Annotated in this window: 58 protein-coding genes (1 of these 58 only partly in view); 36 read left to right on the top strand and 22 right to left on the bottom strand. The window is 71.3% G+C overall.

From position 1 onward, the window contains the following. A protein-coding gene (ffh, locus tag ACZ5VD_RS25820) for a signal recognition particle protein (protein ID WP_468548603.1) crosses the window boundary here: on the top strand, window positions 1-1172 show its 3' portion. The gene continues 382 nt to the left of window position 1, outside the view; only the last 1172 of its 1554 coding nucleotides appear in the window; the start codon falls outside the window, past its left edge; its stop codon occupies window positions 1170-1172. A gap of 112 nt (window positions 1173-1284) precedes the next feature. After that, window positions 1285-3225, top strand: coding sequence for an ATP-dependent zinc metalloprotease FtsH (gene ftsH, locus ACZ5VD_RS25815; protein ID WP_468683466.1), 1941 nt, complete (start codon window positions 1285-1287; stop codon window positions 3223-3225). Between the two features lie 21 nt (window positions 3226-3246). Here the strand turns inward: ftsH and ACZ5VD_RS25810 are convergent, their stop codons facing one another. Further along, on the bottom strand, window positions 3247-4104 hold the full coding sequence (locus ACZ5VD_RS25810; protein WP_468683465.1) for a class I SAM-dependent methyltransferase: 858 nt from the start codon (window positions 4102-4104) through the stop codon (window positions 3247-3249). A 198-nt stretch (window positions 4105-4302) separates the two neighbouring features. Between ACZ5VD_RS25810 and proS the strand changes: the two genes are divergently transcribed. The 19 genes from proS (at window position 4303) to ACZ5VD_RS25715 (ending at window position 19702) form a co-directional block, all read left to right on the top strand. After that, on the top strand, window positions 4303-5718 hold the full coding sequence (gene proS, locus ACZ5VD_RS25805) for a proline--tRNA ligase (RefSeq protein WP_468548600.1): 1416 nt from the start codon (window positions 4303-4305) through the stop codon (window positions 5716-5718). Between the two features lie 260 nt (window positions 5719-5978). Beyond that, complete coding sequence (locus tag ACZ5VD_RS25800; RefSeq protein ID WP_468548599.1) at window positions 5979-6581, top strand: hypothetical protein; 603 nt, start codon at window positions 5979-5981, stop codon at window positions 6579-6581. A 292-nt stretch (window positions 6582-6873) separates the two neighbouring features. After that, window positions 6874-7293 (top strand): 30S ribosomal protein S16, encoded by a 420-nt coding sequence (rpsP, locus tag ACZ5VD_RS25795; RefSeq protein ID WP_468555219.1) that lies wholly within the window; start codon window positions 6874-6876, stop codon window positions 7291-7293. A 2-nt stretch (window positions 7294-7295) separates the two neighbouring features. Further along, window positions 7296-7535, top strand: coding sequence for an RNA-binding protein (locus ACZ5VD_RS25790; RefSeq protein WP_005479813.1), 240 nt, complete (start codon window positions 7296-7298; stop codon window positions 7533-7535). A 133-nt stretch (window positions 7536-7668) separates the two neighbouring features. Next, window positions 7669-8220 (top strand): ribosome maturation factor RimM, encoded by a 552-nt coding sequence (gene rimM / locus ACZ5VD_RS25785; protein ID WP_468555220.1) that lies wholly within the window; start codon window positions 7669-7671, stop codon window positions 8218-8220. Next, entirely contained in the window at window positions 8220-9053 is an 834-nt protein-coding gene (gene trmD / locus ACZ5VD_RS25780; protein WP_468555221.1) for a tRNA (guanosine(37)-N1)-methyltransferase TrmD, read from the top strand. Before rimM ends, trmD begins: the two co-directional genes overlap by 1 nt. Before the next feature lie 135 nt (window positions 9054-9188). After that, entirely contained in the window at window positions 9189-9539 is a 351-nt protein-coding gene (rplS, locus tag ACZ5VD_RS25775) for a 50S ribosomal protein L19 (RefSeq protein WP_010353847.1), read from the top strand. Window positions 9540-9584: 45 nt separating this feature from the next. After that, window positions 9585-10325 (top strand): signal peptidase I, encoded by a 741-nt coding sequence (lepB, locus tag ACZ5VD_RS25770; protein WP_468555222.1) that lies wholly within the window; start codon window positions 9585-9587, stop codon window positions 10323-10325. Further along, window positions 10318-11409: a signal peptidase I gene (gene lepB, locus ACZ5VD_RS25765; protein ID WP_468683464.1), complete on the top strand. Its 1092-nt coding sequence runs from the start codon at window positions 10318-10320 to the stop codon at window positions 11407-11409. The genes lepB (ACZ5VD_RS25770) and lepB (ACZ5VD_RS25765) overlap by 8 nt, the downstream gene beginning before the upstream one ends. Further along, complete coding sequence (gene lepB, locus ACZ5VD_RS25760) at window positions 11297-12295, top strand: signal peptidase I (protein ID WP_468683463.1); 999 nt, start codon at window positions 11297-11299, stop codon at window positions 12293-12295. The genes lepB (ACZ5VD_RS25765) and lepB (ACZ5VD_RS25760) overlap by 113 nt, the downstream gene beginning before the upstream one ends. A gap of 205 nt (window positions 12296-12500) precedes the next feature. Next, window positions 12501-12908, top strand: a complete 408-nt coding sequence (locus tag ACZ5VD_RS25755; protein WP_468555225.1) for a hypothetical protein — start codon at window positions 12501-12503, stop codon at window positions 12906-12908. 82 nt (window positions 12909-12990) lie between these two features. After that, complete coding sequence (lepB, locus tag ACZ5VD_RS25750) at window positions 12991-13764, top strand: signal peptidase I (RefSeq protein ID WP_468555226.1); 774 nt, start codon at window positions 12991-12993, stop codon at window positions 13762-13764. Continuing rightward, entirely contained in the window at window positions 13754-14287 is a 534-nt protein-coding gene (locus ACZ5VD_RS25745; protein WP_468555227.1) for an NUDIX hydrolase, read from the top strand. Before lepB (ACZ5VD_RS25750) ends, ACZ5VD_RS25745 begins: the two co-directional genes overlap by 11 nt. 56 nt (window positions 14288-14343) lie before the next feature. Further along, complete coding sequence (locus ACZ5VD_RS25740) at window positions 14344-14652, top strand: DUF2469 domain-containing protein (RefSeq protein ID WP_005311352.1); 309 nt, start codon at window positions 14344-14346, stop codon at window positions 14650-14652. Between the two features lie 129 nt (window positions 14653-14781). Beyond that, window positions 14782-15153 (top strand): YraN family protein, encoded by a 372-nt coding sequence (locus tag ACZ5VD_RS25735; RefSeq protein ID WP_468555228.1) that lies wholly within the window; start codon window positions 14782-14784, stop codon window positions 15151-15153. Window position 15154: 1 nt separating this feature from the next. Beyond that, complete coding sequence (locus ACZ5VD_RS25730) at window positions 15155-16780, top strand: YifB family Mg chelatase-like AAA ATPase (protein WP_468683462.1); 1626 nt, start codon at window positions 15155-15157, stop codon at window positions 16778-16780. Beyond that, window positions 16777-17946, top strand: coding sequence for a DNA-processing protein DprA (gene dprA, locus ACZ5VD_RS25725; RefSeq protein ID WP_468552401.1), 1170 nt, complete (start codon window positions 16777-16779; stop codon window positions 17944-17946). The genes ACZ5VD_RS25730 and dprA overlap by 4 nt, the downstream gene beginning before the upstream one ends. A 272-nt stretch (window positions 17947-18218) precedes the next feature. Then, complete coding sequence (gene whiG, locus ACZ5VD_RS25720) at window positions 18219-19061, top strand: RNA polymerase sigma factor WhiG (RefSeq protein ID WP_468552402.1); 843 nt, start codon at window positions 18219-18221, stop codon at window positions 19059-19061. Window positions 19062-19144: 83 nt separating this feature from the next. Then, the gene (locus ACZ5VD_RS25715; RefSeq protein ID WP_468552518.1) at window positions 19145-19702 is read left to right on the top strand and encodes a TetR/AcrR family transcriptional regulator; all 558 of its coding nucleotides are present in this window, start codon (window positions 19145-19147) and stop codon (window positions 19700-19702) included. 263 nt (window positions 19703-19965) lie between these two features. Here ACZ5VD_RS25715 and ACZ5VD_RS25710 read toward each other — a convergent pair whose 3' ends face one another. Beyond that, window positions 19966-20571, bottom strand: a complete 606-nt coding sequence (locus ACZ5VD_RS25710; protein WP_468683461.1) for a M23 family metallopeptidase — start codon at window positions 20569-20571, stop codon at window positions 19966-19968. 273 nt (window positions 20572-20844) lie between these two features. Between ACZ5VD_RS25710 and rpsB the strand changes: the two genes are divergently transcribed. The 11 genes from rpsB to ACZ5VD_RS25655 all read left to right on the top strand — a co-directional run bounded on the left by rpsB (window position 20845) and on the right by ACZ5VD_RS25655 (window position 32562). Beyond that, window positions 20845-21810, top strand: coding sequence for a 30S ribosomal protein S2 (gene rpsB / locus ACZ5VD_RS25705; protein WP_468683459.1), 966 nt, complete (start codon window positions 20845-20847; stop codon window positions 21808-21810). Between the two features lie 97 nt (window positions 21811-21907). Beyond that, a complete protein-coding gene (tsf, locus tag ACZ5VD_RS25700) occupies window positions 21908-22744 on the top strand; it encodes a translation elongation factor Ts (RefSeq protein WP_468552405.1) in 837 nt (278 codons plus the stop codon). A gap of 177 nt (window positions 22745-22921) precedes the next feature. Further along, the gene (gene pyrH / locus ACZ5VD_RS25695; RefSeq protein WP_468552406.1) at window positions 22922-23680 is read left to right on the top strand and encodes a UMP kinase; all 759 of its coding nucleotides are present in this window, start codon (window positions 22922-22924) and stop codon (window positions 23678-23680) included. 129 nt (window positions 23681-23809) lie between these two features. Then, complete coding sequence (frr, locus tag ACZ5VD_RS25690; RefSeq protein WP_468552407.1) at window positions 23810-24367, top strand: ribosome recycling factor; 558 nt, start codon at window positions 23810-23812, stop codon at window positions 24365-24367. After that, complete coding sequence (locus ACZ5VD_RS25685; RefSeq protein ID WP_468683458.1) at window positions 24367-25569, top strand: phosphatidate cytidylyltransferase; 1203 nt, start codon at window positions 24367-24369, stop codon at window positions 25567-25569. The genes frr and ACZ5VD_RS25685 overlap by 1 nt, the downstream gene beginning before the upstream one ends. Window positions 25570-25736: 167 nt before the next feature. Then, on the top strand, window positions 25737-26354 hold the full coding sequence (locus ACZ5VD_RS25680; protein ID WP_468552409.1) for an RNA polymerase sigma factor: 618 nt from the start codon (window positions 25737-25739) through the stop codon (window positions 26352-26354). Further along, window positions 26347-27276 (top strand): CU044_5270 family protein, encoded by a 930-nt coding sequence (locus ACZ5VD_RS25675; RefSeq protein ID WP_468683455.1) that lies wholly within the window; start codon window positions 26347-26349, stop codon window positions 27274-27276. The genes ACZ5VD_RS25680 and ACZ5VD_RS25675 overlap by 8 nt, the downstream gene beginning before the upstream one ends. Window positions 27277-27401: 125 nt before the next feature. After that, entirely contained in the window at window positions 27402-28508 is a 1107-nt protein-coding gene (rlmN, locus tag ACZ5VD_RS25670) for a dual-specificity RNA methyltransferase RlmN (RefSeq protein ID WP_468683453.1), read from the top strand. Window positions 28509-28726: 218 nt separating this feature from the next. Then, window positions 28727-29815, top strand: a complete 1089-nt coding sequence (locus ACZ5VD_RS25665; RefSeq protein ID WP_468552412.1) for a thiamine ABC transporter substrate-binding protein — start codon at window positions 28727-28729, stop codon at window positions 29813-29815. A 125-nt stretch (window positions 29816-29940) separates the two neighbouring features. Then, window positions 29941-31542 (top strand): ABC transporter permease, encoded by a 1602-nt coding sequence (locus ACZ5VD_RS25660; protein WP_468552519.1) that lies wholly within the window; start codon window positions 29941-29943, stop codon window positions 31540-31542. Further along, the gene (locus ACZ5VD_RS25655) at window positions 31543-32562 is read left to right on the top strand and encodes an ABC transporter ATP-binding protein (RefSeq protein ID WP_468683452.1); all 1020 of its coding nucleotides are present in this window, start codon (window positions 31543-31545) and stop codon (window positions 32560-32562) included. 81 nt (window positions 32563-32643) lie between these two features. Here the strand turns inward: ACZ5VD_RS25655 and ACZ5VD_RS25650 are convergent, their stop codons facing one another. From ACZ5VD_RS25650 to ACZ5VD_RS25620, 7 genes are all read right to left on the bottom strand, one after another. Beyond that, window positions 32644-33309 carry an LAETG motif-containing sortase-dependent surface protein gene (locus ACZ5VD_RS25650; protein ID WP_468552414.1) on the bottom strand — a complete coding sequence of 222 codons (666 nt, stop codon included), beginning with the start codon at window positions 33307-33309 and terminating at the stop codon, window positions 32644-32646. Between the two features lie 180 nt (window positions 33310-33489). Continuing rightward, window positions 33490-34611 carry an LOG family protein gene (locus ACZ5VD_RS25645; protein ID WP_468683450.1) on the bottom strand — a complete coding sequence of 374 codons (1122 nt, stop codon included), beginning with the start codon at window positions 34609-34611 and terminating at the stop codon, window positions 33490-33492. Window positions 34612-34645: 34 nt separating this feature from the next. Then, window positions 34646-35062, bottom strand: a complete 417-nt coding sequence (locus ACZ5VD_RS25640) for a VOC family protein (protein WP_468683449.1) — start codon at window positions 35060-35062, stop codon at window positions 34646-34648. Window positions 35063-35157: 95 nt separating this feature from the next. Next, the gene (locus ACZ5VD_RS25635) at window positions 35158-36543 is read right to left on the bottom strand and encodes a hypothetical protein (RefSeq protein ID WP_468683448.1); all 1386 of its coding nucleotides are present in this window, start codon (window positions 36541-36543) and stop codon (window positions 35158-35160) included. Next, window positions 36525-37265, bottom strand: coding sequence for an ABC transporter ATP-binding protein (locus ACZ5VD_RS25630; protein ID WP_468552418.1), 741 nt, complete (start codon window positions 37263-37265; stop codon window positions 36525-36527). Before ACZ5VD_RS25630 ends, ACZ5VD_RS25635 begins: the two co-directional genes overlap by 19 nt. Window positions 37266-37455: 190 nt before the next feature. Beyond that, window positions 37456-38838, bottom strand: coding sequence for an aspartate aminotransferase family protein (locus tag ACZ5VD_RS25625; protein ID WP_468552419.1), 1383 nt, complete (start codon window positions 38836-38838; stop codon window positions 37456-37458). After that, window positions 38823-39341, bottom strand: coding sequence for an Lrp/AsnC family transcriptional regulator (locus ACZ5VD_RS25620; protein WP_468683446.1), 519 nt, complete (start codon window positions 39339-39341; stop codon window positions 38823-38825). Before ACZ5VD_RS25620 ends, ACZ5VD_RS25625 begins: the two co-directional genes overlap by 16 nt. Before the next feature lie 169 nt (window positions 39342-39510). Between ACZ5VD_RS25620 and ACZ5VD_RS25615 the strand changes: the two genes are divergently transcribed. Then, window positions 39511-40950: a gamma-aminobutyraldehyde dehydrogenase gene (locus ACZ5VD_RS25615; protein WP_468683444.1), complete on the top strand. Its 1440-nt coding sequence runs from the start codon at window positions 39511-39513 to the stop codon at window positions 40948-40950. Between the two features lie 256 nt (window positions 40951-41206). Here ACZ5VD_RS25615 and ACZ5VD_RS25610 read toward each other — a convergent pair whose 3' ends face one another. From ACZ5VD_RS25610 to ACZ5VD_RS25570, 9 genes are all read right to left on the bottom strand, one after another. Further along, complete coding sequence (locus ACZ5VD_RS25610; protein WP_468552422.1) at window positions 41207-41740, bottom strand: GNAT family N-acetyltransferase; 534 nt, start codon at window positions 41738-41740, stop codon at window positions 41207-41209. A 368-nt stretch (window positions 41741-42108) separates the two neighbouring features. Next, window positions 42109-43575 carry an NADase-type glycan-binding domain-containing protein gene (locus ACZ5VD_RS25605; protein WP_468683442.1) on the bottom strand — a complete coding sequence of 489 codons (1467 nt, stop codon included), beginning with the start codon at window positions 43573-43575 and terminating at the stop codon, window positions 42109-42111. After that, window positions 43572-44138, bottom strand: a complete 567-nt coding sequence (locus ACZ5VD_RS25600) for a phage tail protein (protein ID WP_468552424.1) — start codon at window positions 44136-44138, stop codon at window positions 43572-43574. Before ACZ5VD_RS25600 ends, ACZ5VD_RS25605 begins: the two co-directional genes overlap by 4 nt. A gap of 52 nt (window positions 44139-44190) precedes the next feature. Next, the gene (locus tag ACZ5VD_RS25595) at window positions 44191-46152 is read right to left on the bottom strand and encodes a putative baseplate assembly protein (protein WP_468552425.1); all 1962 of its coding nucleotides are present in this window, start codon (window positions 46150-46152) and stop codon (window positions 44191-44193) included. Further along, window positions 46152-46598 carry a GPW/gp25 family protein gene (locus tag ACZ5VD_RS25590; RefSeq protein ID WP_468552426.1) on the bottom strand — a complete coding sequence of 149 codons (447 nt, stop codon included), beginning with the start codon at window positions 46596-46598 and terminating at the stop codon, window positions 46152-46154. The genes ACZ5VD_RS25595 and ACZ5VD_RS25590 overlap by 1 nt, the downstream gene beginning before the upstream one ends. A gap of 70 nt (window positions 46599-46668) precedes the next feature. Beyond that, window positions 46669-48570 carry a VgrG-related protein gene (locus ACZ5VD_RS25585; RefSeq protein ID WP_468552427.1) on the bottom strand — a complete coding sequence of 634 codons (1902 nt, stop codon included), beginning with the start codon at window positions 48568-48570 and terminating at the stop codon, window positions 46669-46671. After that, window positions 48570-49292, bottom strand: a complete 723-nt coding sequence (locus tag ACZ5VD_RS25580; protein ID WP_468552428.1) for a CIS tube protein — start codon at window positions 49290-49292, stop codon at window positions 48570-48572. The genes ACZ5VD_RS25585 and ACZ5VD_RS25580 overlap by 1 nt, the downstream gene beginning before the upstream one ends. A gap of 16 nt (window positions 49293-49308) precedes the next feature. Further along, window positions 49309-49731, bottom strand: coding sequence for a phage tail protein (locus ACZ5VD_RS25575; RefSeq protein WP_468552429.1), 423 nt, complete (start codon window positions 49729-49731; stop codon window positions 49309-49311). Between the two features lie 82 nt (window positions 49732-49813). Then, window positions 49814-50386 (bottom strand): hypothetical protein, encoded by a 573-nt coding sequence (locus ACZ5VD_RS25570; protein ID WP_468683441.1) that lies wholly within the window; start codon window positions 50384-50386, stop codon window positions 49814-49816. A gap of 283 nt (window positions 50387-50669) precedes the next feature. Between ACZ5VD_RS25570 and ACZ5VD_RS25565 the strand changes: the two genes are divergently transcribed. The 3 genes from ACZ5VD_RS25565 (at window position 50670) to ACZ5VD_RS25555 (ending at window position 52616) form a co-directional block, all read left to right on the top strand. Further along, window positions 50670-51152: a hypothetical protein gene (locus ACZ5VD_RS25565; protein ID WP_468683439.1), complete on the top strand. Its 483-nt coding sequence runs from the start codon at window positions 50670-50672 to the stop codon at window positions 51150-51152. 291 nt (window positions 51153-51443) lie between these two features. After that, a complete protein-coding gene (locus ACZ5VD_RS25560) occupies window positions 51444-51608 on the top strand; it encodes a hypothetical protein (RefSeq protein WP_468552432.1) in 165 nt (54 codons plus the stop codon). A 609-nt stretch (window positions 51609-52217) separates the two neighbouring features. Next, on the top strand, window positions 52218-52616 hold the full coding sequence (locus ACZ5VD_RS25555) for a hypothetical protein (RefSeq protein ID WP_468683438.1): 399 nt from the start codon (window positions 52218-52220) through the stop codon (window positions 52614-52616). Window positions 52617-53389: 773 nt separating this feature from the next. Here the strand turns inward: ACZ5VD_RS25555 and ACZ5VD_RS25550 are convergent. The 4 genes from ACZ5VD_RS25550 to ACZ5VD_RS25535 form a co-directional block, all read right to left on the bottom strand. Then, window positions 53390-53548 (bottom strand): DUF6760 family protein, encoded by a 159-nt coding sequence (locus ACZ5VD_RS25550; RefSeq protein ID WP_468552434.1) that lies wholly within the window; start codon window positions 53546-53548, stop codon window positions 53390-53392. Next, the gene (locus tag ACZ5VD_RS25545) at window positions 53545-54069 is read right to left on the bottom strand and encodes a hypothetical protein (protein WP_468552435.1); all 525 of its coding nucleotides are present in this window, start codon (window positions 54067-54069) and stop codon (window positions 53545-53547) included. Before ACZ5VD_RS25545 ends, ACZ5VD_RS25550 begins: the two co-directional genes overlap by 4 nt. Further along, the gene (locus tag ACZ5VD_RS25540; RefSeq protein WP_468552436.1) at window positions 54069-54512 is read right to left on the bottom strand and encodes a phage tail protein; all 444 of its coding nucleotides are present in this window, start codon (window positions 54510-54512) and stop codon (window positions 54069-54071) included. Before ACZ5VD_RS25540 ends, ACZ5VD_RS25545 begins: the two co-directional genes overlap by 1 nt. Window positions 54513-54578: 66 nt before the next feature. Next, window positions 54579-56177: a phage tail sheath subtilisin-like domain-containing protein gene (locus ACZ5VD_RS25535; RefSeq protein WP_468552437.1), complete on the bottom strand. Its 1599-nt coding sequence runs from the start codon at window positions 56175-56177 to the stop codon at window positions 54579-54581. Window positions 56178-56329: the final 152 nt, after the last annotated feature.

Below are 56329 nucleotides of genomic sequence, written 5' to 3'. Positions count from 1 at the left end.
GCCACTCGCCGCTCCTGGTCGCCGCCGACCTCCAGCGCCCGAACGCCGTGAACCAGGTCAGCGTCGTCGCCGAGCGCGCGGGCGTGGCCGTCTACGCGCCGGAGCCGGGCAACGGCGTGGGCGACCCGGTCAAGGTCGCCAAGGACTCCATCGAGTACGCGAAGGCCAAGGTCCACGACATCGTGATCGTGGACACCGCCGGCCGCCTGGGCATCGACCAGGAGCTGATGCGGCAGGCCGCGGACATCAGGGACGCGACCCGGCCCGACGAGATCCTCTTCGTCGTCGACGCGATGGTCGGCCAGGACGCGGTCAACACCGCCGAGGCGTTCCGTGACGGCGTCGGCTTCGACGGTGTGGTGCTCTCCAAGCTCGACGGTGACGCCCGCGGTGGCGCCGCCCTGTCGATCGCCTCGGTCACCGGCAAGCCGATCATGTTCGCCTCGAACGGCGAGAAGCTCGAGGACTTCGACGCGTTCCACCCCGACCGGATGGCCTCCCGCATCCTCGACATGGGTGACCTGCTCACCCTGATCGAGCAGGCGGAGAAGACGTTCAGTCAGGAAGAGGCCCAGCAGATGGCCTCCAAGCTGGCGTCCAAGAAGGGCCAGGACTTCACCCTGGACGACTTCCTGGCCCAGATGGAGCAGGTCAGGAAGATGGGCAGCATCAGCAAGCTGCTCGGCATGCTTCCCGGCATGGGCCAGATCAAGGACCAGATCAGCAACCTGGACGAGCGGGACGTCGACCGCACGGCCGCCATCATCAAGTCGATGACCCCGGCCGAGCGCCAGGACGCGACGATCATCAACGGCTCGCGCCGCGCCCGTATCGCCAAGGGTTCCGGCGTCGACGTCAGCGCGGTCAAGGGCCTGGTCGAGCGGTTCTTCGAGGCCCGCAAGATGATGTCCCGGATGGCCCAGGGCGGCGGCATGCCGGGGATGCCCGGGATGCCGGGCATGGGTGGTGGCCCCGGCCGCACCAAGAAGCAGCCGAAGCAGGCCAAGGGCAAGCAGCGCTCCGGCAACCCGATGAAGCGCAAGCAGCAGGAGCAGGAGGAGGCCGCGCGCCGTGCCGCCGCGGCCGAGGGCGGCGGCGCGTTCGGTGTGCCGGGCCAGCAGGCCCCTCAGGACTTCGAGCTGCCGGACGAGTTCAAGAAGTTCATGGGCTGAGAGCCCGTGGGCCGACGGCCCTTCGTACGGCCCTGAGGGCGCTCCTCTTCGGAGGGGCGCCCTCAGCCGTTCTGCGGGTGCCGGGGCCCGGACCGTGTCGTAACGTCCCGGTATGACCAACCCCGTTCCGCCGCGCAAGGCGCCCGACCAGCCCTGGCGTACCGAGGGCACCCCGGAGGAGCCGCCGAAGCCGGCGGCGGGTGGGCGGAGGCAGCGGGGCGGCTGGTGGAGCCTGGTCTTCGCGGCGCTGGTCGTCTATCTGATCGCCAACCTCGTGCTGTCGTTCTTCAACGACGGCGACGAGCCGACGATCTCGTACACGGAGTTCAGCAAGCAGGTCGACGACGGCAACGTCACCAAGATCTACGCCAAGGGCGACGCGATCCAGGGCCAGCTCAAGAAGAAGCGGGACAACCCCGAGGGCGACGGCACCTACACCAAGTTCAGGACCGAGCGGCCGACCTTCGCGGACGACCAGCTCTGGGAGGACCTGACCAGGCACGGGGTCACCGTCACCGCGGAGCCCGTCGTCCAGCAGCGCAGCTTTCTCGCCAACCTGCTGATCTCGCTGGCCCCGATGCTGCTCCTCGTCGTCCTGTGGATCTTCATCGCGCGCCGGATGAGCGCCGGCCTGGGCGGCGCGGGCGGCATGCTCGGCCGAAAGACACCGCCCAAGCCGGTGGAGCTGGAGTCGGGCAGCAAGCGCACCACGTTCGAGGACGTGGCGGGCATCGACGAGGTCGAGGGCGAACTCAACGACGTCGTCGACTTCCTCAAGAACCCGGACGCCTACCGGAAGATGGGCGCCAAGATGCCGCGGGGCGTCCTGCTGGCCGGCCCGCCCGGCACCGGAAAGACCCTCCTCGCGCGCGCGGTGGCCGGCGAGGCGGGCGTGCCCTTCTTCTCCGCGTCCGCCTCCGGGTTCATCGAGATGATCGTGGGTGTGGGCGCCTCACGGGTGCGCGAACTCTTCGCCGAGGCCCGCAAGGTGGCGCCGTCGATCATCTTCATCGACGAGATCGACACCATCGGCCGGGCCCGCGGCGGCGGCTCCGGCATGGGCGGCCACGACGAGCGCGAACAGACCCTGAACCAGATCCTGACCGAGATGGACGGCTTCTCCGGCTCGGAGGGCGTCATCGTCATCGCCGCCACCAACCGGGCCGACGTCCTCGACCCGGCCCTCACCCGCCCCGGCCGCTTCGACCGGGTCGTCATGGTCTCGCCCCCGGACCGGGGCGGCCGTGCGGCCATCCTGGACATCCACACCCGGGAGATCCCGCTCGCCGAGGACGTCGACCTGGCCCAGGTGGCCCGTACGACCCCGGGCATGACCGGCGCGGAACTGGCCAACCTGGCCAACGAGGCAGCCCTGCTGGCGGTCAAGCGAGGGCAGGACCGGGTGACGCAGGCCAACCTCTCGGAAGCCCTGGAGAAGGTCCAGCTGGGCGCCGAACGGCCCCTGGTGATGCCGGAGGAGGAGCGCCGCAGGACGGCGTACCACGAGAGCGGACACGCCCTGCTCGGCATGTTGCAGCCGGGCGCCGACCCGGTCCGCAAGATCACCATCGTGCCCCGCGGCCGGGCCCTCGGCGTGACGCTCTCGACGCCGGACGCCGACAGGTACGCGTACACCGAGGAGTACCTGCGGGGCCGCATCATCGGCGCGCTCGGCGGTATGGCCGCCGAGCACGTCGTCTACGGCGTCGTCACCACCGGTGCGGAGAACGACCTCGAACAGGTCACCACCATCGCCCGCGGCATGGTCGCCCGCTGGGGCATGAGCGAACGCGTCGGCCGCCTGTCCGCGCTCCCCGGCGACGTCCAGCAGGCCTACGGTCTCGCCGCCGCCCCGGGGACCCTCGACACGATCGAGCACGAGATGCGACGGATCGTCGACGAGTGCTACGAGGAGGCGTGCCGCAAACTCCGCGACCACCGCGACCAGTTGGACGCGCTGGCCACGGCGCTGCTGGCGAACGAGACGCTGGAGGAGACGGCGGCGTACCGGATCGCCGGTGTCACCCGGCTGCGCAAGGACACCGAGGCGTAGAGGGCCCGGGGCCCAGTGACCTCAGGGGGTGCGCGCGATCAGGTACCGGAACACGTTCGGCATCCACACGGTGCCGTCCCGGCGCTGATGCGGATGCAGTGCCTCCGTCAGCTCCTTGTCGACCTGCGCCCGGTCCGTCGCCAGCGCCGCCGCGTCGAAGAGCCCCGTCGACCACAGCCCCCGTACGGCGCTGTGCACGTCGGCGTACCCGAACGGGCAGGCCACCCTGCCGGAGCCGTCCGGCCTCAGCCCCGCCCGCTGGGCGACCTCCTCCAGGTCGTCCCGCCGGGCCGGACGCCAACTCCCGGCACTGCGCAGCGGATCCGCGAGCTTGGCGGCCACCCGCAGCACGGACGAGGTGGCGCAGCGCTCGGGCGGACCCCAGGCGACCAGTACCACCGGGGAGCCCCGCTCCACGAGCGGCACCGCCGCGGCGAGCGGTTCCCCGAGCCCCTCCGAGTCGCCCGCGAGGCACCCGATCGGCTCGAAGGAGGTCACCAGGGTGTACGCCGTTTCCCGCACGTCGGCCGCGCCCTCGGGCGGGCCCGCGACCAGCCGGATGCCGGCCCGCGCGCGCGGGCTCCAGGTCTGCGGCAGCAGCCGCTCCCGGGCGAGGTCCAGCCGTTCCGGGAAGATCGCCTCGACACCGGTCACCGCGGCCCCTCTGGAGGCGGCCATCAGCAGGGCCAGCCCGGAGCCGCAGCCGAGGCCCAGCACCCGCGAGGCGGGGCCCACGTCCAGTCGCTCGTAGACGGCCTCGTAGAGCGGCACCAGCATCCGCTCCTGGATCTCGGACCAGTCACGCGCGCGTGCACCGAGGTCCGCACGGGGCGCGTGTCCCCTGGGAGACCGGTGCTGCCGCACGAGCGTAGGTGTCATAGATAAGCGCCCCATTCCGCCGAGAGTTGCCGTTGTGCCGATTCCGTAGCCCCCGTGACGTGCGCTCGCACTTCCCCCGTATGCCAGGAAACTGCGCACTCGACCGCGCGTCCAGGGGTTGTCGGGCCCGGCTTGTGGGTTGGCTGTGCGAGTGGCGAGAATTCACATTCCGGCAATCTGGGCCCGTACCATCGCGCCATGGCAAAGGCACCCGTTCTCACGCCCCGCGCGGACGACTTCCCACGCTGGTACCAGGATCTGATCAACAAGGCCGAGCTGGCCGACAACGGTCCGGTGCGCGGCACCATGGTGATCCGACCGTACGGGTACGGGCTGTGGGAGCGGATGCAGGCCGAGATGGACGCCCGCATCAAGGAGACGGGCACCCAGAACGCGTACTTCCCGCTGCTGATCCCGCAGTCGTACCTGACCCGCGAGGCGGACCACGTCGAGGGATTCGCGCCGGAGTTGGCCGTGGTGACGCACGGCGGCGGCAAGGAGCTGGAGGAGCCGGCGGTCGTCCGCCCCACCTCCGAGATGATCATCAACGACTACTTCTCGAAGTGGGTGCAGAGCTACCGCGACCTGCCCCTGCTGATCAACCAGTGGGCCAACGTGGTCCGTTGGGAGCTCAGGCCCCGCCTGTTCCTGCGCACCACCGAGTTCCTGTGGCAGGAGGGGCACACCGCGCACGCCACGTTCGAGGACGCGCGCGCCTTCGCCTCCCACATCCACCGGCAGGTCTACGAGGACTTCATGGCGAACGTCCTCGCGATGGACGTCGTCCCCGGCCGCAAGACCGCCAGGGAGCGGTTCGCCGGCGCCATCAACACCCTCACCCTCGAAGGCATGATGGGCGACGGCAAGGCCCTCCAGATGGCCACCAGCCACGAGTTGGGCCAGAACTTCGCCAAGGCCTTCAACACCTCGTACCTCTCGAAGGAGGGCACCCAGGAACTGGTCTGGCAGACCTCCTGGGGCTCGACCACGCGCATGATCGGCGCCCTGGTGATGATGCACGGCGACGACAACGGCCTCCGGGTCCCGCCGCGCCTGGCCCAGATCCAGGCCGTCGTCCTCGCCATCAAGGGCGACGAGGCGGTTCTGGCCAAGGTCCGCGAGGTCGGCGATCGGCTGAAGGCGGCGGGCGTACGCGTCCAGGTCGACGACCGGGTGGACACCCCCTTCGGCCGCCGCGCCGTCGACTGGGAGCTGAAGGGCGTACCCGTACGGATCGAGATCGGTCCCCGTGACCTGGAGAACGGCACCGCGATGCTGGCCCGCCGCATCCCGGGAGGCAAGGAACCGGTGGCCCTGGACTCCCTGGTGGGCCTCCTCCCCGCGATCCTGGAGGAGGACCAGGCGCTGCTCCTGAAGCAGTCCCGCGAACGCCGCGTGTCCCGGACGTCGGAGGTGTCGACCATCGACGAGGCCGTCGAGGCCGCCGTCGCCGGCGGCTGGGCGCGCATCCCGTGGGCGACCCTCGGCGAGGAGGGCGAGGCCAAACTGGCCGACCACGCGGTGACCGTACGGTGTCTGGTCGCCGAGGACGGGTCGGTGCCCGAGGACGAGGACGCACCCGGTAACGTCGCGATCGTCGCGCGCGCCTACTAGGCGGGGCCCTTCCGGCGCGAGAGCGACCGAAACGCCCCTTGCGCAGTCGCGGATCCCACGTACCCCGGCGCGCGGACATCGTCTACGCGCCGGGGCGTACGTCAGACTACGCACCGGCTTGATACGAGCTGCGAGGCTTCTCCGCAGATCAGCGCACCCGCCCTCGTCCGGACGCATCAGCGGCAACTGACGGGTACGTGCAAATTATTTGGGATGCCCCGGAATCGGAACACAGCGGCACTCTGGCTCGTTGTCATTACGTGAGCACGACACAGACACCACCTGTTCTCGCCGCAGAGCTGGCAGAGGCGTGGGCCGACATTCAGCGGTACCACTCCGAACTGCCCGATCTTGCCGCGCCAGAGTCCCTGATCGGGGAGTCGTCGTCCGCGTGCGGTCACGAGCTCTCCTTCGAGCGACTGCTTCACGAGGCAGTCCATGGCATCGCCGCCGCACGCGGCATCCGCGACACGTCCCGTGCCGGCCGCTACCACAACCGCAGATTCCTCGCGATCGCCGAGGAGCTGGGCCTGGACCACCCCGAGGAGCCGCACCCGAGCAGCGGCTTCTCCCTGGTCACGCTCACCCCCGAGGCGAAGCGCCGCTACCGCCCGACCATCGAGCGCCTCCAGCGCGCCCTGAAGGCCCACTCGGTGGCGACCGCCGCCGACACGTCCAGCACCTTCCGCGGCCCGGCCGCCCGGCACGGCTCCTCGGGCGGCGGCGTCCGCGTCAAGGCGGTCTGCGACTGCGGCCGCAACGTCCGGGTCGTCCCGTCGGTCCTGGCCCAGGCGCCGATCGTCTGCGGGGGCTGCGGGAAGCCCTTCCGGATCCCGGAGGTCGTGGGCGCGGCGGCGAGCTGACCGCCTCACCGGCACCTCGTGGGTGCCGACGAGCGGGCAACTCGGCGTGCGGGGCGCCGCTGCTGTCGTACGCAGCGGCGCCCCGCGCCGCCGGATGTCACTCAGGCATGCCCGGGCGCACCCGCGGTCGATCGCGGCCCGCGGGGTGTGGCAGAATGGACAGCTGTACTCGACAGCCGCATAGGAACCCTCTCGCCTCCGGCTGACGCGTCCATCGGGCACTCGGGTACCGCAACCCCACGCGGCAATCTCGCCGTGCCCAACCACGTCAATTCCAGGAGAACCCACTCCCGTGGCAGTCAAGATCAAGCTGAAGCGTCTGGGCAAGATCCGTTCGCCTCACTACCGCATCGTCGTCGCCGACTCCCGCACCCGCCGTGACGGCCGTGCGATCGAGGAGATCGGCCTGTACCACCCGGTGCAGAACCCCTCGCGCATCGAGGTCGACTCGGAGCGCGCGCAGTACTGGCTGGGTGTCGGCGCGCAGCCGACCGAGCCCGTCCTCGCCATCCTGAAGCTGACCGGCGACTGGCAGAAGCACAAGGGCCTGCCCGCCCCGGCTCCGCTGCTTCAGCCGGCCCCCAAGGCCGCGCGTCCGCTGTTCGAGGCGCTGGGCGGCGACGACGAGGGCAAGGGTGAGGCCATCACCCAGAAGAAGAAGGCTGAGAAGAAGGACGAGGCTCCGGCCGAGTCCGCGTCCACCGAGGCCTGAGCATGCTCGAGGAGGCTCTCGAGCACCTCGTGAAGGGCATCGTCGACAACCCTGACGATGTGCAGGTCGCCTCGCGCGACCTGCGCCGCGGGCGCGTGCTGGAGGTCCGGGTCCACCCCGACGACCTCGGCAAGGTGATCGGCCGCAACGGCCGTACCGCCCGTGCCCTGCGCACCGTCGTAGGCGCCATCGGCGGCCGTGGTGTCCGCGTCGACCTCGTCGACGTCGACCACGTCCGCTGACGCCAAACGCAGCACCGGCTCGGGCCGGGGAGGGCCACTGGGCCGTCCCCGGCCCGATGTCGTATGCCGAGCCGTATGACCCGGTGTCGTCCGAGTCGTCCGATCCGAGTCGTCTGACAGGAGAGCAAGCACAGTGCAGCTGGTAGTCGCACGGATCGGCCGCGCCCACGGCATCAAGGGCGAGGTCACCGTCGAGGTACGCACCGACGAGCCGGAGCTCAGGCTCGCCCCCGGCGCCGTCCTGGCCACCGACCCGGCCTCGACCGGTCCGCTGACCATCGAGACGGGCCACGTCCACAGCGGACGCCTCCTGCTGCGCTTCGAGGGCGTGCGCGACCGCACCGCCGCCGAGGCGCTGCGCAACACCCTCCTGATCGCCGAGATCGACCCCGAGGAACTGCCGGAGGAGGAGGACGAGTTCTACGACCACCAGCTCATCGACCTCGACGTCGTCACCAAGGACGGCGAGGAGGTGGGCCGGATCATCGAGATCTCGCACCTGCCCTCCCAGGACCTCTTCATCGTGGAGCGCCCCGACGGGAGCGAGGTGATGATCCCCTTCGTCGAGGAGATCGTCACCGAGATCGACCTGGAGGAGCAGCGGGCGGTCATCTCCCCGCCGCCCGGCCTCATCGACGACCGGGCGGAGATCGCCTCCGCCCGCGACTCCGAGGACGCGTCCTGATGAGGCTCGACGTCGTCACGATCTTCCCCGAGTACCTGGACCCCCTGAACGTCTCCCTCGTCGGCAAGGCACGCGCGCGCGGCCGGCTGAACGTGCACGTGCACGACCTGCGGTCCTGGACGTACGACCGCCACAACACGGTCGACGACACCCCGTACGGCGGCGGCCCCGGCATGGTCATGAAGACCGACCCCTGGGGCGAGGCGCTCGACTCCGTGCTGGCCGACGGCTACGAGACCGGCTCGCACGCGCCCGCGCTGATCGTCCCCACGCCCAGCGGTCGCCCCTTCACCCAGGAACTCGCCGTCGAGCTCTCCGAGCGCCCCTGGCTGGTCTTCACCCCCGCGCGCTACGAGGGCATCGACCGCCGCGTCATCGACGAGTACGCCACCCGGATGCCGGTCTACGAGGTCTCCATCGGCGACTACGTCCTCGCCGGCGGCGAGGCGGCCGTACTCGTCGTCACGGAGGCCGTGGCGCGGCTGCTGCCCGGTGTGCTGGGCAACGCCGAGTCGCACCAGGACGACTCCTTCGCGCCCGGGGCCATGGCCAACCTCCTGGAGGGGCCCGTCTACACCAAGCCGCCCCAGTGGCGCGACCGCGGGATCCCGGACGTGCTGCTCAGCGGCCACCACGGCAGGATCGCCCGCTGGCGCCGGGACCAGGCGCTGACCCGCACGGCGGCCAACCGGCCCGACCTCATCGAGCGGTGCGACCCCAAGGCCTTCGACAAGAAGGACCGCGAGATGCTCTCCATCCTGGGCTGGGCACCCGACCCGGAGGGCGAACCGTACGGCCGATTTTGGCGCGGGCCGCACGGCGTGGAAGAATAGGCCGCTGTTGTGTGCTGTCCGGCGTGCGCCCCTGCCATGGGGGGACACGACGCCCGCCCCGACGCGCACGGCACTCATCCTTCAGCACCTAGTCTCCGTTGATGACCTGTGGCATCAGCGAGGAAAGCAGACGAAATGTCTCACCTGCTCGACACCGTCGACTCCGCGTCGCTGCGCAGCGACGTCCCGGCCTTCCGCCCGGGTGACACCGTCAACGTCCACGTCCGCGTCATCGAGGGCAACCGCTCCCGTGTGCAGCAGTTCAAGGGCGTAGTCATCCGCCGCCAGGGCGCCGGTGTCCGCGAGACCTTCACGGTCCGCAAGGTCTCCTTCTCCGTCGGCGTGGAGCGCACCTTCCCGGTGCACACCCCGATCGTCGAGAAGATCGAGCTGGTCACCCGCGGTGACGTGCGTCGCGCCAAGCTCTACTACCTGCGCGAGCTGCGCGGCAAGGCCGCGAAGATCAAGGAGAAGCGCGACAACTGATCGCGCGCGGGGTCCCACAGAGGGGCCGGATAGCATCTGGCCCCGATGGACACCGAAGCACAGCCGACGGAGCGCGACCGCTCCTCCCGCCCTTCCGATGCCGAGGAGATCTCGGCCCCGGGAGGACCGGAGGACCGGTCGCGTTTCGCGTTGGGGTCACGAGCCGCCGCCCGGCTGCCCGGCGGGTGGATCACCCTGACCCTGCTGGTCTGCCTGCTGTTCCTGCTGCTGCTAGGCAACTTCGTCCTCCAGCCCTTCCAGATTCCCAGCGGATCCATGGAAAGCGGATTGAGGATCGGGGACCGCGTTCTCGTAAATAAGTTGGCGTACCGTTTCGGTGCCGATCCGAGGCGCGGCGATGTCGTCGTGTTCGACGGAACCGGGTATTTCGGGGACGGCGACTACGTCAAGCGCGTTGTGGGGGTAGGTGGAGACCATGTGGTCTGCTGCGACAAGGAGGGGATGATCGAGGTGAACGGCCGGTCGGTCGACGAGTCGACGTTCCTGTACCCCGGTGACAGTCCCTCCACGGTGTCCTTCGACGTCCGGGTGCCCGAGGGCACCCTGTTCGTCCTCGGTGACCACCGCAGCGACTCCAGCGACTCCCGCGACCATCTGGGATCGCCGGGCGGCGGCATGATCCCCGTCGACGACGTCGTGGGCCGGGCCGACTGGATCCTGTGGCCCGCCGCCCACTTCACCCGCCTGCACCGCCCGGGTGCCTACGCGCGCGTGCCCACCCCGGGGGCGGACGGATCGCGGCAGGCGGACGGCGCCCATGGGTAACCGCGGAAAACCGCGCGGCGCGGCCGAGAGCGCGGCCGAGAACCTCCTGCCCACCGGCTCCCGGCGCTCCTCCAGCTCGTCGAGCGGCCGGACGCGCTCCGAGCGGCGCAAGCTCCAGCGCAAGGTCAAGCGGCGCCGCAGGCGCGGTGCGGTCAAGGAGATACCCCTCCTCGTCGGTGTCGCCGTCCTCATAGCCCTGGTGCTGAAGACCTTCCTCGTCCAGGCGTTCGTGATCCCGTCCGGCTCCATGGAGCAGACGATCCAGATCGGCGACCGGGTCCTGGTCGACAAGCTCACCCCCTGGTTCGGCTCCAAGCCCTCGCGTGGCGACGTGGTCGTCTTCAAGGACCCCGGCGGCTGGCTCCAGGACGAGCAGACCACCACGAAGAAGGACGACCCCATCGTCGTCAAGCAGGTCAAGGAGGGGCTCACCTTCATCGGCCTGCTGCCGTCCGACGACGAGAAGGACCTCATCAAGCGGGTCGTCGGCGTCGGCGGCGACCGCGTCAAGTGCTGTGACACGGAAGGGCGGGTCACGGTCAACGGCGTTCCCCTGACCGAGGGCTACCTGTATCCCGGGAACGCCCCGTCCACAACCCAGTTCGACATCACCGTCCCGCAGGGCCGGCTGTGGGTGATGGGCGACCACCGGGCCAACTCCGCGGACTCCCGTGCCCACCAGGACACCGACTACGGCGGTACGGTCTCCGAGGACTCGGTGGTGGGACGGGCCCGGGTCATCGCCTGGCCCTTCGGCCACTGGACGACGCTGGAGGAGCCGAAAACCTACGCTTCGGTCTCCGACTCGGGGTCCGGGGCGACCGCGGCTCCCCCTGTGTCGCTTAGGGTTGCCCCCGACGATCCGAACGCATCGATCCAACTCCCGAGCCCTGCGGAACTCCCGCTCGTTATGGGAGTGGTGGGCCTGCGCCGAACATGGGGCAGGCAGCGGCACAGAGTAAGGAGTTGGCGTGGGGGATGTGGCGGTTGGCGCACGGTCCGGACACGACGGCGAGGAACACCGCGGGCGCCCCGCGGGATCAGCCGTCCCGGCCGCGGACGGCGCCGTGACCCCCGGGAGTGACTCCGGGGCGGCCGAGGACGGGACGAGGACCGACGGGAGCGGAGCGGGAGACCGCGGGGCCGGTGGCGGCGCCGGCGACGGAGACGGTGGCGCGGCTCCCCAGGCGAAGAAGCCGCGCTCCTTCTGGAAGGAGCTGCCCATCCTGATCGGCATCGCGCTGGTGCTCGCGCTGCTGATCAAGACGTTCCTGGTGCAGGCGTTCTCGATTCCTTCCGACTCGATGCAGAACACCCTCCAGGTGGGTGACCGGGTCCTGGTCGACAAGCTCACGCCCTGGTTCGGCTCCGAGCCCGAGCGCGGCGAGGTCGTCGTCTTCCACGACCCCGACAGCTGGCTGGCGGGCGAGCCGACGACGGACCCGAACGCGGTGCAGACGTTCCTCAGCTGGATCGGCCTGATGCCGTCCGCCGAGGAGAAGGACCTCATCAAGCGGGTCATCGGCGTCGGCGGCGACACCGTCTCCTGCGAGGGCACGGGCCCGCTGAAGGTCAACGGCAAGGCGCTCGACGAGTCGTCGTACGTCTACGCGGGCAACACCCCGTGCAGCCAGGACGACCAGGGCGGCCAGTTCACGGTGAAGGTCCCCCAGGGTTCCATCTGGGTCATGGGCGACCACCGGCAGAACTCGCGCGACTCGCGCTACAACCAGTCGGACAAGAACCACGGCATGGTCCCGGTGAGCGAGGTCGTCGGCCGTGCCGTCGTGAAGGCCTGGCCGATCAACCGCTGGGACACCCTGCCGGTGCCGGACACCTTCGGCCAGTCCGGCCTCAACACCCAGTCGTCGGCGTCCCTCACGGTCGCGCCGGACGCGTTCGCCTTCGTCGGGGTGGTGCCGCTGGCGCTGTGGCGCCGGCGGAAGCGCATGGTCGCCGAGACCCGCTGACCTCACGGCACCGCGCCGAAACCTCGGAAGCACCGTCCTCGGACCCGGTCGACGTCATGGTCGACCGGGTCCTTGCGTATCCGTTGATCACGGAAAGATCACGATACGACGCTCTCCGGTCATGGGCATGTAATTCGAACTTAATGTCGATGCCGCGTCGTGACCGACGTGAGCAAGGTGTTCTTCAAACGGGGAGGCGTTCGTCTTGCGCAAGGTTGTTTCCCGGGTCCTGGGTGTGTCCGCATCCGCCATGGCCCTCGTCGCACTCGCCGGTACGCCGGCGCTGGCCGGCAGCAACTCCGACTACTCCTACGCGGGTGCCAACACCTCGGCCTGTTCGCACGGTGCGAAGGGGTACTTCGAGGCGGACGGTGACTGGTTCCACGTCCAGGACCTCTGTAAGGACTCGATGTCGGGCGTTCTCCAGTGGGACGTGGCGCCCATCCAGAGCGGCTACGACGACTCGGTCTGGGTCTCCGGCGGCGTGGGGGAGTGGAAGCACGAGAACCACAACTTCGCCGAGGGGGCCACGGTGTGTGTCCGCGCCGGTATCGGTGAGCGCTCCAGCGGTGAGTGGGGCCTGTGGGGCGAGTGGGAGTGCGGCAAGGCCTGACGTCCGCTGACGTGGGGCGTGCTCGTTCTTGATCCGTCCATGGGCTGACCGCGGACCGTACCCCCGGGTAGGGTGCGGACCCATGGGTGGCGAGAGTGCGATGCGTACGGCCCCGCGCGGCGGGGGCACGGACACGGGCCCGGTGGGCAGCCGGACCGGACAGCGACTGTCCGGGGTGGCTGTCGCACTGGGCCTCGTGCTGTTCCTCGGCGGATTCGTCTGGGGAGCGGTGCTCTACCGCCCGTACACCGTGCCCACCGGCTCGATGACGCCGACGATCAACGCGGGCGACCGGGTCCTGGCCCAGCGCGTCGACGGCGGCGAGGTCCGCCGGGGCGATGTCGTCGTCTTCACCGACAAGACCTGGGTGACCAACAGCCCCGTGGTCAAGCGGGTGGTCGCCGTCGGCGGGGACACGGTGGCCTGCTGCACCGAGGGCAAGCTGACCGTCAACGGCAAGCCGATCACCGAGCCCTATCTGCCCGAGGGGAGCGCGGCCGAGATCACCGGCTTCCCGACCGTGACGGTGCCCAAGGGCCGGCTGTTCCTGCTGGGCGACGAGCGGGCCGGGTCCCTGGACTCCACGGCCCACCTGACCGACGCGGCCGGCGGCACGGTGTCGCGCGGTGCCGTGACGGCCCGGGTGGACGCCACCGTCTGGCCCATGAACGGCATGCTGGAGCGGCCGACCGGCTTCGAGGCGCTCGGCGCGCTGTCCTCGCCGGGACCGCTCCGCGTCATCGCCGCGATGATCGTCGCCGGAGCCGTGCTCGTCCTCGGCGGTGGGGCGTACGGTCCGGTCGCCAAGTGGTTCGGCCGCTCCCGGACGCGGACGGAGTCCGCCGGTGCCCGCTGAGGCGACCGACGCGGGCGCGGACACGTACGAGGGCGGGCTGCGCAAGGTGGCCCGGGTCGTCCTGCTCGACCCCGAGGACCGCATCCTTCTGCTCCACGGTCACGAGCCGGACGATCCCGCCGACGACTGGTGGTTCACACCGGGCGGCGGGCTTGAGGGCGACGAGACCCGTGAACAGGCCGCGCTCCGGGAACTCGCCGAGGAGACCGGCATCACCGAGGTCGACCTCGGCCCGGTCCTGTGGCGGCGGAGGTGTTCCTTCCCGTTCGCGGGCCGACGCTGGGACCAGGACGAGTGGTACTTCCTGGCCCGGACGAACCGTGCGGCCGAGGTGGTGCCGTCGGCCATGGGGCTGACCGAGTTGGAGCGCCGCAGTGTCGCCGGAGCGCGCTGGTGGACGTGTCGGGAACTGACCCGGGCACATGAGACGGTGTATCCGACCAGACTCGCCGAGCTGCTGCGCAAGCTGCTGGACGAAGGGCCTCCGGCCGGGCCCGTGACCCTGGACACCGAAATCGTCTAGAGGCTCGCGGGACTGGCGCACAATGGTGGGATCGCACGGCTGAAGGGGAACATGCCATGAGCGCCGAGGACCTCGAGAAGTACGAGACCGAGATGGAGCTCAAGCTCTACCGGGAGTACCGCGATGTCGTCGGTTTGTTCAAGTACGTGATCGAAACCGAGCGTCGCTTCTATCTGACCAACGACTATGAGATGCAGGTGCACTCGGTCCAGGGTGAGGTGTTCTTCGAGGTGTCCATGGCCGACGCCTGGGTGTGGGACATGTACCGGCCGGCTCGGTTCGTGAAGCAGGTGCGGGTGCTCACGTTCAAGGACGTGAACATCGAGGAGCTGAACAAGAGCGATCTGGAGCTGCCGGGCAGCTGAGGCACGGCTGCGGCCCGAGCGGGATTCCCTCGCCCGGGTGACGGGGTTTTCCACAACCGGCGAGTAGTCCACCAAGATCAACTCGGTCGGCCCGGGTGCGTGATCGTTGGCGCCGGAGGTGGTGCCGACATGAACACCCATCAGGCACGCAGTGCACTGGGCAGGTACGGCGAGACGCTGGCCGCGCGGCGGCTGGCGGAGGCCGGGATGACGGTCCTGGAGCGCAACTGGCGCTGCGGCAGGACCGGTGAGATCGACATCGTGGCGCGGGACGGCGACGTCCTGGTCGTCTGCGAGGTCAAGACCCGGCGGACCGGGCTCTTCGAGCATCCGATGGCCGCGGTGACCCCCGACAAGGCGGAGCGCCTGCGGGCCCTCGCCGAACGCTGGATCCACACACACGGCGGAGCACCGCCGGGAGGGGTCCGCATCGACCTCGTGGGGGTCGTGCTGCCCAGTCGCGGGGCGCCCGTGGTCGAGCATGTGCGGGGGGTGGCCTGAGATGGGCTTCGCGCGTACGTGTTCGGTGGCGCTGGTGGGCGTCGAGGGTGTGGTGGTCGAGGTCCAGGCCGACCTGGAACCCGGGGTCGCCGCGTTCACCCTGGTGGGCCTGCCGGACAAGAGCCTGACGGAGAGCCGGGACCGGGTCCGGGCGGCGGTGGTCAATTCCGGGGCCGCCTGGCCGCAGAAGAAGCTCACCGTCGGCCTGAGCCCGGCGTCGGTGCCCAAGAGCGGCAGCGGGTTCGATCTCGCCGTCGCCGCAGCAGTGCTGGGGGCGGCCGAGCGGATCGATCCGCGGGTGCTGGCCGACATCGTGATGATCGGGGAGGTGGGCCTCGACGGCCGGGTGCGGCCGGTGCGGGGCATCCTGCCCGCGGTGCTGGCCGCGGCGGACGCCGGCTACGAGCAGGTGGTGGTGCCGGAATGCGCCGCCGCCGAGGCCGCTCTGGTGCCCGGTGTGTCCGTGCTGGGGGTCCGCAGCCTGCGCCAGTTGATCGCGGTCCTCGCGGACGAGCCCGTACCGGAGGAGGAGCCGGACGACGTGGGCCGCCCCGACCCGCTCATGGCCGGCCTGCGGGTACCGGGCACCGGCGCCGCGACCGGCATGCACGGCCTGGGCGGCGCGCCGTACGACCAGGGCCACGACCTCGCCGACGTCGTGGGCCAGACCTCGGCGCGCACGGCCGTGGAGGTCGCCGCGGCGGGCGGACACCACCTGTTCCTGGAAGGACCGCCCGGCGCCGGGAAGACCATGCTCGCGGAGCGGCTCCCCGCCATCCTGCCGCGCCTCAGCCGGGTGGAGTCGCTGGAGGTCACGGCGGTCCACTCGGTGGCGGGCCTGCTGCCGCCGGGCAAACCCCTGATCGACGTGGCCCCCTACTGCGCCCCGCACCACTCGGCGACGATGCAGGCGCTGGTCGGCGGCGGCCAGGGCATCGCCCGGCCGGGAGCGGTGTCGCTCTCGCACCGCGGAGTTCTCTTTCTGGACGAGACCCCCGAATTCGGCAGCCGGGCCCTGGACGCCCTGCGGCAGCCGCTGGAGGCGGGGCACGTGGTGATCGCACGCAGCGCGGGCGTGGTGCGCTTCCCGGCGAAGTTCCTGATGGTGCTCGCCGCCAACCCCTGCCCGTGCGGACGGTTCTCCAGGACGGACGACCTGTGCGAGTGCCCGCCCTCCTCGATCCGTCGCTACCAGGCCCGGCTGTCCGGCCCGCTGCTCGACCGGGTCGACCTGCGGGTGGAGGTGGACCGGGTCACGCGGGCCCAGCTCGCCCAGCGCGGAGCCCGCGGCGAGTCCACGACCGCGGTCGCCGACCGGGTCCGGGAGGCCCGGGAGCGAGCGGTGGTCCGGCTCTCCGGCACCCCGTGGCGCACGAACAGCGAGGTCCCCGGACGCGAACTGCGCAGTCGCTGGCACGCGGTCTCCGGTGCCATGGACGACGCGGAGCGGAGCCTGGAGCGGGGCGTGCTGACCGCCCGCGGGATCGACCGCGTCCTGCGGGTGGCCTGGACCGTCGCGGACCTCGTCGGCCATGACCGACCCGACGCGACGGACGTCGCCCTGGCGCTGCAACTGCGCACCGGGGTGCCCAGGGGCGTCCCGATGGCCCTCGGAGCGCTGACGTGAGCGTCGACGACGATCCGGACGCCGAGCTGCTGAACCGGGTCTTCCTCACCCGGGTCGTCGAGCCCGGTGACGAGGTCGCCGGGCGCTGGGTGCGGGAGTACGGGGTGGCGGAGCTGGTCCGACGGTTGCGGGGCGGCGGGGCCGACGGGACGCCGTTGCCGGGGGTGAGCTACAAACGGTGGGCCGGGCTGGTCGGGCGGGCCGAAGGGGTGGAGCCCGGGCGGGACCTCGACACCGCGCGGGACGCCGGGGTGCGGTTCGTGGCTCCCGGCGACGCCGAGTGGCCGGGACAGCTCGACGACCTGGGGGACGCGCGGCCCCTGGGGCTGTGGGTGCGCGGCCGACCCAGCCTGCGGATGTGGGCGCTCAGATCGGTGGCCGTCGTGGGCGCCCGCGCCTGCACCGAGTACGGCGCCCACATGGCGGCCACCCTCGCCGCCGACCTCGCCGAACGCGGCTGGGTCGTGGTGTCCGGCGGGGCCTACGGAGTCGACGGCGCCGCCCACCGCGGTGCCCTGGGCGCCGGAGGAGCCACCGTCGCCGTGCTCGCCTGCGGAGTCGACCTGCCCTACCCGCGCGGACACACCCAGTTGATCACCAGGATCGCCGAACAGGGTCTGGTGATCGGGGAGTTGCCGCCCGGGGCCCATCCGACACCGAGCAGGTTCGTGCTGCGGAACCGGGTGATCGCCGCGCTCACCCGCGGCACGGTCGTCGTCGAGGCCGCCCATCGGAGCGGGTCGCTGGTCACCGCACGGGCGGCGCAGCGGTTGGGCCGCCACACCATGGGGATTCCCGGCGCCGCCACCAGCGGACTCTCCGCCGGAGTGCACGAGCTGCTGCGCGGGGAGGCGACGCTGGTCACGGACGCCGCGGAAGTCGTCGAACTCGTCGGTGACATGGGCGAACTGGCCCCGGACCGGCGGGGTCCCGTACTGCCGCGCGATCTCCTCACCGCCGCCGCCCGGCGGGTCCTGGCCGCCCTGCCCGGGCGCCGGGCGGCGACACCGGACGAGATCGCGCGCGGTGCACTGACGACCCGGGACGACGCCATCGCGAGACTGTACGAACTCCGATCACTTGGTTACGTCGAACGACACGGCGACGGCTGGAAGTTGACACGCCAGGCAATGATCTCCGTGAAGGGTGACGGACACGGGTGTTGACCGAGCGTGTTCGGCCGTCCGGGGGAACCCTGACGCCCTTGCGAATTCCCGCAGTTGGCGCGATTCGATGATCACGTAGAGCGATGGGTGTGACTCGGTGGGGCGTCCAGCGGAACGTATCTGCGCATGCTCCGAGGCACGCTCTTCGCGCACTGCGACACGTCAGTCACGCTACGCTCACGTGGATTCCCCCGCAGACGGGTGATCTCGGTATCAGGCCGACAGCTCACCCAGGTCACCACCACTTACGGCAGAACGGCACAAGGCGACGAATGCCCCAGCACACCTCCGGGTCCGACCGGGCGGCGCTCCCCCCAGCCGCCCGTGACGGTGGCGACGTGCGGCCGCCCGCTCCCTCGACGCTCGACGAGCTGTGGCGGTCCTACAAGGCGACGGGGGACGAGCGGCTGCGCGAGCAGCTGATCCTGCACTACTCACCCCTCGTGAAATACGTGGCGGGGCGGGTGAGCGTCGGTCTGCCGCCCAATGTCGAGCAGGCGGACTTCGTGTCCTCCGGGGTCTTCGGGCTCATCGACGCCATCGAGAAGTTCGACGTCGGCCGGGAGATCAAGTTCGAGACGTACGCGATCACCCGGATCCGGGGCGCGATGATCGACGAGCTGCGGGCGCTGGACTGGATCCCACGGTCCGTGCGGCAGAAGGCACGCAACGTCGAGCGGGCGTACGCCACGCTGGAGGCGCGGTTGCGGCGGACCCCCAGCGAGGGGGAGGTGGCCGCCGAGATGGGCATCGCGGTCGACGAACTCCACGCGGTGTTCAGTCAGTTGTCGCTGGCGAACGTGGTGGCCCTGGAGGAGTTGCTGCACGCCGGCGGTGAGGGCGGCGACCGGCTGAGCCTCATGGACACGCTGGAGGACACCGCCGCCGACAACCCGGTCGAGGTGGCCGAGGGCCGGGAACTCAGACGGTTCCTGGCGCGGGCGATCAACACCCTGCCCGAACGGGAGAAGACCGTCGTCACGCTGTACTACTACGAGGGGCTCACGCTCGCCGAGATCGGGAACGTGCTCGGGGTGACCGAGAGCCGGGTGAGCCAGATCCACACCAAATCGGTGCTGCAGCTGCGGGCGAAGCTGGCGAGTTTCGGCCGCTGAGGAAGTGGGAGGGCGGCAGCCACTCCCGTCGGCGCTGGTCCGTCCGTAGAGTGGTTGACGTGCCAAGGATTCGAGCGGCCTCCGTGGCCGAGCACCGGTCGATGCAGCGAGCCGCCCTGCTGGACGCGGCTCGTTCCCTGTTGTCCGAGGGCGGGACGGAGGCGCTGACCTTCCCGGCCCTCGCCGAGCGCACGGGGCTCGCGCGCTCGTCCGTGTACGAGTACTTCCGGTCGCGGGCCGCCGTGGTCCAGGAACTGTGCGAGGTCGACTTTCCCGTCTGGGCGGCGGAGGTGTCGGCGGCGATGGAGCGGGCCGGGACGCCCGAGGGCAAGGTCGAGGCATATGTGCGCCAGCAGCTGGCGCTGGTCGGGGACCGGCGGCACCGGGCCGTGGTGGCGATCTCCGCGAGCGAACTGGACGCCGGGGCCCGGGAGAAGATCCGGGCCGCGCACGGCGGACTGGTGGCGATGATCGTCGAGGCGCTGGCGGAGATGGGGCACGAGCAGCCCCGGATGGCGGCGATGCTGCTCCAGGGGGTCGTGGACGCGGCGGTGCGGCGGATCGAGTTCGGTGCGGCGGAGGAACCTTCGGTGATCACGGAGGCGGCGGTTTCCATGGCGCTGAGGGGCGTTCAGGGCTGACGCCGACTGGGGCCGGGTGGGTCGCGCGACCCGGCGCCGACGGGGTGCCGCCCGCGCCCATCCGTGGCGCCCGCCCCCACCCGTACCGCCCCGCGGCACGACTGCCCGCAGGCTGACGGCGTGGCTGTCGATGAGCCGGCGGGCGTGGCCTGCCGGTGGGGCGGCGGTACGGCTCCCAGGGGCCGGCTGTGTCGGCGTCGAGTGTCGGGTGGGCCCGCTCGCAGGGCGTGGTGTCCTCGTTGCGGCAGCCCCTACGTCGGCCGTCACGGCTCCGGTACCCCGAGGACCGGCAGCAGTCTCGACGGCCCCCGGTGCAACAGCCAGGGCGGCAGCAGGGACAGGGGGTCCAGGTAGGTCTCGCCCCTGCGCAGACCCCAGTGCAGGCAGGGGGCGGTGCAGTGGGAGCCCGTCGGTTCCGTCGTGCCCACCACCTCGCCCGCCGCGACTTCGTCGCCCTTCCGCACCGACGCCCGTACCGGCTCGTAGGTCGTTCGCAGGGGCGGGGCGCCCGTGTCCGGGAGTTCCACCGAGACGACCCCCTTGCCGGCCACACGGCCCGCGAAGGACACCCGGCCCGCCGCCACCGCTCGCACCGGTGTGCCGGGAGCGGCCGCGAGATCGACGCCTCGGTGGCCGCGGCCGTACACCGTCGCCGGGGGTTCCCAGCCGCGCAGGACCGGTGGGCGCGTGCCCACCGGCCAGGCGCGGCCGAGGGGCGGGGCGGAGGTGTCCGAGGCCGCGGGAGTGAAGGGGGCCGGCCGGTCGTCCGGCGGGGCTGCGCAGGTCGCCACGGTCGCCGTCAGCAGCAACAGCAACCCCGTCCACGCACCCGCACATCGCACCGCTCGCACCGCTGACATCGCTCGCATACGGGAAACCGTCCCGCATCCGCCCGGCCGCCGTCGGGCCCTGTGGACCGCCCCGGGGTTGTGGACAACGGCGTCACCCGGTACCTCGCGGGTCCCGTACACTTCTTCTGGCGATCCGGGTCACCGGGTCGACTTCGCACGCCCCGACATCAGGCCGTCAAACAGCCGATGTCAGCGCCTCTCGGTCCCTCGCGGCAAGGCGCATCGCGGGCGTCAGGCGCGGATACCGACCCGGTACCCGCGGCACAACCGAGAAACACAAGGAGAACGGCCATGGCCGTCGTCACGATGCGGGAGCTGCTGGAAAGCGGCGTCCACTTCGGTCACCAGACCCGTCGTTGGAACCCGAAGATGAAGCGGTTCATCTTCACGGAGCGCAACGGCATCTACATCATCGACCTGCTCCAGTCGCTGTCGTACATCGACCGCGCCTACGAGTTCGTCAAGGAGACCGTCGCCCACGGCGGCACGGTCATGTTCGTCGGCACGAAGAAGCAGGCGCAGGAGGCGATCGCCGAGCAGGCGACCCGCGTCGGCATGCCCTACGTCAACCAGCGCTGGCTGGGCGGCATGCTCACCAACTTCTCGACCGTCTACAAGCGTCTGCAGCGCCTCAAGGAGCTTGAGCAGATCGACTTCGAGGACGTCGCCGCGTCGGGTCTCACCAAGAAGGAGCTTCTCGTGCTCTCGCGCGAGAAGGCCAAGCTGGAGAAGACCCTCGGTGGTATCCGCGAGATGTCCAAGGTGCCCAGCGCCGTCTGGATCGTGGACACCAAGAAGGAGCACATCGCGGTCGGCGAGGCCCGGAAGCTCAACATCCCGGTCGTCGCGATCCTCGACACCAACTGCGACCCCGACGAGGTCGACTACAAGATCCCGGGCAACGACGACGCGATCCGCTCCGTCACGCTGCTCACCCGTGTGATCGCGGACGCGGTCGCCGAGGGCCTCATCTCCCGCTCCGGTGTCGCCACCGAGGGCAAGGGTGACAAGGCCGCGGGCGAGCCGCTGGCCGCGTGGGAGCGCGACCTGCTCGAGGGCGAGAAGAAGACGGACTCCGAGGACGCCGCCGAGGCGCCCGCCGCTGAGGCCGCTGTCGCCGAGGCCGAGGCCCCCGCCGCCGAGGCGCCGGCTGAGGCCGCTGTCGAGGCTCCGGCCGAGGCGCCCGCTGCCGAGGCCCCTGCCGCCGAGGAAGCCCCGGTCGCCGAGGCCCCCGCCGCGGACGCCGAGCAGGCCTGACCCCTCACCCCCTTCGGGTTCCGGACGGCGGGGGCTCACAAAGCCCCCGCCGTCCGGCGCCCGTAGATCTTCAGACTTCGAGAGAGATTCCAGAATCATGGCGAACTACACCGCCGCCGACGTCAAGAAGCTCCGGGAGCTCACCGGCGCCGGCATGATGGACTGCAAGAAGGCGCTGGACGAGGCCGACGGCAGCGTCGAGAAGGCCGTCGAGGCGCTCCGCATCAAGGGCCAGAAGGGCGTCGCCAAGCGCGAGGGCCGCTCCGCCGAGAACGGCGCCGTGGTCTCGATCATCTCCGACGACAACTCCTCCGGTGTGCTCGTCGAGCTGAAGTGCGAGACGGACTTCGTCGCCAAGGGTGACAAGTTCCAGGCCGTCGCCAACACGATCGCCGAGCACGTCGCCAAGACCTCCCCGGCCGACCTCCAGGCGCTGCTCGCCTCCGAGATCGAGGCCGGCAAGACCGTCCAGGCGTTCGTGGACGAGGCCAACGCCAACCTGGGCGAGAAGATCGTCCTGGACCGCTTCGCGCAGTTCGCGGACGGTTTCGTGACGGCGTACATGCACCGCACGATGCCCGACCTGCCCCCGCAGATCGGTGTCCTCGTCGAGTTCGACAAGCCGAACGCCGAGGTCGCCCGCGGTATCGCGCAGCACATCGCCGCCTTCGCGCCGAAGTACCTCTCCAAGGAGGACGTGCCGGCCGAGGTCGTCGAGTCCGAGCGTCGCGTCGCCGAGGAGACCACCCGCGCCGAGGGCAAGCCCGAGGCCGCCCTGCCGAAGATCGTCGAGGGTCGCGTCAACGGCTTCTTCAAGGAAGCCACGCTGCTCGGTCAGCCGTACGCGCTCGACAACAAGAAGTCCGTCCAGAAGGTTCTGGACGAGGCGGGTGTCACCCTGAAGCGCTTCACGCGCATCAAGGTCGGCATCTGAGTCCGTACCGCGATCGGCGCGCGACCCCGATAGGGTCGGCGGCAGTCGTCCGTGTACGCCGTCACAGGTGTGGCGGACGACAGCAGATCTGACGAGGAGGCCATTGCCGAGCATGGGATGCGAACGACACCCCACCGGCAATGGCCTTCTTCGCATGTGCACCATGAGGAGAACGTCATGACCACCAAGGCTCACAAGAGCGACGACGGCAAGGTACGCGGGCGGTTCATGCTGAAGCTGTCCGGAGAGGCGTTCGCCGGTGGCGGGGGCCTGGGTGTCGACCCCGACGTGGTGCACAAGATCGCCCGCGAGATCGCCGCGGTCGTGCGGGACGGCGCGGAGATCGCCGTCGTCATCGGCGGCGGCAACTTCTTCCGCGGCGCCGAACTCCAGCAGCGCGGCATGGACCGGGCCCGCTCGGACTACATGGGCATGCTCGGCACCGTCATGAACTGCCTCGCCCTCCAGGACTTCCTGGAGAAGGAGGGCATCGACAGCCGGGTGCAGACCGCCATCACCATGGGCCAGGTCGCCGAGCCGTACATCCCGCTGCGCGCCGTGCGGCACCTGGAGAAGGGCCGCGTGGTCATCTTCGGTGCCGGTATGGGCATGCCGTACTTCTCCACCGACACCACCGCCGCCCAGCGCGCCCTGGAGATCGACGCCGAGGCGCTCCTCATGGGCAAGAACGGTGTGGACGGGGTCTACGACTCCGACCCCAAGACCAACCCGGACGCGGTCAAGTTCGACGCCCTCGGCTACGGCGAGGTCATCACGCGCGACCTGAAGGTCGCCGACGCCACCGCCGTCACGCTGTGCCGCGACAACAAGCTTCCGATCCTCGTCTTCGAGCTTCTGGCCGAGGGCAATATCGCGCGTGCCGTCAAGGGTGAGAAGATCGGCACGCTTGTGGGTGATCAAGTCAGCCAGGGCTGATGACCCTGACCGGGGGATGGACAATGTCCTGCCGGTCGGGAACCGTGCAGGAAAGAGACGCGACGCAGCCGGCCGCCGCCCCACCAAGGAACCGCAGCCGGGCCTACTCAAGACACGCAGGAGCAAGTGGTGATCGAAGAGACCCTCCTCGAGGCCGAGGAGAAGATGGAGAAGGCCGTCGTGGTCGCCAAGGAGGACTTCGCCGCGATCCGTACGGGCCGTGCCCACCCGGCGATGTTCAACAAGATCGTGGCCGACTACTACGGCGCGCCGACGCCGATCAACCAGCTGGCTTCGTTCTCCGTGCCGGAGCCGCGCATGGCGGTCGTGACCCCGTTCGACAAGACCGCGCTGCGGAACATCGAGCAGGCGATCCGCGATTCCGACCTGGGCGTCAACCCGAGCAATGACGGCAACATCATCCGAGTGGTGTTCCCCGAACTGACCGAGGAGCGTCGCCGCGACTACATCAAGGTCGCCAGGGGCAAGGGCGAGGACGCCAAGGTGTCCATCCGCGCCGTCCGCCGCAAGGCCAAGGACGCGATCGACAAGCTCGTCAAGGACGGCGAGGTCGGCGAGGACGAGGGCCGCCGTGCGGAGAAGGAACTCGACGACGCGACGCACAAGTACGTCGCCCAGGTGGACGAGCTCCTGAAGCACAAGGAATCGGAGCTGCTCGAGGTCTGATGAACGACTCTTCCTGGGGGGCGCCGCCACAAGCCGGGTACTGGGGGCCGTCCGACGGAGGGCCTGTCCAGGGGGCTGCCCCGGCGGGTCCCGCGTACGATGCGCATGACGCGCAGCAGACTCGCCCCATGCCCATCGTGCCCGACGTACCCGCACATGGCGGAGACCAGGATGACGACCGGGGGGCCGCTCGGCTGGGCGGCCCCTTGTTCCGCGACGAGACGCCGCAGCCGCCGTACGACGTACGGCAGCCGCAGCCGTACCACCAGCCGCAGGCCTCGCCCTACGGCCCGCACGACATGCCGCAGACGTCGTCCTACGGGGCGGCGCCGCAGAATCCGGAGCCCATGCCCGACTCCTCGCAGCCGGCGCCCGCGCCGCAGAAGAAGAGCGCGGGCCGGGACCTGAGTGCGGCCATAGGGGTCGGTGTCGGTCTGGGTGTGGTGATCGTCGCGTCGCTGTTCGTCGTCAAGGCCCTGTTCATCGGCGTGATAGCGGTCGCCGTCGTGGTCGGGCTGTGGGAGCTGACCAAGCGGTTGGAGGAGCGCAAGGGCATCAAGGCGCCCCTCGTCCCGCTCGCCGTCGGCGGTGCGGCCATGGTCGTCTCCGGATACGTCCGGGGCGCCGAGGGCGCGTGGGTCGCGATGGCGCTCACCGCGCTGGCCGTCCTGGTCTGGCGGATGACGGAACCGCCGGAGGGCTATCTCAAGGACGTCACCGCAGGCGTCTTCGCGGCCTTCTACGTCCCGTTCCTGGCCACGTTCGTCGCCATGATGCTCGCCGCCGACGACGGTCCGTTCCGCGTCATGACCTTCCTGCTTCTGACGGTCGTCAGCGACACCGGGGCGTACGCCGTCGGCTGGCGCTTCGGCAAGCACAAGCTCGCCCCGCGCATCAGCCCGGGCAAGACCCGCGAGGGCCTGCTCGGAGCGGTGGGCTTCGCCATGGTGGCGGGCGCGCTGCTCATGGAGTTCCTGATCGACAACGGCACCTGGTGGCAGGGCCTGCTGCTGGGTCTGGCGGTCGCGGCCAGCGCCACGCTGGGCGACCTCGGCGAGTCGATGATCAAGCGGGACCTGGGCATCAAGGACATGGGCACGCTGCTCCCCGGCCACGGGGGCATCATGGACCGTCTGGACTCGCTCCTGCCGACGGCTCCCGTGGTGTGGCTGCTGCTGGTGATCTTCGTCGGGTCGGGCTGACCGGCTGACGTCTGCCGTCCTTCGTGTGTGGAGCCCCCGCCCCGGCGGGGGCTCCTGGCGTTTTTGGGGCCGCGTCCTTGTCGGTGGGGAACCCGATTCCCGCGAGCGGCGAAGTAGAGGTGAAAGCCCAAGTCTTCGGAGCGTTCGAATCGACGAAAGGAGCCCCGATGACCGTCGAACCAGGCATCAGAGTGGGCCTGGACAGAGACGCCTCGGTGATCGAACGGTCGTGGGACGAGCCCGAGGCGTTCGCCGAGCTCTTCGATCGTCATGCCGACTCGGTGTACGGATACGCGGCACGCCGGCTCGGTGCGGAGGCGGCCGAGGACGTCATGGCGGAGACCTTCACCATCGCGTTCCAGCAGCGTTTTCGCTACAACACGGAGCTGGCCGACGCCCGCCCCTGGCTGTTCGGTATCGCGACCAACCTCATAGGCCGCCACCGGCGTGCCGAGGCCCGGCGGCTGAAGGCGATCGGACGACTGCCGTCGGCCGCCCCCGGCGGTCAGGCCGAGGAGACGGTCGCGGACCGGGTGGCGGCGCGGGTCAGCGCGCAGGCGGTGCGCGGTGAGCTCGCCGGCGCCCTGGCCAGGCTGCCCGCCCGGCACCGGGACGTGCTGCTGCTGGTCGCCTGGGCCGACCTCGGCTACGAGGAGGTCGCGCGCGCCCTCGGGGTGCCGGTGGGGACCGTCCGGTCGCGGCTGCACCGGGCTCGCAGAAAGGTTCGTGAGGCATTGGGCGGATCCGATCCGGCTGCTCTTCGAGAGGAATCAGACGATGAATGAGCTCAAGCTGCTGCGGGAATGGGACGAGCAGCCGCTCGCGGACGCCGGTCGCGCCCGTGCCCGCTTCCGCCTGTATCAGGCGATGCGGGCCCCCGCCGTGTCCCCGACCGTCTCCCGGCGTCCACTGCTGCGGATCGCGGCGGTCACCGTCGTCGCGGCGGCGGTGACCACGACGGTGGTGGTCGCCGACCGTACGGGGACCACACCTCGCACCCACCCGGTGAGCGCGGCCATCGTGCTGCGGGGTGCGGCGGCCGAGGAACGCGGGACGGAGAAGCCGATCGTCCCGCGCGACGACCAGTTCATCTACACCAAGGAGATCACCAAGGAGACCCCGGTCGGAGGCGGCCCGAGCAGGACGTACGTCGACGAGAGCTGGTATTCGGTCGACGGCTCCCAGCGTGGTTATGTCAGTGAGCTGGAATACACCCAGTGGGTCCCGGTGTACCAGCCGGGTCAGAAGGACTGGCCGCCGACCAGGTGGTCGGAGCTGAAGCGGCTGCCCACCGATCCGGGCAAGTTGTCGATCGCCCTGCGCGACGTGGCCGGGAAGCCGGACTACGGCCGGCCGATGAAGGCGGACGAATGGCCGATAGTCCAGTTCTTCCTCGGCGCGCTGCTCCGCCAGGCGGTACTTCCGGAAGGGCTGCGCCCCGCGGCGTTCGAGGCGCTCGCCACCGTCCCCGGCGTCGAGCTGCTGCCGGGCCGGACGGAGGTGAACGGCCGCGCGGGCATCGGCGTCCGGTACGTGGGCCCGTCCGGCACTCCCTGGGTGGACGGCGAACGCGTGCTGATCTTCGACGCGAAGACGTACCGGTACCTCGGCATGCGTGACCAGCGCACCGTGGGAGCAAAGACGTACGAGCAGGTGTCGTACCCGGCCGGCGGCGCCGTGGTGGACCGGGTGAGGCAGCGCCCCTGAACGTCCTCCGGCACCGCTCGGCGCCCCGGCAGCACGCCGGGGCGCCGAGCGGCCGACCCGTGTCGCCCCCGCCGCACGATGCGGCGCCCGGGTCACATCATTCGATCTGCGACACTGGATGAGTTATGCCTGCACCCGGAGAACTCACTTTCGTCGCCCCGCGCGGAGCCAAGAAGCCGCCGCGGCATCTCGCCGACCTCACGCCTGCCGAGCGCAAGGAAGCGGTGGTCGCGGTCGGGGAGAAGCCGTTTCGTGCCAAGCAGCTCTCGCAGCACTACTTCGCGCGGTACGCGCACGACCCGCAGGAGTGGACCGACATCCCGGCCGGATCCCGCGGCCGGCTCCAGGAGGCGCTGCTTCCGGAGCTGATGACGGTCGTCCGGCATCTGTCGACCGACCAGGACACCACCCGTAAGACGCTGTGGCGGCTGTTCGACGGGACGCTCGTCGAGTCGGTGCTCATGCGCTACCCGGACCGGGTGACCATGTGCATCAGCTCGCAGGCGGGGTGCGGGATGAACTGCCCGTTCTGCGCGACCGGGCAGGCGGGGCTGGACCGGAACCTGTCCACCGCCGAGATCGTGCACCAGATCGTGGACGGGATGCGGGCGCTCCGGGACGGTGAGATTCCGGGTGGTCCGGCGCGGCTCAGCAACATCGTCTTCATGGGGATGGGCGAGCCGCTCGCCAACTACAACCGGGTCGTGGGTGCCATCCGGCGCCTCACCGACCCCGAGCCGGACGGTCTCGGGCTCTCGCAGCGCGGGATCACCGTCTCGACGGTCGGACTGGTCCCGGCGATCAACCGTTTCACCGACGAGGGCTTCAAGTGCCGGCTCGCGATCTCGCTGCACGCCCCCGACGACGAGCTGCGCGACACCCTCGTCCCCGTGAACACGCGGTGGAAGGTGCGCGAGGTCCTCGACGCCGGGTTCGCGTACACGGAGCGGTCCGGGCGACGGCTGTCCATCGAGTACGCGCTGATCCGGGACATCAACGACCAGGCGTGGCGGGGTGACCGGCTCGGCCGCATGCTCAAGGGCAAGCCGGTGCACGTCAACCTGATCCCGCTGAACCCGACGCCGGGTTCCAAGTGGACCGCCTCCCGGCCCGAGGACGAGAAGGCGTTCGTCGAGGCCATCGCGGCGCACGGGGTGCCGGTCACCGTCCGGGACACCCGTGGGCAGGAGATCGACGGGGCGTGTGGTCAGCTCGCCGCCACCGAGCGGTAGTCTGGCGAACGCAGGTACATCTTCATATTCCGACAGGGGAGCGCCACAGCGCTGAGAGTGCGGCACCGGCCGCAGACCCTCTGAACCTCGCCCAGGTCATTCTGGGTAGGAAGTTCGGTCACTACTCGAGCTGTTGCGCCCTGCCCGGGAACCCTCGGAGTGCCGAGGGTTCCCGGGCAGGGCCGCGTCTCTTCCTGGTCACCCCCAGGAGGAATCCAGTGAGCATCACCCACAAGGCCACGGCGCTGGTCGTCGGCCTCGGCCTGGTCACGCTGCCCGTGCTGACCGCGTGTGGATCGTCCGACAGCGGGAGCGGTGGAGGTGACTCCAAGACCGTCACCCTCGTCAGCCATGACTCGTGGGCCGTCTCGAAGAACGTCCTCGCGGACTTCGAGAAGCGGTCCGGATACAAGGTCCGGGTCCTCAAGGACGGCGACGCCGGGCAGGCCGTCAACAAGGCGATCCTGACCAAGGACAACCCGCAGGGCGACGTCTTCTTCGGCGTCGACAACACCCTGCTGTCCCGGGCGCTCGACAACGGGCTCTTCCAGTCGTACGAGGCCAAGGGCTCCGACCGGGTCACGGCGTCCTACCGGGCCGACCAGGGCAAACACCGGGTCACGCCCGTCGACACCGGTGACATCTGCGTCAACTACGACAAGGCGTACTTCAGCGAGCACAAGCTGACCCCGCCGGACTCCTTCGACGACCTGGCGGAGCCCGCGTACAAGAACCTCCTCGTCACCGAGAACGCCTCCACCTCCTCGCCGGGGCTCGGCTTCCTGCTCGGGACGGCCGCGAAGTACGGCGATGGTGGCTGGTCGGACTACTGGAAGAAGCTCAAGGCCAACGGTGTGAAGGTCGTCGACGGCTGGGAGCAGGCCTACAACGAGGAGTTCTCCGGCTCGGCCGGCGGTAAGAAGGCGGGGGGCGACCGGCCGCTCGTCGTCTCCTACGCCTCCTCGCCGCCCGCCGAGGTGATCTACGCCGACCCGAAGCCGACGACCGCGCCCACCGGGGTCGCGACGGGCACCTGCTTCCGGCAGGTCGAGTACGCGGGTCTGCTGAGCGACGCGAAGAACACCGCGGGCGGCAAGGCGCTCCTCGACTTCCTGCTCACCGCGGAGTTCCAGGAGGACATGCCGCTGAACATGTTCGTCTACCCGGTCCGGGAGGGCGCGCGGGTGCCGGCCGAGTTCATGAAGTACGGGCCGCAGGCGAAGGCCCCGGAGACCCTGGACCCGGCCGCGATCGCCGAACACCGTGACGAGTGGGTCAAGTCGTGGACGTCACTCGTACTGAAGTAGCCCCGCGCAAGGGCTCCAAGGACTCCAAGGACTCCAAGGACTCCAAGGACTCCGAGAGTTCCAAGGGCTCTGGGAGCTCCAGGGGCTCTGTGGGCAGAGGGAGCGTGGCGGCACGGCTCGGGCTGATGGCCGTGCCCGTCGCGTTCTTCGCCGTCTTCTTCGCCTACCCCGTCGCCGCGATCGTCGCCCGTGGCCTGAAGACCGAGGGGACCTGGCACCTCGGGCGGATCGTGGACGTGCTCGGACAGTCCGACGTCCGGCACGTGCTGTGGTTCACCGCCTGGCAGGCACTCGCCTCGACCGCGCTCACCCTGCTGGTCGCGCTGCCCGGCGCGTATGTCTTCGCCCGCTTCGACTTCCCCGGCAAGCAGGTCCTGCGGGCCGTCGTCACGGTCCCCTTCGTGCTGCCGACGGTCGTCGTCGGCACGGCGTTCCTGGCGCTCGTCGGGCGCGGCGGGCTCCTCGACGAGCTGTGGGGTCTGCGGCTCGACACGACCGTGTGGGCGATCCTGCTGGCGCACGTCTTCTTCAACTACGCGGTGGTCGTACGGACCGTCGGCGGGCTCTGGTCCCAGCTCGATCCGCGGCAGGAGGAGGCCGCGCGGATGCTGGGCGCGTCCCGGATGCGGGCCTGGCGCCAGGTGACCCTGCCCGCGCTGGCGCCCGCCGTGGCCGCCGCCGCCCTCATGGTGTTCCTCTTCACCTTCACCTCGTTCGGTGTGGTGCAGATCCTCGGCGGGCCGACCTTCGCCACCCTCGAAGTGGAGATCTACCGGCAGACCTCCGAGATCTTCGACCTGTCCACGGCCGCCGTGCTGACACTGATCCAGTTCGGCGCGGTGGGCGCGATCCTCGCCCTGCACGCGTGGACCGTACGGCGGCGGGAGAGTGCCCTGCGGCTGGTGGACGCGTCCGTGACCGCGCGCCGGCCGCGCGGGGCCGGGCAGTGGGCGCTGCTCGCCGGCGTGCTCGCCTCCGTCGCCGTCCTGCTGGTGCTGCCGCTGGCCGTGCTGGTGCAACGATCGCTGGACGCACCGGACTTCGCCTACTACCGGGCGCTGGCCGGCGCGGACGGCGGGATCTTCCTGGTGCCGCCGATCGAGGCGGTCGGCAACTCGCTCCGGTACGCCGTGGTGGCCACGGCCATCGCCGTGCTGGTCGGCGGTCTGGCCGCGGCGGCGCTCACCCGGCGGGACGCGGGCCGGTTCGTGCGCGGGTTCGACGCGCTGCTGATGCTGCCGCTCGGGGTGTCCGCGGTGACCGTCGGGTTCGGGTTCCTGATCGCGCTGGACGAGCCGCCGCTGGATCTGAGGTCCTCGTGGATCCTGGTGCCGCTCGCGCAGGCCCTGGTCGGGGTCCCCTTCGTCGTAAGGACCATGCTGCCCGTGCTGCGGGCGGTGGACGCACGGCTGCGGGAGGCGGCGGCCGTGCTCGGGGCCTCGCCGTGGAAGGTGTGGCGGGAGGTGGACCTGCCGATGGTGCGGCGGGCGCTGCTGATCGCGGCGGGCTTCGCCTTCGCGGTCTCCCTCGGGGAGTTCGGGGCGACGGTGTTCATCGCCCGGCCCGACAACCCGACCCTGCCGGTCGCGGTGGCCCGGCTGCTCGGGCGGGCCGGGGAGCTCAACTACGGCCAGGCAATGGCCCTTTCGACGATTCTGATGATCGTGTGCGCGGTGGCGCTGCTCCTCCTTGAGCGGCTGCGGACCGACCGGACCGGGGAGTTCTAGATGCTGCTGAGCCTTGAGAACGCGACCGTACGGTTCGGCGGGCGGGCCGTCCTGGACGGGGTGGACCTCGGTGTCGCCGAGCACGAGGTCGTCTGCGTGCTCGGTCCCAGCGGCAGCGGCAAGTCGACGCTGCTGCGGGCGGTGGCCGGGCTCCAGCACCTGGACGAAGGACGGGTGCTGCTCGCCGGGCGGGACCAGTCGGGGGTGCCCGCGCACCGGCGTGGGGTCGGGCTGATGTTCCAGGACCACCAGCTGTTCCCGCAGCGGGACGTGGGCGGGAACGTGGCGTTCGGCCTGCGGATGCACGGGGCGTCCCGCGCTCGACAGGACGAGCGGGTACGGGAGTTGCTCGACCTGGTCGGGCTGCCGGGGGCGGGGCGGCGGGCCGTCGCCTCGCTCTCCGGCGGTGAGCAGCAGCGGGTGGCGCTGGCCCGGGCCCTTGCGCCCCGGCCGAGTCTGCTGATGCTGGACGAGCCGCTCGGCCAGCTCGACCGCTCGCTGCGGGAGCGGCTGGTCGTCGAACTGCGGGAGCTGTTCGGCCGGTTGGGCACCACCGTGCTCGCCGTGACCCATGACCAGGGTGAGGCCTTCGCGCTCGCCGACCGGGTCGTGGTGATGCGGGACGGACGGATCGCCCAGTCCGGCACGCCCCTTGAGGTGTGGCAGCGGCCCGTGGACGAGTTCGTGGCCCGCTTCCTCGGCTTCGAGAACGTGGTCGAGGGCACGGTCGCCGGGGAGGTCGCGGACACCCCCTGGGGCAAGTTGCCGGTGGCCGGCGGGGCCGCCCAGGGGGTGCGCTCCCTGCTGGTGCGGCCCGCGGGCGTGCGGCTCGTGGGCGCCGACGAGGGGCTGCGCTGTGCGGTGGCCGCGCGGACGTTCAAGGGCACCCATGTCGCCGTACACCTGCAACCCGAGGAGGACGCGCCGCGGCTGGAGGCGGCCTGTGCGCTGCGGGTGGCGCCGGAGGTCGGGGACGTGGTCGGCGTGGAGTTCGCCGCGGCCGAGATCGTCGTCCTCTGACCCGTCTCTGACCCGTGACACAGCGGTGGCCCGGCCCCTGTGTCGTACGAGGGGACGGGCCACCGCTGTGTGCGGGAGGCGTCAGCGGTTGCTGCTCGCCCCACGGCGGCGCATACCGAAGAACACGGCACCGCCACCGATCGCGACCAGGGCGGCCGCGATCCCGGCGATGACACCGGTGTTGGAGTTGGCGCCGGTCTCGGCGAGGTTGGACTCACCGGCCGCGGGCGACGGAGCGCTGCTCACGGGGGTGTCCGCGGGAGCGGTGCTGCCGCTCTCCGAGGGCGAGGGGGTCGGGCTGTCGGACTCCTCCGCCGGGGTCGACGCGGAGTCGGACGGCGTCGGCGTGGGCGACGGCGTCGGGGTGGAGGTGTCCTCGGTCTTGCAGGCCGTGGACGGGGTGGTGAGGTTGGGCTTGATGTCCTCGTCCACGTAGGGCTTGGCCTTCACGTGGATGCGGTACTCGGCGTTCGGCAGCCAGTCCTCTTCGAAGGTGATGGTGGTGCCCTTACGCGAGCCCTTCACCACCTGCTCGCCGACCTTCTTGACGTCGGCGCCGTTGTTCTCGAGGAACACCGTGACGGTGGCCTCGATACCGGCGGCGTCCACGTCGGTGACGTTGATGACGCCCTTCGTGCCGTCGCACTTGGCTTCGGCGGAGAACTCGTTGATGTTGCAGGCGAGCGCACTGCCGGACGCGCTGAGCGCGATCGCGGCAGAGGCGGTGGCAACACCGAGGATGCGCACGGAACGTGCGACGGTACGGCGAGTTATGGACACTTTTGTCCTTTACGAGTCGCGCAACTGCGGGGGGTTGGCGGGATGTTGATGGGACACCATCATCCCCAGGCGTCTCACAGGTCTATAAGCGCTGCATAAGAAGTGTCAACGCATATGCAGGTTACAAGCGTTCCCTTTGCCGTCTTATTAACCACTGAGACGTTTCAGGGCCCCGGGAGCGTCCTCGATTCGGTCAACCAGGGCGATTCGGGCCTCCATCGCCCGCTCCCGAGCGAGCGCCTGGAGCAGCGGCCACGTGGGCAGCCGTTCCGTCCAGTGCGCACGGTCCACCAGGACCATCGGCGTGGGCTCGCCCCGCGACTCGTAGTAGTTCGGCGTCGCGTTGTCGAAGATCTCCTGTACGGTCCCGGCGGCGCCCGGCAGGAACACCACCCCCGCGGTGGAGCGGGCCAGCAGGCCGTCCTCGCGGGTCGCGTTGGCGAAGTACTTGGCGATGTGCGAGGCGAAGGCGTTCGGCGGCTCGTGCCCGTAGAACCAGGTCGGGATGCCCACGGAGGCGCCGCCCTTCGGCCATCGGGCACGCACCTCGAAGGCGGCCGTCGCCCACGCGGTGATCGAGGGCGTGAACTTCGGTGCCCCGGCGAGCAGTCGCAGCGACTCGGTCAGCATCGCGTCGTCGAACGGGGCGGCGTAGGCGCCGAGGTTCGCCGCCTCCATCGCGCCCGGGCCGCCGCCGGTGGCGACCGTGAAGCCGGCGCGGGCCAGCTCCCGGCCGAGCCGCGCGGCACCGGTGTAGGCCTCCGTGCCGCGGGCCATCGCGTGACCGCCCATCACGCCCACCACGCGTGTCCCGCGCAGGAGTTCGTCGAGGGCGTCCGAGACGGCGTCGTCGTGCACCGAGCGCAGCATCGAGGCGAAGATGTCGCCGTCGGCCTTGGTCTGCTGGAACCAGGCGTACGCGCGGGCGTCCGGAGTCGTCTCGTAGCCGTCCGCCAGGGACGCGAACAGTTCGTCGGGGGAGTAGGCCACGCCCCGGTACGGGTCGAAGGGCAGGTCGGGGACGGGCGGGAAGACCATCGCGCCGTCCGCGCGCACCTTGGCCGTCGCGTCCTGGCGCATGGGGCAGCCCAGGAATATCGCGCCGGCCGTGTCCGTGCCGAGCAACTCCCGCGTACGGTCGGTCAGATCGACGGCTTGGATCCGGAACCCGGCGAGCGTCGCACGGGCCGAGACGGTGGCGTCGAACTCCTCCAGGCTCTCGATCTCACGGTCGTTGTGGTGGGCCGCATGGGCGGGCATCGTCTGCACCCGCCCATGCTAGGGGCCCCGGCCACGGCGCGGATCAGCCCCCGACGGCCGCCGGGTCCATCCAGATGACCTCCCAGGTGTGGCCGTCGAGGTCGTCGAAGGAGCGGCCGTACATGAAGCCGTGGTCCTGGGTCTCGCCGGCCGGGGAGCCGCCCGCGGCGAGGGCCTTCTCGACCAGCTCGTCGACCTTCTCGCGGCTCTCGGCGCTCAGGGCGATCAGCACCTGGCTGGTCTTCGAGGCGTCGGCGATCTCCTTCTTGGTGAAGGTCGCGTAGAACGGCTTGGTCAGCAGCATGGCGACGATGGTGTCGCTGATCACCACGGAGGCCGCGTTCGCGTCGCTGAACTGCGCGTTGAGCGAGTACCCCAGGTCCGTGAAGAACTTCTTCGAGGCGTCGAGGTCGTTCACGGGCAGGTTCACGAAGATCATCTGCTGGTAGGTCGCGGTCATCGGTCTCTCCCATCGGGTTATGTCGTGTTCGGTGAGATAGACGCCGGGCCCGGGCGGAACTCATCGGCCGACGGAGATTTTTTTCGAACGGATCCTCAGCGGGCCAGCGGCAGCGCCGCCAGCTCCGCGACGACCAGGGTGAGCGGGCCGAACAGGGCCAGCAGGGCGCCGGCCCGCAGCGCGGCGGCGCTGCGCAGCATCGTGGCGGGGGCGCCGAGCCGCAGCAGCGCGGCCGTGGTGTCGGCCCGGGCGTGCTTGGCCTCCACGGCGGCGGTGAGGAGCGTCGCCACGGTGCAGCCCGTCACCAGGAGCAGTCCGAGGGTGCTCAGCGGCCCGAAGGACGGGTCCGCCGCGTCGTACAGCGCGGCCATGGCGTACGCGCCGGAGGCGACCGCGCAGACGACGCCGAGGGGGCGGCCGATGCGGGAGGACTCCGTCATCAGGACACGTCCGGCGAGGAGCCGCAGGGCGCCCGGCCGGGCGGTCTGCAGGAGACGGCCGCAGAGGTGGGTCAGGCCGGGCCCGGCGAGGGCGAGACCGGCGGCGGTGAGGAGCCAGCCGACCAGGACGGAGGGGGCGCCGCCGAGCCCGCCCGGCAGGGGAGCGTCCGAACTGGTTCCGGAGCGGCTGGCGTACGCCTCCACCGCGAGGCCCGCGGCGAGGACGGCGACGCCCCAGGGGAGACCGCGGGGGGCCTCCCGAGGAGGCGGGGGAAGAGCGCCGGGGTCCAGGTCGGGGGTGGCGGCGTCCGGGGCGGTGGACGCGGCGGGCACGGGTACGAGGGCCGTGCGGGCGGGCTCCGCGGGTTCGCCCGCACGGCCGGTCGCCGGCCGGGCCGGCCCGCTGCCCGCAGCGCGCAGGCGGGCGCCGAACCTGCCGTACGCCCCGAAGGTCTCCCGTGCCGCCGACGTGCCGTAGGCGCCGAAACGGCCGTACGCGTGCGTGCCGGCGCGTGCCGAGGCCGGCCTGTCGTCCCGGGGCCGCAGGACCAGGCCGACCGCCGCCGACGCGATCACCGGTGTCAGGGCCAGCAGGGTGAGGGCGGCCGGGAGGGGGAGGAAGTCCTCCGCCGCCAGGAACTCCGCCGCCGCGCCGTCGAAGGGCATGCCCGTCAGGTCGCCGCGCAGGTGCAGGAAGAACAGCAGGGCGAGCATCGAGCCCAGGGTGCAGGACAGCGCCGTGGTCGTCGCGGAGATCGCCATCAGGCGGGCCGGGCCCAGGCCGATGGCGGAGAGACCGGGACGGGGCCTGGTGGCCGGGTCGGTGCGGGCCACCGCGACCGCGAAGTGGACCGTGGCGGCGAGCGGCGTCGCGCACCAGGCCAGCCGGAGCGCGGCGGCGGCCGGGTCGTCCGGGTGGCTCATCGCGTAGCCGAGGGTGCACAGCAGGAGGAAGCCGGTGCCCGCCGAGGCCGCCGCCACCAGCAGACGCCGGAGCTGGACGGCCGGGTGGGCGCCGCGGGTCAGACGGAGAGCGAGCACGTGGCCCGGCCTTCCGTCTCGACGACCGGCGGCAGGTGCACGGTGTTCACACGCCGTCCGTCCAGCAGTGACACCGTGCGGTCGGCGAGGGCAGCGGTGTCCGCGTCGTGGGTGGCGAGGACGACCGTGATGCCGTGCGAGCGGGCCGCCGTGGTGAGCGTGCGCAGGACGTGCGCGCGGTCCGCCCGGTGCAGCGGGGCCGTCGGCTCGTCGGCGAACAGGACCGTCGGGGCGGGGGCCAGGGCCCGGGCGATGCAGACGCGCTGGCGTTCGGACTGGCGCAGTTCGTGCGGGCGTTTGCGGGTGCTGTCGCCGATGTCGAGGCGCTCCAGCCACTCCAGGGCGGCGGTCTTGGCGCGACGGCGGCTGGTGCCGCGCAGCATCAGGGGGAGGGCCGCGTTCTCCCAGACGTTCAGCTCGGGGACGAGCACCGGGGCCGGGTCGATCCAGCCGAAACGGTCGCGGCGCAGGCGCTCGCGGGTCATCGGGCCCATGGTGTGCACGGGGGCGCTGTTGAACCAGACCTCGCCGCGCTGCACGGGGACCAGACCGGACAGGCACCGCAGCAGGGTCGTCTTGCCGCTGCCGCGCGGGCCGCCGACGGCGAGGATCTCGCCCTCACGGACGCCGAGCGAGACACCGGCGAGTCCGGGGGAGCCGTCGCGGTGGGTGAAGTGCAGGGCGCGTGCCCAGAGCACGTCGTTGTCGGGCGGGGCCTCCATGGGCGTACACCTCGTTCTGGTCCGTTGTGCCTTGCAATCCCCCGTGCGGGGGAACGAAAGCAGGGCCGATCGGTTACCAGGCACGCTAGGGATCCCGGGCGTGCACCCCGGACAGCACGCGGCCCGGGGTGCGCCCTTCTCACTCGTACGGGCGCACCCCGGGCCGTATAAACAGCTGAACCGCCGGAGGCTACAACTTGGTCCACGCCTCCGTGAGCGTCGCGCGCAGGATCTGCTCGATCTCGTCGAACGTCCCCTGGTCGGAGATCAGTGGCGGGGCCAGCTGGACGACCGGGTCGCCGCGGTCGTCGGCACGGCAGTACAGGCCGTTGTCGTACAGGGCCTTGGAGAGGAAGCCGTACAGGACGCGCTCGGTCTCCTCGTCGTCGAACGACTCCTTCGTCGTCTTGTCCTTCACCAGCTCGATGCCGTAGAAGAAGCCGTTGCCGCGGACGTCGCCGACGATCGGCAGGTCGTGCAGCTTCTCCAGCGTCGCGCGGAAGGCGCCCTCGTTGTCGAGCACGTGCTGGTTGAGGTTCTCGCGCTCGAACAGGTCGAGGTTGGCGAGGGCCACGGCGGCGGAGACCGGGTGGCCGCCGAAGGTGTAGCCGTGCAGGAAGGTGTTGTCGCCGCGGTAGAACGGCTCGGCCAGGCGGTCGGAGATGACGCAGGCGCCGATCGGGGAGTAGCCCGAGGTCATGCCCTTGGCGCAGGTGATCATGTCCGGCACGTAGTCGAACTTGTCGCAGGCGAACATCGTGCCGAGGCGGCCGAAGGCGCAGATGACCTCGTCGGAGACGAGCAGGACGTCGTGGCGGTCGCAGATCTCGCGGACCCGCTGGAAATAGCCGGGCGGGGGCGGGAAGCAGCCGCCCGCGTTCTGGACCGGCTCCAGGAAGACCGCGGCCACCGTGTCCGCGCCCTCGAAGAGGATCTCCTGCTCGATCTGGTCGGCGGCCCAGCGGCCGTAGGCCTCCGGGTCGTCGCCGAACAGCGGCGCGCGGTAGATGTTGGTGTTCGGGACCTTGTGCGCGCCCGGGACGAGCGGCTCGAAGGGGGCCTTCAGGGCCGGCAGGCCGGTGATGGACAGGGCGCCCTGCGGGGTGCCGTGGTAGGCGACCGCGCGGGAGATGACCTTGTACTTGGTGGGCTTGCCGGTCAGCTTGAAGTACTGCTTGGCGAGCTTCCAGGCGGTCTCGACCGCCTCGCCGCCGCCGGTGGTGAAGAAGACCTTGTTCAGGTCGCCCGGCGCGTGGTGGGCGAGCCGCTCGGCCAGTTCCACGGCCTTGGGGTGGGCGTAGGACCACACCGGGAAGAACGCCAGCTCCTGGGCCTGCTTGAAGGCGGCCTCGGCGAGCTCGACGCGGCCGTGACCGGCCTGGACCACGAACAGACCCGCGAGACCGTCGAGGTAGCGCTTGCCCTTGTCGTCGTAGATGTAGGTGCCCTCACCCCGGACGATGGTCGGGACGGGGGAGTTCTCGTACGAGGACATGCGGGTGAAGTGCATCCACAGGTGGTCGTACGCGGTCTGGCTGAGGTCCTTGGTGCTCACGGCTATCGGGTTCCCCACATGTAGGTCTGCTTCTTCAGCTTGAGGTAGACGAAGCTCTCGGTGGAGCGCACTCCGGGGACGGCGCGGATGCGCCGGTTGATGACGTCCAGCAGGTGGTCGTCGTCCTCGCAGACGACCTCCACCATCAGGTCGAAGGAGCCCGCGGTCATCACCACGTACTCGCACTCGGACATGGAGGTCACCGCGTCGGCGACGGCCTCCACATCACCTTCCACGTGAATGCCGATCATCGCCTGCCGGCGGAAGCCCACGGTGAGCGGATCGGTGACGGCGACGATCTGCATCACCCCCTGGTCGAGCAGCTTCTGCACGCGCTGGCGCACGGCCGCCTCGGAGAGACCGACCGCCTTGCCGATGGCGGCGTACGGCCGGCGGCCGTCCTCCTGGAGCTGCTCGATGATGGCGAGGGAGACGGCATCCGGAGGGGGGGTGCTGCCGTTCCTGGACTCGCGGGAGTCCCTGGGGTCTGCGCTTCGACTGGCCACGACGTCACTGTGCACGACGTCTCGACACCTTCGCAAGGTCAGGGCGATGAAATTCGTTGTCTGGATGGCAGAGAACTGCGGATTTCGCAGCAATGGCGCGATCGGGGGTGTTGAAAACGTGGACCCGCCGATTAGGGTGGGTGTCTCAGTGAGTGGACAGTTCAACCTTGACAGGAGGCCGGCAGTGAGCACCGAGCTGCGTCGTCTGCGCAACTACATCAATGGTGAGTTCCGGGACGCCGCCGACGGACGGACCACCGAGGTGGTCAACCCCGCGAAGGGCGAGGCGTACGCGACCGCGCCGCTGTCCGGACAGGCCGACGTGGACGCCGCCATGGCGGCGGCCGCCGCCGCCTTCCCCGCCTGGCGCGACACGACCCCCGCCGAGCGGCAGCGGGCCCTCCTGAAGATCGCGGACGCGTTCGAGGACCGGGCCGAGGAGCTCATCGCGGCCGAGGTGGAGAACACGGGCAAGCCGATCGGGCTGACCCGCTCCGAGGAGATCCCGCCGATGGTCGACCAGATCCGCTTCTTCGCGGGCGCGGCCCGGATGCTGGAGGGGCGCTCGGCCGGCGAGTACATGGAGGGGCTGACCTCGATCGTCCGGCGCGAGCCGGTCGGCGTCTGCGCCCAGGTCGCGCCGTGGAACTACCCGATGATGATGGCCGTGTGGAAGTTCGCCCCGGCCATCGCGGCGGGCAACACGGTGGTGCTGAAGCCGTCGGACACGACCCCCGCCTCGACCGTCCTGATGGCGGAGATCATCGGCGGCATCCTGCCGCAGGGCGTCTTCAACGTCGTCACCGGCGACCGCGACACCGGCCGCCTGATGGTCGAGCACCCGACCCCGGCGATGGCCTCCATCACCGGTTCCGTGCGGGCCGGCATGTCGGTCGCCGAGTCCGCGTCCAAGGACCTCAAGCGGGTCCACCTGGAGCTGGGCGGCAAGGCGCCGGTCGTGGTGTTCGAGGACACCGATATCGCCAAGGCCGTCGAGGACATCTCCGTCGCGGGCTTCTTCAACGCCGGCCAGGACTGTACGGCCGCCACCCGCGTCCTCGTCCAGGAGGGCATCCACGACGAGTTCGTCGCCGCGCTGGCGAAGGCCGCCGCCGAGACGAAGACCGGGCAGCCGGACGACGAGGACGTGCTGTTCGGCCCCCTCAACAACCCGAACCAGCTCAAGCAGGTCTCCGGCTTCGTCGAGCGGCTGCCCGCGCACGCCAAGGTCGAGGCCGGTGGCCACCGGGTCGGCGAGCAGGGCTACTTCTACGCGCCGACCGTGGTGTCCGGTCTGAAGCAGGACGACGAGATCGTCCAGCAGGAGGTGTTCGGGCCGGTCATCACCGTCCAGTCCTTCACCGACGAGGACCAGGCCGTCGAGTGGGCCAACGGCGTCGAGTACGCCCTCGCCTCCTCGGTGTGGACCAAGGACCACGGCCGCGCGATGCGGATGTCCAAGAAGCTCGACTTCGGCTGTGTGTGGATCAACACGCACATCCCGCTGGTCGCGGAGATGCCGCACGGCGGCTTCAAGAAGTCCGGGTACGGCAAGGATCTGTCGGGGTACGGCTTCGAGGACTACACGCGGATCAAGCATGTGATGACGTCGCTGGACGGCTGACCGGATCCGGCACGTGCGCGGCCCCGGACGGGAGTTGACCCGTCCGGGGCCGCGTGCGTGTCCGGGGGCGGGGCCGCGTGCCGGCGGGCGGGGCGACCGCCCGCACCTCGTCCACCAGGTGCCGCGCCGCGTCCTACTTCGGCGCCGGCGCGCTCACGACGTTGAGCTGCTGGGCGTCGGGGCGGCGACCATCGGGCGGAGATCTTCCGGATGGCGGTGCGGAACATGGTCGAGGACGTTCACCGCCGGCTCGGGTTCACGCCTCGAACTCGGTGAGGTCGATGGCGTGCACGTGCAGCGCGTGGCCGTACACCGGGTGGGACGTCTCGCGGTCCGGGGACATGCCTAGTTTGCGCAGGACGTTCTCGGAGGCGTCGTCGCCCATGCGGTGGATGGCGACGACGCGGTCGAGGCCGCGGTCCTGGAGGGCGAACTCCAGGACGGCGTGGGCCGCTTCGGAGGCGTAGCCCTGGCCCCAGAACGGGGAGCCGAGACGCCAGCCGAGGGCCACGGCGGGCAGCACCTCCGGCAGGAACTCCGGTACGGACAGGCCCGCGAAGCCGGCCAGCTCGCCAGAGGCCAGCAGTTCGACGGCGAAGAGGCCGAAGCCCTCCTCGTCCCAGTCCTCCTCCCACCGCTCGACGGCCTCGGCCGTGGCGTCCGGGCCGAGGACCGCGCCGTCGTCGACCCAGTGCATGACCTGGGGGTCCGCGTTGATTTCCGCCAGGGGGGCGAGGTCGTCGTCGTGCCACTGGCGCAGGAGGAGGCGGGGGGTGCGGATCTCGGTCATGGCGCCCATCCTGCCCGACGGGTCCGGCCGGTCCGCGCGCGGAGTACCCGCGGCGACGACGGTCCTCGGAGGGTGGGGTACGGCGTTCCCCGTGGCCCGCGCGGTCGGCGGGCGCACGACAGTGGGGCAGGCGCCACCGGCCCGGCCGGCGTCGTGGCGCTCCGCGGGCCGGGCCGTACGTGGCACTCGGCGACTCCCGCCGGCCCTCCGAGGGGCCCCACGCCTGCCCGGTACCCCGCTGGACGGAGCCGCTGTCGCCCCGACCGGCCGCCGCTGCGACGCGCTCCGACGCGCACGGCGCCCGCGGTCTCGCGGACGCCGTGCCGTGCACCCTCGACGGATCGGGGTGAGTGCCGAGTCCCCCGCGGTTATGTCGCGTTCGCGCTCGACGGGCCGAAGAACTCGATCTCCGCTATCGCCACCTGCTTGGTCGAGGAGATCTGGTGGGCGGACTCGATGGTGAAGCGGACCGCGGTGACCTCGCCGACGCGGAAGGCACGGCGCTGCCAGCCCGCACCCTGGTCGAGGGTGAGCTGACGGGTGATGGTGGTCTTCCCGTCGGCCAGGGTGATGGTCGCCTTGACGCGGTGCGGGAGCGCCGATTCGGAGAGCTGCTCGGCGCGGGTGGAGACGCCCGGCGTGATGACCACGTCCAGCAGCCGGGTCGGCTCGCTGAAGCGGGCCTCGATCCACTGACCCCGCCCGGAGTCGGCCACTCCCGGCCCCCACCAGGTGTTGTTGAGCTTGTCGAAGGCCAGCTGGGGCTTGTGACCCGGGTAGAAGCGGGACGCGCTGACCTTGTCCGGGGCGACCGGGGAACGCTTGGAGAAGTGGTCGCGGGTCGCCTGCACCCCCTTGGGAATGTTGAAGGCCAGCACGACCAGCAGGGCCAGCACGACCGCCACGGTGAGCCAGGTCAGGATGCGGTCGAAGGCGCGGCGCAGCCGGGGACGGTCGCCCGCCCACGGGGTCTCCCGGTAGCCGAAGAGCGCCGTCCGCCGCCACCAGGGCAGGCGCCGGGGCGTGTTCCCGTGCCCGGCCATGGGCATCGCGCACCGGGTGCAGTAGTGCCGGTCGGGGCGGTTGCGGGTGGCACACCACGGGCACGGCGTGCCGCCGTCCGTGCCGAGTTCCTCACCCGGGGCCTGGACGGACTGCGGGCGCTGGACGGCCGGACGGCCGGGCAGGACCGGGGCGACGGAAGGGGTCGGCGCGGGGCGGGGCTCGGGGTCGGAGAGCGGGACGAGGAGCCGTCGGGCCCGGTCGTTCATCCCCTCCGCTTCCGCGTCCGCGGGGGAGGAGGCCGGGGACGCCGTCGTGGCGGGGACCGGCACGGTGGGCGCGGTCTCGTCGACGGGGTGTCCGGGGGCCCCGCCGTCCGGGGCGGAGGAGCGGGTGTCGGGCTCGTCGGGGGCGGGATCCGGTGCCGTCGCGGGGTGATCGACCAGGCGCCGGGGCGCGGGAGCCAGGCCGGCTCCGCCGTCCGCACGGGTGAAGGCGTCCCAGTCCGCGCCGCCGTCACCGGAGGCCGTACCCGACGAAGGCGCCGACGACGCCGCCGACGAAGGAGCCGAGGCGGACGCGGACGCCTCGCCGGCACTCCCCGCACCCGAGCCGGAGCCGCCCGAGCCACTGGAGCCGCCTGTGCCGCCCGACCCGCCGGACGCCCCCGCGCCGCCGCTGGCGACCGAGGCCTCCTCACGTTCCGGTTGGCCCGCCCCCGTCCGGCTCGCCGCGCGGTCCGTCCAGCTCAGGACGGCACCACAGGCGTCGCAGAACGACTGGCCCGGTTCCGCGCGGGTGCCGCATTCGGCGCAGTTCTGGGTGGTCGTCATCTCTCCGGGGTCCTTTCGGCGGGTGTACCGGCGGTCACCTGGACCGTGTACGGCATATGGGCGGGGCGTGCGGCGGCCACGAGGGTGTCCAGGCGGTGGCGGTCCGCCGAGGTCGGCTCGGGCAGCCGCAGGTGTACGTGCAGTCGGGGGCGTGCCTCGCCGGGGAACGGTCCGAGCGGGCGCTCGTTCCACGAGGCGCCCCCGCTCTCGGTGATCTCCGGCTCCACGCCGAACGCGAGCCGGATCGCCTCGACCAGTCCGCGCCGGGTGCCGCGGATGCGGTGCAGGTACGCGGCGGCGGCGACGGCGGCGCGCAGCAGTTCCTCGGGCTCGGTGCCCTCGGTCTCGGCGCCCACCCAACCGCCCAGCCACTGGGCGAAGTCGAGCGGCGCGAGCGAGGGGCGGAAGTAGCTGTCGAGGCAGTCGAGCACGCTGTGGATCGGCGCGACGACCTCGTCGAGCCCGGCGACGAAACGCTGGGCCAGGTCGTCGTCGGCGAACACGGCGGGCAGCATCATGCCGATCGGCGCGGAGGATGCGAGCCCGTCGATCGAGCCTCTCATCCGTGCCTCCCCGTGAGCGGCGCGCAGGCGGTCGTGGTCGGGTCGGGGGCCATCAGGAGCCGTCCCCGATCACCCGGACGCGATGGTCGAAGGAGAACACCAGCGACGGCGGGGACAGGTCGATACGGTCCGTCGCCTCGCCGCGCTTGCCGTTGAGCGGGTCGGCGGGGTGCAGGACCACCTCGTCGACCAGTTCCACCCCCGGCACGCGTTGCAGCACCGCGAACACCTCACCGGCCTGGACGGGCCGCCCGAAGGGCCAGCCCTTGCCGTCCGACCCGCCGGTGAGCGGGTCGAGGTGCCGGTAGAGGGCGTCGTGGGCCTGCCGGCGCACCTTGTCGGTGTCGACGCCCCGGAAGGCGTGCACGGTGGCCACCACCGTGACGCCCTGGTAGTACGGCGGCCCCACGGACAACCGGGTGCCGATCAGGCGGCGTTCGTCCAGATGCCGGGTGATGCGGTCCAACAGGGCGTCGCCGGGGACGAGTTGTTCGAAGCGCAGTCGGCCGCCGGGGTCCGCGACGGCCTGCGGCACCACCAACACCCGTACCGCGTACGCCCCGTGCTCGCCCTCCTCGCCCTCCAGGCAGGTGATGCGCGCGGTCTCGGGTGCGGCCCGCCGGGCCAGCTCCTCGTAGTCGCGCAGGGTCACCGCCCGCTCCTGGGCGCGCAGCGTGATCGGCGCCCTGACCTTCGCCTCGGCCACCGTCTCGCCCTCCACCCCGCCCCGTGCGGCCTCACGGTTGACGACCTCGGAGACGTACGGGATGGAGGTGCGCAGGATCTGGACGGCGCCGCGCGCCACGTTGCCCGCGCGGCCACCGCCGGTGCGGTAGCGGCGGGCGCGGATCGGCGAGCCCTTGGGGGCGACCATGCCGTACTGGCGCAGCGAGCCGTCGGGTTCGCGCACGGCGGGCCCGAAGGCGACCTCGCCGGTCGTCGCGTCGAGGGTGACATGCCGGTCGTAGGGTCCCGAGGCGGCGAAGTTCGGCACGACCCGCCAGTCCGTCCACCCGTCGTGCTCGGCGGTCTGCAGCAGCAGCGGCGGGTCGTCGCCGACCACCGGCGCGTGCGCCAGCCGCAGCCGCTGGCCCGGCAGACCGGTCGACTCGCCGATGGCCTCGTCGTACACCGTCTCGGCGTTGACGACCGCGGTGGTCCCGCCGATCGTGAAGGCCTCGACGGAGCGGACGGTCGGCGAGGTGGTGTAGAAGGGCTGGCCGGGAAGGGGCTCGGTGACCCGGCAGCGCAGCCAGCCGGCCTCCTGCCCGGCGTTGCGGGACAGCACGTGTCCGCCGGGGACGTGCAGCACGATGTCGCCGGGCCGGTTGAGGCCGCCGGTGCCGTCCCGGTCGACCTCGCAGAGCTGCCAGCCGTCCGCGGTCCACGCCTCCCACACCAGCGGCGGCTGCCGCGGGTCCACGCCGACGCCGTCCACCCGGCTGTCCAGGTCCAGGGCCAGGGCACAGTGCGGTACGGCCGCGGTCAGGCCGAACATCATGCAGTCGCCGGGGTCGGGGGACTCGCTGAAGCACAGCACGTCCTTGTCGTCCTCGGCGAGGTCCGGCGTCCTGTCGGCGGCCGGCTCACCCGCGTGCTGCACCAGCAGATGCCGCAACTCGCAGGGCACGAGGGACAGTTCGCGCTCGGTGGCGAAGACGACGGCCTCCTCGCTCTCCGTGCGCAGGGTCGCGACCTCGGTGCCGACCGGCACCGGCACGGTCTCCTCCTGCGGGGCCGCGAGCCAGAACGTCACGTCGGTGCGGGCGGCGGACGGCGGGAACAGCGTGATCCCCACCAGGTCCAGGAACGCCAGATGGTTCTTCTCCGGCACCCGGTTGAGCCGGTACACGATCTGGTCGGCCATGTGGGCGACCGTCTCGACGAGCGTGACGCCGGGGTCGGACACGTTGTGGTCGGTCCACTCCGGGGCGCGCTGCTGGATGTAGCGCTTGGCGTCGTCGACGAACTGCTGGAAGCGCCGGTCGTCGAGGTTGGGGGAGGGCAGAGCCATCAGCGGTCGCTTTCGGGAGCTGTCCCGGACGGGCCGGCGGGGCCGTCCGGATCGTCGTGGGAGGGGATGACGTAGAACGGGAAGACGAGGCTGCGCGGGTTGTTGGCGCCGCGGATCGAGTAGCGGACGTCGATGAACAGGACGCTCTGGTCGTCGCCCGTGCTGACCTCGACGTCCTCGACCACGATGCGTGGCTCCCAGCGGTCCAGGCTGACGTACACCTCGTGCTGGATACGGCCCGCGGTCTGCTCGTTGACCGGCGCGAACACCAGGTCGTGGATCGCGCAGCCGAAGTCCGGCCGCATCGGACGCTCGCCCGGCGCGGTCGACAGGACCAGCCGGATCGCCTCCTCGATCTCCCGCTCCCCGCTGACCAGCGCGATACCGCCGGTCGGCCCGATGCGCAGCGGGAACGACCAGCCGGATCCGACGAACTGCTCGGCCATCAGGGGGCCACCTGCCTTCTCCTTCTGCTGACGAACCCGGCGGGGCCCGTGGAACGATGCGGCCCTCCGGTCATGCCGGGAGCGGGTACTTGACGTTGTTGACGAACACGAAACCGTTCAGCCCGATCCTGGCGCTCGTGACGTTCGTGGTGGCGGAGTTGATCGCCACGATCCCCGAGGCGCTGAGCGACGCGGCGCCGGCTGCCTTCATGTTCAGCGCACCGGCCGCGTCCAGGGAGAGCACGCCCCCGATGGACCGGACGTTGACCATCCCGGTGCCCCGGATGTTGACGGTGCCGCCGCTCTTGATGGTCACGTTGCGCCGGGCGCTGAGCGTGAGGTCGGTGCCGGCCTCGACCGACACCGAACGGCTGCCCTTGATCGTGACCGAGCCCTTGCTGTCCACGACGATCTCGGTCTTCGTCCGGTCCAGGAAGACCGTCAGCTGCTTGTCACCCGAGATCAGCCGCACGCCCTGCTTGCGGGCCGCGGTCTTCTGACTGAGCAGGTCCATCCGGTTGCCGTCCCGGTCGGAGACGGTGTGCCGGCTGGCCTTCTTGCGCACGGTGTCGTGCAGCGGCACGTCACCGACGACGGTCGGCTTGTCCCGGCCGTTGTAGAGCCCGCCGATCACGAACGGATGGTCCAGGGCACCCCGGTCGAAGGCGACCAGCACCTCGTCGTTGACGTCCAGCGGGAAGATCCCGCCGCCGCCGAGGCCGCCCATCTGCACGGTCCGCGTCCAGTCGCTGACGTAGGCGTCGTCCAGCCACGGGAACTGCAACCGGACCCGTCCCTGCTTCAGCGGGTCGTTCACGTCGGTGACCAGCGCGTTGGCCACGCTCGGCAGCCGGGGCGAGGTGTCCGCGCCGCCCGAGGCGAGCCCGTACAGCGAACGCCACTGCCGTCCGCTGACCGTCACCCACGCCTCGTAGTGCTTGCCGTCGCCGAAGACGTGCCGTACCGACGTGACCGTGTACTTCCCCTCGAAGGGCTTGCCGACGTCCGCGAGCGCCACCGGAACCCCCGGGCGCAGCTTGGGGTTTCCGCGGGCGACGACCTCCAGTTCGGCGAACGAGGACGTGACGTCGTCGGCGAGGGCGTCGGCCGCGAACTTCACCTCGGTCTGCTTGTCGTACGGCGTGCCCGTCTCGACCAGCTTGGCCGCCTTGAACTTGCCGGCCGCCGCGCCCGGCGTGGTGCCGATGCTGATACCCGGGTTGGAGATCCCCGGCGAGGTCGCGGTGATCTTCTTCTTCGTCGTGACGTCCCAGCCCCGCGACTCGACCTTGGCGACCTGGTCGGCGGCGGTGACGGCGGACCGCAGCCGCAGGATGTCGTGTCCGGCCTGGAGGACGAACGGGCTCTTGTCGCCGTCGGTGTTCGGCGAGGGCGCCCCCGACGACGGCTTCGGCTTGACGAACTGGAACTTCCCGTCGGCGTCGACCGACATGACCATCTCGTTCTCGTCGGCGAGCCGCGCGATGAAGTCCCAGTCGGTGACGTTGGACTGGCTGATGAAGTCGTACACCGTCTTCGTCGACTGGATCCGGCCGATCGGCACGCCGTCCTGCGCGGCCAGCTTGCGCGCGATGTCCGACGCGCTCTGGTTGCGGTAGGCGGCCACCCGGCGCTGGCGCAGCAGCCGGTGCCCGAAGTCGTAGCCGCGGATGACGGTGAACGTGCCGGTTCCGTCGTAGTCCGCCTCCAGGCCGGTGACCTCGCCCGTCAGCAGCGGATCGGCGGAGCCCTGGCCGTCGGTCACCGGCGCCAGGATCACCTCGGTGCCGAAGGTGACGCCCAGCTTGTCGAGGATGAGCCGGTACGGGTCCCGGAAGGTGAGCCGGAACGCGGCCGGCACGCCGACACCCTGGTCGACCCAGCTCTCCGTGAGCGCCCGGGCGTACTCGGACGGCAGCTTGGCGCCCCCGAGCTTCACGTCGATGACATTGGAGAACGCGTACTTGGGCATCAGGAACGCACATCCTCGGTGGCGGGCAGGATCAGCTCGACGCCGGTCGGCAGCCGCGCCGGGTCGTCGATGCCGTTGGCCTCGGCGATCGAACGCCAGGCGCCGGCGTTGCCGTACTCCCGCCAGGCCAGCGACTGCAGCGAGTCGCCCGCCACCACCCGGTGCACCCGCTGCGCGGTGAGCGCGCCGGACGTCGGGTTCTGACCCTTGGTCTTGCTCGGGATCTCGTGCAACTGGAGCCGACAGGTGGCCCGGATGGGCACACCGGTCGTCCCGAACAGCCCGTAGTTGGCCTCCACGGAACTGACGTACGCCGTGAACCGGGCCGTCGAGAACGACCCCCACTGGAAGACGACCCACGGCGGCGACGGCTGCTTGGCCGCGATGCTCTTGGTCGTCACCTCGCAGCAGTCGAGCAGCGACTCGACCTTCTTCAGCACGGTGTTGCTGGTCGGCTTGTCGGAGGAGTCCAGGAAGATCTCCACGCTCATCTCGCGCGGCTCCGAACCCATGAACTCCGGCAGCGAACCGTCCCGTTCGATCTGCGCGGGAGTGGCCTTCCACTGGGCCCGGCGGGTCAGCGACAGCTGCGCCGGGTTGAAGTCGAAGGCGAACGTCTTGATGATGCCGCCCGGGGTGGTGCTCCCGCCGACCGGCGGTTCGTGGATCGCGAGCGTGGCCCGTACGAGGCTCTTGCCGGCGCCCTTGCTGCCCTTCGCCATGTCTCCCGGTCCCCCTTCAGTCCGTGAATCCGTGGTGGGCGATCTCCAGGACCTCGGTCGCGACGGCCGGGTTCGCGGGGTTGAGAGTGGGCCCCGTCCAGCTCACCGGCAGCACCTCGATCAGCCCCCAGCGGGCCACCTCCGACCCGTCCGCGCGCAGCGCCGAGATCTGCGCGGTGGGCCGCTTGATGCCGGTCTGCACGGACGAGATCCACTTGGCGACCTTCGTGGTGTCCGGGGTCAGTGGCCGGGTCAGCCGGATCGTGGAGAACGTGACACGGGTGGGGAGTTGCCAGACGAAGCCGTTGTTGCCGCCCTCCTGGCGGTGCTCGACCTCCACCTGGGACGACAGGCCCTCGCATCCGTTGAAGTAGCCGAGGCTCTCGCCGTCGATGCTGAGGGTGAACCAGATGGTGGAGCCCGGGTCCTGGCGGGACATCGAGGGTGGGCCTTTCTGTTCTGTCGTCCTGGTCGGAGGGCGGAGGCGGGACGGGCGGCGGTGGGTGGCGGATGGTGGTCGGTCAGTTGCGGGGATCGCGGAGCTTGCCGATCCGTTCGCGGTCCAGGCGCAGTTCGGTCCGGATCAGCCGGGTGATCCGGCCGATGATCCGGTGCACCAGCTCGTCGAGCTGGAAGTCGGTGAGCTCCCGCGGATCGAACCCGCCCGCGGGCACCGCCTCGTACTCGGGCGGCGGCGTTTCGTGCGCGGTGTGTGCGTACGAGGGCGGCGCCTGCGCGGAAGCCGCGTAGGAGGGCGGGGCCTCGGAGGTCGGGCTGTACGCCGGCGGAGGGGCCTCGTGGCGGGTGGCCGTCAGCGGTGTGCCGATCGTGTCGGCGACGGTTGCCGCGGCGGCGGCCGCGAGGGCTCCGGTCGCCGAGGACCTGACGGGGGGCTTGGCCGACTTGGCCGACTTCTTGCTCCTCGGCCACAGACGCTGCACGACGGGCTGCGCCGGGAGGCCGGGACTCGCGGACGCGGGGCGCACCGTGAGGGGGGCCACGGGGAGCGGAGCGCGGGTGCCCGCGGAGGTGCCGGGAGCGGTCGGAGCGCCGGGAGGGGTCGAGGTGCCGCGAGCGGCGGGCGCCGCGGGCATCGCCGGAAGCGCCGGAGTCGGGGAGGAGAGAGAGGCCGGCCTGCGCAGGGGGACGGGCCTGATGGTGGGTGCTGCCGCGCGTTGCACGGTGGAGGTCGTGGCCGTGGCGGCGGTGGTCGGCGCGGTAGGCGTGACGGGGGCGGTGAAGGGGTGCGGCGCGGGCGTCGGCGGAAGGGACGGACCGGGCGGCGACGGAAACGTGGGAGGGGGTGCCGCAGCGGCGAGGGGGCCGGGGACCGGGGACGGTGTGTGCGCTCGTGTCACCGGGGCGCCGAGAAGGGGCATGGCGTCGGTCGGGGGCGCGGTCAGCGGGGCGCCGATGGGAGAGCGGCGCGCGGGTGGGGTGGGAGCGGTGCGGGCGGTGGCCGCGGCGCGCTGGATGGTGGGCGCGGACGACGGAGCGGGGGGTGCCGACGCGGGTAGCGCGGGTGAACTCGCGCCGGGGAGAGGGGAGTCGGGGGTGGGGCCGGGTACCGCGGACTCGGCTTCGGGGCCGGAGAAGGGCGCGGAGAGGGGGGCGCTCGGACCTGGTGAAGGGCTCGCCGGGGTGACGGGACGCGACGAGACCGGGGCGCCGAGGCCGATACGGGGCGTCCGGCGGGCGGTGCTTCGCTGGACGGGGGACGCGGGAGATGCGGGGGTGGCCGCGCGGGCCGGCCCGGTGGTCTGGGGACCGGAGTCGGTCGTGGACGCGGATGCGCCTGAACTGGTGCTGCGCTGGACGGAGTTGCCCGTCGCGGCGGAGGAGCCGCCCGGACCGGTCTGACGGGCGGGACCGGCGTCGGCCACGGGGTGCGGTGCCGGTGTCGGTGTGCTGCCGGAGCCCGCGTCCGCGCCCGCGTCAGCCGGTGTCTGCGGCACGGACGTCTCTGCCGTCGCCTGTTCCTGCGCCCGCGCCTTCGCCGTCGGTGAGCCAGGCGCGGCGGCCGACCGCTGTACGGGGGCGACCGCGGGGCGCGGACCGGGGCTCTGCGGGCTCTGCGGGTGATGGTCCGGAGAGACGACGGGGACAGCGGGCGGGGTCGGTGATGCGGCGGCGCGGGCATCGGAACGGCTCGTGGCGCGCTGTACGTCGCTCGTCGACGGCGTGGGCACGCCTGCGGCCGACTCCGGGGTGGCCCGGGTGGGCTGCGAGGGCGTCGGCGTGGGCGCGGAGCCGGAGGTCGTGCCGTCCGGCCGGGCGGGCTGCCGCGTCGGAGCGGGGGCGCTGGAGTGGTCCTGAGCGGGAGGCGTCGGCGTGGGGCTGCCGGACGATGTCGTACCGCCGCCCTCGGCCGGTGCCGGACGCGGCTGCCCGGATGCGGTCGCCGCCCGGCGCTGGACGGCGGGGCCGGCTTCGCGGGAGCCGCCTACCGGCCCGCGTGAGGCCGGGGAAGGGGCCGGAGACGGAGTCGGGGAAGGAGTCGACGGCGAGGGCGTGGAGGTGGGGGCCGGGGTGGGGCCGTCGGCCGGGTGCGGGTGGCCGGGATCGGGCTGCCGTGGGCCGGCCGCGGTGGCGCGGGGCGTCCGCGTCTCGCGTGGCGGAGCGGGTGCGGCCTCCGGCGCCCGCTGCACGGCGGCGGTCGCGGCCGTGGGCCCGTTGGTTCCGGGGGCGCCGGGCGTCGGATCTGCCGTATGGGCCACGCCCGTTGGGGCCGTTGCACCTGGTGTGGGCGCCGGGCTGGACGGGTTGGGGCCTGCGGTCTTCGGTGCGTCCGCGCGACGAGGAGCCGCCGCGGCACGCTGGACAGGAGCAGGAGCAGGAGCCGGGTTTCCGGCGGTGGGTGTCGGTCGCTCGCTCGTGGGTGCGGCTCCGGCGGGGTGAACGTTCGCTGGGCCGCTCTCCGTTGAGGTGCTGTCGCCCGGGTTCTCCGACGCCTTCGTCCGGGCCGGCGCGGCGGCCGGTGCCGTGCCCGTGGGCGCGGAGGGCTGTCGTACGGCGGGCAGGGTCCGGCGCTGCACCACGGTTGCCGTGGGCTGTGCCTTCGTCAGGGACCGCCGGGGCGGCGACGGGTGGGTCGGCACGGGGGTCACCCGGCGACCGGAGACGGGTCGTGCCGCGGCAGCCGGAGCCGGAGCCGGAGCCGAGGAGGCTGTGGGCGAGGGCGTCGCGTCCGCCGAGGACACCGAGCCGGTGGAGTCCGCCCGCTGGACCGGCGGCGGAGTGTCCGTACGAGCCGTCACCGCACTGGAAGCGGCCGTCGCGGTCGCCGGATCCGAGGCCGCCGGGGGCGTCTGCGCCACCCGCTGAACCGGCTGGCCGGGGACCGCCGGGGAAGCCCCGGCGGACCGCGCACCCGAAACGTTCCGCGCGAGCGTCGGGACGACCGCGGGCCCGACCGGGACCGCGGGCCTGACCGGAGCCGCCGACCTCACAGGAACCGCCGACACGACCGGTACCGCGGGCACTCCAGGCACTCCGGATCCACCCCGCGCGGGGGCGGCCCCACTTGTGGTCGGACCCGGACCGGCCGCGCCAACCGTGCCCGCCGTCCCCGGTGTTGCCGGTGTTGCCGGTGCTCCCGGAACTCCTGGCGTCCGCGGCGGAATCGCCCGCAGCGGTACCGCCGGAGCCCGCTGCACCTGCGGCGGGAGTCCGGGGCCGCCGGGCATGGCCAACGGCAAGGTGCCCGTGGGGCGTTCGAGACCCGTCACCGGTCGGCCGGTGGCCGCGCCGGCCGCGTCGCCGAGCAGCCCGCTCGACCGGCCGTCCAGGACGGAGTGGGAGGCGGTGCCCATGAACGACGGGTTCTGCCAGGTCGGCAGCCGTCCGCCGAACCCGGCGTCCGCGACCCCGGTCCGCCCCTGGGGGAGGGCACGCTGAATGGGCGGCAGCCTCGACCAGGAGGCGGCCACCACCTCGACGGCCCCGCCGACGGGAGCCACTTCCCCGGGGGCCGCTTCACCCGCGGACGGCACCACGGCGGCGGCAGCCGCATCGCCGCCACCGTCACCGCGGACGCCACGGTCGCCCTCGCCGTGGCCGTCCGTACGCCCGCGCAACCTGTCCAGGAACCCCACGTCTCAGCCCTCCGCCTCGGCCCGCGTCACCAGGGACGCGATCTCGCCCGTGTACCGGCGGCGATCGTGGTGTTCGAGATCCAGGATCTCCTCCATGCTCCAGTGGAAGTGGTAGGCGACGTACGCGATCTCCTCGTGCAGCCGGTCGGTCGCGTACGTCACGATTCCCCCAGGCGGCTCCCGCCGAGTTCCACCTCGAAGGGCTCCGCGCAGTGCGGGCACTCCACGGCGGCGCGGGTGTGGCCCTCCGCGTTGATCTGGCGGTAGAAGTCCTGAAGGAACGCCAGGTCGGAGGCGAACATGTTCTCCACCGTCCCGTCGTGCACCATCGCCAGCGTGCCCAGCCGGGTGATGACCCGGCCGAGCAGCACCACCGACAGGTACGCCGGGTTCTCCTGCACGCGCACGTCCCGCAGCGGGACGAGTTCGTCCCGTGCCGTCGACAGCCGCATCACGCCGTCCCGGTGGACGGTGCCCGCGTCGTCGACGTATCCGCGCGGCAGCTGGAAGGGGAACTCGGTGCGCAGTTCCCGGGGTTGCTGCGCGGGGGCGGAAGCGGCGGCCTGGGCCGGCATCGGCCCCGGCCCGGGTGCCACGTCCGCCCCCGCTTCCGGCGCGGGCGCCGAGGCGTCCGCGCCGGAGTGCGAGAGGGCGCCGCCGGTCCTGGCAGCGGTACGGCGCATTACTCGATGACCAGTTCTTCGAAGACGATGGTCACGGTCTCGGTGAGCGCGGAGGCCTCGCCGGCCTTCAGGGTGCTCGCGGTGATCTTGCTGCACCAGGCCCTGCGCATGTTGTAGCGCTTCACCGGGTTGTTCTCGTAGTCCATCATGATGATCGAGGCGTTCTTGCGGGCGGTGCCCATCCGGCCGGCGATCGAGTCGTTGATCCACGTGGTGAACGCCGGCGACATGGTCATGCCGCGGACCACGGTGCACTGCCCGTCCTTCTGCACGCCCGGCATGAGAGTGATCTCGGGCCTGCCCTGGGCGGAGTTCTGCGGACTCTTGATGACGTCCTGTTCCATGTTGAGGCCGTCGACCGACGTGAGGTACTCGACCATCACACCGTCGATCTGGAGGCCGAAATTATGTGAAGTGAGGGAGTCACCCTGGCTGAGACTCATCTGCTCTCTGTCTTTCTGCGGAGTCGTGACGACGGAGTTCGGGGGCTACGGGTGCAGGCGGACCGCCTACTCCTCCAACTCCCCGCCACCGCTGGAGATCTGGGCCAGCCGGAAGATCACGAACTCGGCGGGCTTGACCGGTGCGATGCCGATCTCGCAGACGACCCGGCCGATGTCGACCGACTCCGGCGGGTTGGTCTCGTCGTCGCACTTGACGTAGAAGGCGTCCTCGGGCCGCTGGCCGAACAGGGCTCCGCTGCGCCACTCGTTGACGAGGAACGCCGAGATGTTGCGCCGGATCCGGGCCCACAGGTTGTGGTCGTTCGGCTCGAACACCACCCACTGGGTGCCGATGAGGATCGACTCCTCCAGGTAGTTGAAGTACCTGCGGATGTTGAGGTAGCGCCAGGCCGGGTCGGAGGACAGGGTCCGGGCACCCCAGACGCGGACACCGCGGCCGGGGAAGGCACGGATGCAGTTGACGCCGATGGGGTTGAGCAGGTCCTGCTCGCCACGGGTGATCTGGAGCTCCAGGTCCACCGCACCGCGGACGACCTCGTTGGCGGGCGCCTTGTGCACACCGCGCTCGAAGTCGTTGCGGGCCCAGATGCCGGCGACGTGACCGCTCGGCGGGATCAGCCGGGACTGGCCGCTGCTCGGGTCGAAGGACTTGATCCACGGGTAGTACAGGGCCGCGTACTTGGAGTCGTAGCCGGCCGTCTCCTGGCGCCAGACCCGGATCTGACGGGCGTTCAGGCCCGGCGGCGGGTCGACGATCGCGACCCGGTCGCCCATGAGCTCGCAGTGCGCGATCAGGCCCAGCTGAACGGCCTTGACGGCCTCCAGGTCGATCGTGCCGCGCTGGTAGGCGGCCATCAGGTCGGGCACCGCGACCATGGAGATCTCGTCCAGGGCCTCCAGGCCGCCGAAGCCGGTGCGGTCCGAGGAGTCGCCGAGATAGTGGGCCGGGCCGGGGTGCGACTCGTCGGCGTCCTTGGCGGGTACGGCGGGCGCGGGCGCCGGGGCCGCGAGGGCCACCGTCTGGTTGTCCGGACGGACCAGCTGCGCGGCCGGCGCCGACTCGGTCAGGTTGATGAGCTTGGAGCGCTCCTTCACCTGCGTGACGACGTAGTTGCGGCCGCCCTTCTTGGCGGTCACGTCGAAGTTCTCGACGGCCTTGTCGCCGTCCTTGACGATCAGCTTGAAGCGTTCGGCGGGGCCCTCGCCCTCCGGGTCGGCGACCTCGACGCTCAGCGCACCGTTGCGGCCGGACGCGATCGCGGTCACCGCGAACGTGCCGAGCTGCTGGGGCTCACCGGACGACAGCGCGGCCCGGTCGGCGGAACCGCCCACCGCGGCGGGAGCCGAACCGGCCGTACCGGCCAGGGGCGCGCCCTCGTCGGAGCCGCCGACACGGACCACGTACGCGGCCGATCCGCCGTTGTTGAAGAATCCGTAGACCGAGTGCGCGAGGTAGTACCCGTCGGTGAACTCACCGAAGGCCGCCACGTACTGGGTCCAGTTGGTCACCAGGGTCGGCTCGTTCAGCGGGCCGGTCGGCGCGAGTCCCACGAAGGCCGCGACCGAGGTGCCCACTCCCTCGATGGGGCGCGCGCCGCTGGACACCTCCTCGACGTAGACGCCGGGCGACAGGTAGGACGGCATGCTCTGCTCTCCTCGGGGTACGAGTCAGGAACGCTTCTCACCTTCACGCGCGCAGCGCGTTCGCCGAAACGTCCTGCGGGGCCGGTCCGGGGGCAACATCGGTGCCCCCAGGGGCAGTCCGACGCGCCCTCGTCGCCGCCGGACCACCGGAT

The sequence above is a fragment of the Streptomyces sp. NPDC032822 genome (assembly GCF_055578825.1).
This window is presented reverse-complemented; position numbering and strand designations above follow the sequence as displayed.

Coding starts and splice junctions, on each gene's coding strand:
- rplS (WP_010353847.1), top strand. CDS start 9,189: ATGTCTCACCTGCTCGACACCGTCGACTCCGCGTCGCTGCGCAGCGAC.
- ACZ5VD_RS25730 (WP_468683462.1), top strand. CDS start 15,155: ATGGGCTTCGCGCGTACGTGTTCGGTGGCGCTGGTGGGCGTCGAGGGT.
- trmD (WP_468555221.1), top strand. CDS start 8,220: ATGAGGCTCGACGTCGTCACGATCTTCCCCGAGTACCTGGACCCCCTG.
- ACZ5VD_RS25810 (WP_468683465.1), bottom strand. CDS start 4,104: ATGACACCTACGCTCGTGCGGCAGCACCGGTCTCCCAGGGGACACGCG.
- pyrH (WP_468552406.1), top strand. CDS start 22,922: ATGACCACCAAGGCTCACAAGAGCGACGACGGCAAGGTACGCGGGCGG.
- ACZ5VD_RS25685 (WP_468683458.1), top strand. CDS start 24,367: ATGAACGACTCTTCCTGGGGGGCGCCGCCACAAGCCGGGTACTGGGGG.
- ACZ5VD_RS25590 (WP_468552426.1), bottom strand. CDS start 46,598: ATGGCCGAGCAGTTCGTCGGATCCGGCTGGTCGTTCCCGCTGCGCATC.
- ACZ5VD_RS25565 (WP_468683439.1), top strand. CDS start 50,670: ATGGCGTCGGTCGGGGGCGCGGTCAGCGGGGCGCCGATGGGAGAGCGG.
- lepB (WP_468555226.1), top strand. CDS start 12,991: ATGGGTGGCGAGAGTGCGATGCGTACGGCCCCGCGCGGCGGGGGCACG.
- ACZ5VD_RS25680 (WP_468552409.1), top strand. CDS start 25,737: ATGACCGTCGAACCAGGCATCAGAGTGGGCCTGGACAGAGACGCCTCG.
- ACZ5VD_RS25570 (WP_468683441.1), bottom strand. CDS start 50,386: ATGCCCGCGGCGCCCGCCGCTCGCGGCACCTCGACCCCTCCCGGCGCT.
- ACZ5VD_RS25640 (WP_468683449.1), bottom strand. CDS start 35,062: ATGACCGCGACCTACCAGCAGATGATCTTCGTGAACCTGCCCGTGAAC.
- ACZ5VD_RS25610 (WP_468552422.1), bottom strand. CDS start 41,740: ATGACCGAGATCCGCACCCCCCGCCTCCTCCTGCGCCAGTGGCACGAC.
- ACZ5VD_RS25790 (WP_005479813.1), top strand. CDS start 7,296: ATGCTCGAGGAGGCTCTCGAGCACCTCGTGAAGGGCATCGTCGACAAC.
- tsf (WP_468552405.1), top strand. CDS start 21,908: ATGGCGAACTACACCGCCGCCGACGTCAAGAAGCTCCGGGAGCTCACC.
- ACZ5VD_RS25575 (WP_468552429.1), bottom strand. CDS start 49,731: ATGTCCCGCCAGGACCCGGGCTCCACCATCTGGTTCACCCTCAGCATC.
- ACZ5VD_RS25595 (WP_468552425.1), bottom strand. CDS start 46,152: ATGGCTCTGCCCTCCCCCAACCTCGACGACCGGCGCTTCCAGCAGTTC.
- ACZ5VD_RS25580 (WP_468552428.1), bottom strand. CDS start 49,292: ATGGCGAAGGGCAGCAAGGGCGCCGGCAAGAGCCTCGTACGGGCCACG.
- ACZ5VD_RS25605 (WP_468683442.1), bottom strand. CDS start 43,575: ATGACGACCACCCAGAACTGCGCCGAATGCGGCACCCGCGCGGAACCG.
- ACZ5VD_RS25630 (WP_468552418.1), bottom strand. CDS start 37,265: ATGGAGGCCCCGCCCGACAACGACGTGCTCTGGGCACGCGCCCTGCAC.
- ACZ5VD_RS25660 (WP_468552519.1), top strand. CDS start 29,941: ATGGCCGTGCCCGTCGCGTTCTTCGCCGTCTTCTTCGCCTACCCCGTC.
- rpsB (WP_468683459.1), top strand. CDS start 20,845: ATGGCCGTCGTCACGATGCGGGAGCTGCTGGAAAGCGGCGTCCACTTC.
- proS (WP_468548600.1), top strand. CDS start 4,303: ATGGCAAAGGCACCCGTTCTCACGCCCCGCGCGGACGACTTCCCACGC.
- lepB (WP_468683464.1), top strand. CDS start 10,318: ATGGGTAACCGCGGAAAACCGCGCGGCGCGGCCGAGAGCGCGGCCGAG.
- ACZ5VD_RS25740 (WP_005311352.1), top strand. CDS start 14,344: ATGAGCGCCGAGGACCTCGAGAAGTACGAGACCGAGATGGAGCTCAAG.
- ACZ5VD_RS25735 (WP_468555228.1), top strand. CDS start 14,782: ATGAACACCCATCAGGCACGCAGTGCACTGGGCAGGTACGGCGAGACG.
- ACZ5VD_RS25540 (WP_468552436.1), bottom strand. CDS start 54,512: ATGAGTCTCAGCCAGGGTGACTCCCTCACTTCACATAATTTCGGCCTC.
- lepB (WP_468555222.1), top strand. CDS start 9,585: ATGGACACCGAAGCACAGCCGACGGAGCGCGACCGCTCCTCCCGCCCT.
- rlmN (WP_468683453.1), top strand. CDS start 27,402: ATGCCTGCACCCGGAGAACTCACTTTCGTCGCCCCGCGCGGAGCCAAG.
- ACZ5VD_RS25535 (WP_468552437.1), bottom strand. CDS start 56,177: ATGCCGTCCTACCTGTCGCCCGGCGTCTACGTCGAGGAGGTGTCCAGC.
- ACZ5VD_RS25585 (WP_468552427.1), bottom strand. CDS start 48,570: ATGCCCAAGTACGCGTTCTCCAATGTCATCGACGTGAAGCTCGGGGGC.
- ACZ5VD_RS25600 (WP_468552424.1), bottom strand. CDS start 44,138: ATGAGAGGCTCGATCGACGGGCTCGCATCCTCCGCGCCGATCGGCATG.
- ACZ5VD_RS25545 (WP_468552435.1), bottom strand. CDS start 54,069: ATGCGCCGTACCGCTGCCAGGACCGGCGGCGCCCTCTCGCACTCCGGC.
- ACZ5VD_RS25710 (WP_468683461.1), bottom strand. CDS start 20,571: ATGCGAGCGATGTCAGCGGTGCGAGCGGTGCGATGTGCGGGTGCGTGG.
- whiG (WP_468552402.1), top strand. CDS start 18,219: ATGCCCCAGCACACCTCCGGGTCCGACCGGGCGGCGCTCCCCCCAGCC.
- ACZ5VD_RS25655 (WP_468683452.1), top strand. CDS start 31,543: ATGCTGCTGAGCCTTGAGAACGCGACCGTACGGTTCGGCGGGCGGGCC.
- ACZ5VD_RS25675 (WP_468683455.1), top strand. CDS start 26,347: ATGAATGAGCTCAAGCTGCTGCGGGAATGGGACGAGCAGCCGCTCGCG.
- ftsH (WP_468683466.1), top strand. CDS start 1,285: ATGACCAACCCCGTTCCGCCGCGCAAGGCGCCCGACCAGCCCTGGCGT.